General features: G+C 41.5%; 58 protein-coding genes, 2 tRNA genes and 2 pseudogenes (1 of these 62 running past the window's edge). 21 read left to right on the top strand and 41 right to left on the bottom strand.

All coding sequences use genetic code 11. The features are described from left to right. Nucleotides 1–372: 372 nt before the first annotated feature. Nucleotides 373–1,677 (top strand): leucine-rich repeat domain-containing protein, encoded by a 1,305-nt coding sequence (locus tag OFN98_RS06750; protein WP_270874473.1) that lies wholly within the window; start codon nucleotides 373–375, stop codon nucleotides 1,675–1,677. An 89-nt stretch (nucleotides 1,678–1,766) separates the two neighbouring features. Here the strand turns inward: OFN98_RS06750 and OFN98_RS06745 are convergent. The 6 genes from OFN98_RS06745 to OFN98_RS06720 form a co-directional block, all read right to left on the bottom strand. Beyond that, nucleotides 1,767–1,842 (bottom strand) — tRNA-Phe (locus OFN98_RS06745). A 111-nt stretch (nucleotides 1,843–1,953) separates the two neighbouring features. Continuing rightward, nucleotides 1,954–2,310: a 50S ribosomal protein L20 gene (rplT, locus tag OFN98_RS06740; protein ID WP_270858736.1), complete on the bottom strand. Its 357-nt coding sequence runs from the start codon at nucleotides 2,308–2,310 to the stop codon at nucleotides 1,954–1,956. Nucleotides 2,311–2,392: 82 nt separating this feature from the next. Then, the gene (rpmI, locus tag OFN98_RS06735) at nucleotides 2,393–2,584 is read right to left on the bottom strand and encodes a 50S ribosomal protein L35 (RefSeq protein ID WP_270858735.1); all 192 of its coding nucleotides are present in this window, start codon (nucleotides 2,582–2,584) and stop codon (nucleotides 2,393–2,395) included. Nucleotides 2,585–2,674: 90 nt separating this feature from the next. Further along, a complete protein-coding gene (gene infC, locus OFN98_RS06730) occupies nucleotides 2,675–3,196 on the bottom strand; it encodes a translation initiation factor IF-3 (RefSeq protein WP_270858734.1) in 522 nt (173 codons plus the stop codon). After that, nucleotides 3,193–5,016 carry a threonine--tRNA ligase gene (gene thrS, locus OFN98_RS06725; protein WP_270874472.1) on the bottom strand — a complete coding sequence of 608 codons (1,824 nt, stop codon included), beginning with the start codon at nucleotides 5,014–5,016 and terminating at the stop codon, nucleotides 3,193–3,195. Before thrS ends, infC begins: the two co-directional genes overlap by 4 nt. A 177-nt stretch (nucleotides 5,017–5,193) precedes the next feature. Then, a tRNA-Glu gene (locus OFN98_RS06720) sits at nucleotides 5,194–5,268 on the bottom strand. Nucleotides 5,269–5,395: 127 nt separating this feature from the next. Between OFN98_RS06720 and OFN98_RS06715 the strand changes: the two genes are divergently transcribed. After that, complete coding sequence (locus tag OFN98_RS06715; protein WP_270874471.1) at nucleotides 5,396–5,881, top strand: hypothetical protein; 486 nt, start codon at nucleotides 5,396–5,398, stop codon at nucleotides 5,879–5,881. Continuing rightward, a complete protein-coding gene (gene nfo, locus OFN98_RS06710) occupies nucleotides 5,878–6,720 on the top strand; it encodes a deoxyribonuclease IV (protein ID WP_270874470.1) in 843 nt (280 codons plus the stop codon). Before OFN98_RS06715 ends, nfo begins: the two co-directional genes overlap by 4 nt. A gap of 171 nt (nucleotides 6,721–6,891) precedes the next feature. On the opposite strand, the gene OFN98_RS06705 is transcribed toward nfo, so the two are convergent. The 17 genes and pseudogenes from OFN98_RS06705 to glmM form a co-directional block, all read right to left on the bottom strand. After that, nucleotides 6,892–7,434 carry a YceI family protein gene (locus OFN98_RS06705; RefSeq protein WP_270865418.1) on the bottom strand — a complete coding sequence of 181 codons (543 nt, stop codon included), beginning with the start codon at nucleotides 7,432–7,434 and terminating at the stop codon, nucleotides 6,892–6,894. 339 nt (nucleotides 7,435–7,773) lie between these two features. After that, nucleotides 7,774–8,361, bottom strand: a pseudogene (locus OFN98_RS08035) (anaerobic C4-dicarboxylate transporter family protein); the annotation flags it as partial. Nucleotides 8,362–8,624: 263 nt separating this feature from the next. Beyond that, a pseudogene (locus tag OFN98_RS08030) lies at nucleotides 8,625–9,450 on the bottom strand (anaerobic C4-dicarboxylate transporter family protein); the annotation flags it as partial. Nucleotides 9,451–9,590: 140 nt separating this feature from the next. Then, nucleotides 9,591–10,337: an SDR family NAD(P)-dependent oxidoreductase gene (locus OFN98_RS06695; protein ID WP_270874469.1), complete on the bottom strand. Its 747-nt coding sequence runs from the start codon at nucleotides 10,335–10,337 to the stop codon at nucleotides 9,591–9,593. A gap of 9 nt (nucleotides 10,338–10,346) precedes the next feature. After that, a complete protein-coding gene (gene ttdB, locus OFN98_RS06690) occupies nucleotides 10,347–10,967 on the bottom strand; it encodes a L(+)-tartrate dehydratase subunit beta (protein WP_270874468.1) in 621 nt (206 codons plus the stop codon). Next, on the bottom strand, nucleotides 10,960–11,853 hold the full coding sequence (gene ttdA, locus OFN98_RS06685; protein ID WP_270858725.1) for a L(+)-tartrate dehydratase subunit alpha: 894 nt from the start codon (nucleotides 11,851–11,853) through the stop codon (nucleotides 10,960–10,962). The genes ttdB and ttdA overlap by 8 nt, the downstream gene beginning before the upstream one ends. 9 nt (nucleotides 11,854–11,862) lie before the next feature. Further along, nucleotides 11,863–12,609 (bottom strand): nickel pincer cofactor biosynthesis protein LarB, encoded by a 747-nt coding sequence (gene larB, locus OFN98_RS06680; RefSeq protein ID WP_270865422.1) that lies wholly within the window; start codon nucleotides 12,607–12,609, stop codon nucleotides 11,863–11,865. After that, complete coding sequence (gene larE, locus OFN98_RS06675; protein ID WP_333720405.1) at nucleotides 12,596–13,372, bottom strand: ATP-dependent sacrificial sulfur transferase LarE; 777 nt, start codon at nucleotides 13,370–13,372, stop codon at nucleotides 12,596–12,598. Before larE ends, larB begins: the two co-directional genes overlap by 14 nt. Continuing rightward, nucleotides 13,347–14,549 carry a nickel pincer cofactor biosynthesis protein LarC gene (larC, locus tag OFN98_RS06670; RefSeq protein WP_270874466.1) on the bottom strand — a complete coding sequence of 401 codons (1,203 nt, stop codon included), beginning with the start codon at nucleotides 14,547–14,549 and terminating at the stop codon, nucleotides 13,347–13,349. Before larC ends, larE begins: the two co-directional genes overlap by 26 nt. Next, nucleotides 14,546–15,796, bottom strand: coding sequence for a nickel-dependent lactate racemase (gene larA / locus OFN98_RS06665; protein WP_270858721.1), 1,251 nt, complete (start codon nucleotides 15,794–15,796; stop codon nucleotides 14,546–14,548). The genes larC and larA overlap by 4 nt, the downstream gene beginning before the upstream one ends. Nucleotides 15,797–15,965: 169 nt before the next feature. Next, complete coding sequence (locus OFN98_RS06660; protein WP_270874465.1) at nucleotides 15,966–16,781, bottom strand: transporter substrate-binding domain-containing protein; 816 nt, start codon at nucleotides 16,779–16,781, stop codon at nucleotides 15,966–15,968. A gap of 96 nt (nucleotides 16,782–16,877) precedes the next feature. Then, the gene (gene ung, locus OFN98_RS06655; protein ID WP_442868117.1) at nucleotides 16,878–17,555 is read right to left on the bottom strand and encodes a uracil-DNA glycosylase; all 678 of its coding nucleotides are present in this window, start codon (nucleotides 17,553–17,555) and stop codon (nucleotides 16,878–16,880) included. A 12-nt stretch (nucleotides 17,556–17,567) separates the two neighbouring features. Then, entirely contained in the window at nucleotides 17,568–18,731 is a 1,164-nt protein-coding gene (gene nhaA, locus OFN98_RS06650) for a Na+/H+ antiporter NhaA (protein ID WP_270862846.1), read from the bottom strand. Between the two features lie 51 nt (nucleotides 18,732–18,782). Then, a complete protein-coding gene (locus tag OFN98_RS06645; protein ID WP_270858717.1) occupies nucleotides 18,783–19,214 on the bottom strand; it encodes a CopD family protein in 432 nt (143 codons plus the stop codon). Nucleotides 19,215–19,225: 11 nt separating this feature from the next. Beyond that, on the bottom strand, nucleotides 19,226–19,618 hold the full coding sequence (locus tag OFN98_RS06640) for an SHOCT domain-containing protein (protein WP_270858716.1): 393 nt from the start codon (nucleotides 19,616–19,618) through the stop codon (nucleotides 19,226–19,228). Next, nucleotides 19,615–20,067 (bottom strand): signal peptidase II, encoded by a 453-nt coding sequence (gene lspA / locus OFN98_RS06635; protein ID WP_270876644.1) that lies wholly within the window; start codon nucleotides 20,065–20,067, stop codon nucleotides 19,615–19,617. The genes OFN98_RS06640 and lspA overlap by 4 nt, the downstream gene beginning before the upstream one ends. Continuing rightward, nucleotides 20,060–21,400, bottom strand: a complete 1,341-nt coding sequence (gene glmM / locus OFN98_RS06630; RefSeq protein WP_270862848.1) for a phosphoglucosamine mutase — start codon at nucleotides 21,398–21,400, stop codon at nucleotides 20,060–20,062. The genes lspA and glmM overlap by 8 nt, the downstream gene beginning before the upstream one ends. Before the next feature lie 150 nt (nucleotides 21,401–21,550). Here glmM and rpsT point away from each other — a divergent pair, with 150 nt between their 5' ends. The 4 genes from rpsT (at nucleotide 21,551) to OFN98_RS06610 (ending at nucleotide 24,358) form a co-directional block, all read left to right on the top strand. Beyond that, nucleotides 21,551–21,820 (top strand): 30S ribosomal protein S20, encoded by a 270-nt coding sequence (gene rpsT / locus OFN98_RS06625; protein WP_270858713.1) that lies wholly within the window; start codon nucleotides 21,551–21,553, stop codon nucleotides 21,818–21,820. A gap of 10 nt (nucleotides 21,821–21,830) precedes the next feature. Continuing rightward, nucleotides 21,831–22,898 (top strand): peptide chain release factor 1, encoded by a 1,068-nt coding sequence (prfA, locus tag OFN98_RS06620; protein ID WP_270858712.1) that lies wholly within the window; start codon nucleotides 21,831–21,833, stop codon nucleotides 22,896–22,898. Nucleotides 22,899–22,997: 99 nt separating this feature from the next. After that, on the top strand, nucleotides 22,998–23,438 hold the full coding sequence (locus OFN98_RS06615; RefSeq protein ID WP_270876643.1) for a hypothetical protein: 441 nt from the start codon (nucleotides 22,998–23,000) through the stop codon (nucleotides 23,436–23,438). 77 nt (nucleotides 23,439–23,515) lie between these two features. Then, nucleotides 23,516–24,358: a universal stress protein gene (locus OFN98_RS06610; RefSeq protein WP_270871083.1), complete on the top strand. Its 843-nt coding sequence runs from the start codon at nucleotides 23,516–23,518 to the stop codon at nucleotides 24,356–24,358. 94 nt (nucleotides 24,359–24,452) lie between these two features. Here the strand turns inward: OFN98_RS06610 and OFN98_RS06605 are convergent, their stop codons facing one another. The 4 genes from OFN98_RS06605 to OFN98_RS06590 form a co-directional block, all read right to left on the bottom strand. Beyond that, nucleotides 24,453–24,746 (bottom strand): HIRAN domain-containing protein, encoded by a 294-nt coding sequence (locus OFN98_RS06605; protein WP_270858709.1) that lies wholly within the window; start codon nucleotides 24,744–24,746, stop codon nucleotides 24,453–24,455. 64 nt (nucleotides 24,747–24,810) lie between these two features. Then, nucleotides 24,811–25,980 (bottom strand): MalY/PatB family protein, encoded by a 1,170-nt coding sequence (locus OFN98_RS06600; RefSeq protein ID WP_270874461.1) that lies wholly within the window; start codon nucleotides 25,978–25,980, stop codon nucleotides 24,811–24,813. Nucleotide 25,981: 1 nt separating this feature from the next. Then, nucleotides 25,982–26,824, bottom strand: a complete 843-nt coding sequence (locus OFN98_RS06595) for a DUF3737 family protein (RefSeq protein WP_270874460.1) — start codon at nucleotides 26,822–26,824, stop codon at nucleotides 25,982–25,984. Between the two features lie 99 nt (nucleotides 26,825–26,923). Next, nucleotides 26,924–27,367, bottom strand: coding sequence for a hypothetical protein (locus OFN98_RS06590; protein WP_270874459.1), 444 nt, complete (start codon nucleotides 27,365–27,367; stop codon nucleotides 26,924–26,926). Between the two features lie 113 nt (nucleotides 27,368–27,480). Here OFN98_RS06590 and OFN98_RS06585 point away from each other — a divergent pair, with 113 nt between their 5' ends. The 5 genes from OFN98_RS06585 (at nucleotide 27,481) to OFN98_RS06565 (ending at nucleotide 30,454) form a co-directional block, all read left to right on the top strand. Further along, on the top strand, nucleotides 27,481–27,966 hold the full coding sequence (locus OFN98_RS06585; protein WP_270869913.1) for a hypothetical protein: 486 nt from the start codon (nucleotides 27,481–27,483) through the stop codon (nucleotides 27,964–27,966). Between the two features lie 227 nt (nucleotides 27,967–28,193). Then, complete coding sequence (gene moaC / locus OFN98_RS06580) at nucleotides 28,194–28,658, top strand: cyclic pyranopterin monophosphate synthase MoaC (RefSeq protein ID WP_270874458.1); 465 nt, start codon at nucleotides 28,194–28,196, stop codon at nucleotides 28,656–28,658. Further along, on the top strand, nucleotides 28,645–28,893 hold the full coding sequence (locus OFN98_RS06575) for an HP0495 family protein (protein WP_270865643.1): 249 nt from the start codon (nucleotides 28,645–28,647) through the stop codon (nucleotides 28,891–28,893). Before moaC ends, OFN98_RS06575 begins: the two co-directional genes overlap by 14 nt. A gap of 8 nt (nucleotides 28,894–28,901) precedes the next feature. After that, a complete protein-coding gene (locus OFN98_RS06570) occupies nucleotides 28,902–30,119 on the top strand; it encodes a hypothetical protein (protein ID WP_270874457.1) in 1,218 nt (405 codons plus the stop codon). Beyond that, nucleotides 30,116–30,454: a hypothetical protein gene (locus OFN98_RS06565; protein WP_270869910.1), complete on the top strand. Its 339-nt coding sequence runs from the start codon at nucleotides 30,116–30,118 to the stop codon at nucleotides 30,452–30,454. Before OFN98_RS06570 ends, OFN98_RS06565 begins: the two co-directional genes overlap by 4 nt. Nucleotides 30,455–30,497: 43 nt before the next feature. Here the strand turns inward: OFN98_RS06565 and recJ are convergent, their stop codons facing one another. Beyond that, nucleotides 30,498–32,075 (bottom strand): single-stranded-DNA-specific exonuclease RecJ, encoded by a 1,578-nt coding sequence (recJ, locus tag OFN98_RS06560; RefSeq protein ID WP_270865645.1) that lies wholly within the window; start codon nucleotides 32,073–32,075, stop codon nucleotides 30,498–30,500. Continuing rightward, nucleotides 32,065–33,696 (bottom strand): CTP synthase, encoded by a 1,632-nt coding sequence (locus tag OFN98_RS06555; protein WP_270871093.1) that lies wholly within the window; start codon nucleotides 33,694–33,696, stop codon nucleotides 32,065–32,067. The genes recJ and OFN98_RS06555 overlap by 11 nt, the downstream gene beginning before the upstream one ends. Before the next feature lie 135 nt (nucleotides 33,697–33,831). Here OFN98_RS06555 and OFN98_RS06550 point away from each other — a divergent pair, with 135 nt between their 5' ends. From OFN98_RS06550 to ilvD, 3 genes are all read left to right on the top strand, one after another. Continuing rightward, nucleotides 33,832–35,280, top strand: a complete 1,449-nt coding sequence (locus OFN98_RS06550; protein WP_270874456.1) for a hypothetical protein — start codon at nucleotides 33,832–33,834, stop codon at nucleotides 35,278–35,280. A 264-nt stretch (nucleotides 35,281–35,544) separates the two neighbouring features. After that, nucleotides 35,545–37,023 carry an SLC13 family permease gene (locus OFN98_RS06545; protein WP_270865442.1) on the top strand — a complete coding sequence of 493 codons (1,479 nt, stop codon included), beginning with the start codon at nucleotides 35,545–35,547 and terminating at the stop codon, nucleotides 37,021–37,023. A gap of 108 nt (nucleotides 37,024–37,131) precedes the next feature. Next, nucleotides 37,132–38,805, top strand: coding sequence for a dihydroxy-acid dehydratase (gene ilvD / locus OFN98_RS06540; RefSeq protein ID WP_270874455.1), 1,674 nt, complete (start codon nucleotides 37,132–37,134; stop codon nucleotides 38,803–38,805). 116 nt (nucleotides 38,806–38,921) lie between these two features. Here ilvD and OFN98_RS06535 read toward each other — a convergent pair whose 3' ends face one another. Genes OFN98_RS06535 through OFN98_RS06520 form a run of 4 tightly spaced genes read right to left on the bottom strand, consistent with a single transcriptional unit; the run spans nucleotide 38,922 to nucleotide 42,347 of the window. Further along, nucleotides 38,922–39,854 carry a D-2-hydroxyacid dehydrogenase gene (locus OFN98_RS06535; protein WP_270874454.1) on the bottom strand — a complete coding sequence of 311 codons (933 nt, stop codon included), beginning with the start codon at nucleotides 39,852–39,854 and terminating at the stop codon, nucleotides 38,922–38,924. Further along, nucleotides 39,854–41,038, bottom strand: a complete 1,185-nt coding sequence (locus OFN98_RS06530; RefSeq protein WP_270876642.1) for a glutathionylspermidine synthase family protein — start codon at nucleotides 41,036–41,038, stop codon at nucleotides 39,854–39,856. Before OFN98_RS06530 ends, OFN98_RS06535 begins: the two co-directional genes overlap by 1 nt. 53 nt (nucleotides 41,039–41,091) lie before the next feature. Next, nucleotides 41,092–41,694, bottom strand: coding sequence for a UPF0323 family lipoprotein (locus OFN98_RS06525; RefSeq protein ID WP_270876641.1), 603 nt, complete (start codon nucleotides 41,692–41,694; stop codon nucleotides 41,092–41,094). Then, complete coding sequence (locus tag OFN98_RS06520) at nucleotides 41,691–42,347, bottom strand: DNA-binding protein (protein ID WP_270869901.1); 657 nt, start codon at nucleotides 42,345–42,347, stop codon at nucleotides 41,691–41,693. Before OFN98_RS06520 ends, OFN98_RS06525 begins: the two co-directional genes overlap by 4 nt. A 193-nt stretch (nucleotides 42,348–42,540) precedes the next feature. On the opposite strand from OFN98_RS06520, the gene ccoG reads away from it, so the two are divergent. The 5 genes from ccoG (at nucleotide 42,541) to OFN98_RS06495 (ending at nucleotide 46,659) form a co-directional block, all read left to right on the top strand. Then, entirely contained in the window at nucleotides 42,541–43,902 is a 1,362-nt protein-coding gene (ccoG, locus tag OFN98_RS06515; protein WP_270874451.1) for a cytochrome c oxidase accessory protein CcoG, read from the top strand. Continuing rightward, entirely contained in the window at nucleotides 43,902–44,531 is a 630-nt protein-coding gene (locus tag OFN98_RS06510; protein WP_270874450.1) for a TetR/AcrR family transcriptional regulator, read from the top strand. Before ccoG ends, OFN98_RS06510 begins: the two co-directional genes overlap by 1 nt. 4 nt (nucleotides 44,532–44,535) lie before the next feature. Further along, entirely contained in the window at nucleotides 44,536–45,285 is a 750-nt protein-coding gene (locus OFN98_RS06505; protein ID WP_270874449.1) for a hypothetical protein, read from the top strand. A 151-nt stretch (nucleotides 45,286–45,436) separates the two neighbouring features. Further along, the gene (locus OFN98_RS06500; protein ID WP_270873746.1) at nucleotides 45,437–46,048 is read left to right on the top strand and encodes a flavodoxin; all 612 of its coding nucleotides are present in this window, start codon (nucleotides 45,437–45,439) and stop codon (nucleotides 46,046–46,048) included. Nucleotides 46,049–46,056: 8 nt separating this feature from the next. Further along, nucleotides 46,057–46,659, top strand: a complete 603-nt coding sequence (locus OFN98_RS06495) for a DUF4405 domain-containing protein (protein ID WP_270874448.1) — start codon at nucleotides 46,057–46,059, stop codon at nucleotides 46,657–46,659. Nucleotides 46,660–46,701: 42 nt separating this feature from the next. On the opposite strand, the gene OFN98_RS06490 is transcribed toward OFN98_RS06495, so the two are convergent. From OFN98_RS06490 to OFN98_RS06465, 6 genes are all read right to left on the bottom strand, one after another. Next, complete coding sequence (locus tag OFN98_RS06490) at nucleotides 46,702–47,262, bottom strand: Fe-S-containing hydro-lyase (RefSeq protein ID WP_270874447.1); 561 nt, start codon at nucleotides 47,260–47,262, stop codon at nucleotides 46,702–46,704. 10 nt (nucleotides 47,263–47,272) lie between these two features. Beyond that, nucleotides 47,273–48,118 carry a fumarate hydratase gene (locus OFN98_RS06485; protein WP_270874446.1) on the bottom strand — a complete coding sequence of 282 codons (846 nt, stop codon included), beginning with the start codon at nucleotides 48,116–48,118 and terminating at the stop codon, nucleotides 47,273–47,275. A 130-nt stretch (nucleotides 48,119–48,248) separates the two neighbouring features. Then, nucleotides 48,249–49,079: a pyridoxamine kinase gene (locus tag OFN98_RS06480; RefSeq protein ID WP_270874445.1), complete on the bottom strand. Its 831-nt coding sequence runs from the start codon at nucleotides 49,077–49,079 to the stop codon at nucleotides 48,249–48,251. A 36-nt stretch (nucleotides 49,080–49,115) separates the two neighbouring features. Next, a complete protein-coding gene (gene rarD / locus OFN98_RS06475; RefSeq protein WP_270874444.1) occupies nucleotides 49,116–50,015 on the bottom strand; it encodes an EamA family transporter RarD in 900 nt (299 codons plus the stop codon). A 122-nt stretch (nucleotides 50,016–50,137) separates the two neighbouring features. Beyond that, the gene (locus OFN98_RS06470) at nucleotides 50,138–50,680 is read right to left on the bottom strand and encodes a DUF4405 domain-containing protein (RefSeq protein ID WP_270874443.1); all 543 of its coding nucleotides are present in this window, start codon (nucleotides 50,678–50,680) and stop codon (nucleotides 50,138–50,140) included. 82 nt (nucleotides 50,681–50,762) lie between these two features. After that, the gene (locus OFN98_RS06465) at nucleotides 50,763–51,482 is read right to left on the bottom strand and encodes a TerC family protein (RefSeq protein ID WP_270858681.1); all 720 of its coding nucleotides are present in this window, start codon (nucleotides 51,480–51,482) and stop codon (nucleotides 50,763–50,765) included. Between the two features lie 256 nt (nucleotides 51,483–51,738). On the opposite strand from OFN98_RS06465, the gene thiD reads away from it, so the two are divergent. Beyond that, nucleotides 51,739–52,536, top strand: coding sequence for a bifunctional hydroxymethylpyrimidine kinase/phosphomethylpyrimidine kinase (gene thiD / locus OFN98_RS06460; RefSeq protein ID WP_270874442.1), 798 nt, complete (start codon nucleotides 51,739–51,741; stop codon nucleotides 52,534–52,536). 2 nt (nucleotides 52,537–52,538) lie between these two features. Here the strand turns inward: thiD and OFN98_RS06455 are convergent, their stop codons facing one another. Further along, nucleotides 52,539–52,952 (bottom strand): VanZ family protein, encoded by a 414-nt coding sequence (locus OFN98_RS06455; protein WP_270874441.1) that lies wholly within the window; start codon nucleotides 52,950–52,952, stop codon nucleotides 52,539–52,541. Nucleotides 52,953–53,006: 54 nt separating this feature from the next. Further along, nucleotides 53,007–53,064 carry the final stretch of a 3-isopropylmalate dehydratase large subunit gene (gene leuC / locus OFN98_RS06450; protein ID WP_270874440.1) on the bottom strand. Its footprint extends 1,208 nt past the window's final position, so 58 of the gene's 1,266 nt are visible here — the last part of the coding sequence; its start codon lies beyond the right edge, outside the window — the gene reads right to left on this strand; it ends in the stop codon at nucleotides 53,007–53,009.

The raw sequence follows: 53,064 nt of genomic DNA, 5'->3' as shown, positions 1-53,064 counted from the left end.
TGTATCAAAGATAAAAAGAAACTTTTTATCTTTTAAATTCAATTTATGAAGTTTTTAATCTAAAAACTTAATTGTTTGTAACTTTTAAATTTGACAATTATAAAAATTGCCTTTGGCTCAATCGATCACTTGTTTAGATTTCAAAGATTGACTAAAAGATAGTTTTTGACAATAATAAATAAAATAACACGCATTGGAAAATAACAGAAGTTAGATTTCAAAAACGGAAAGTGGATTATATTCAAGGGTTGCTTAAAAATAGATTAAATAAGGGAGGGAATTTTTGAAATTTTGCAAAACTCGCCAAAAGAGCTAAAAATTCACTTTTTTGTTATAATCTATCTTATTAAATTTTTTAAATTCGGAGATTTTATGAAAAAGATAATTTTAGCACTACTTATAATAGGGCAAATTTTTCTAAATGCCAACCAAAGCGATAAAGAGTTGATAAATTCACCGGAACTTGATAGTAAAACAAATGAGCAAATGCAAATTCTATCCAAATTTGTAGATTATTCTAGACCGGTTCAATCCGACCTAAGATACGACAAGTTGTCTAAAAAATTGGCAAATAATGAGATAAATATAGTAGAATTTGATAAAGCTGTTGAAAATTTAAAAGTCGAAACCACAAAAGATTTCTATGATAGTCTAGAATATTTTACTGAAATATCAATAGAAAGACCTTCACCACGCGGAGTGTATTTTTCAATCGATACAGACAATACAAATGAATTACCTAGCGAAATTTGTATGCTTAGTAACCTAGAAACAATCGATGTCCGTGAAGCCAATATTACAGATTTACCGCCTTGCGTTGTGAATTTGACAAAACTTTCTATATTAAATCTTAGAAAAACACAAATAAAAGAAATCACAGAAATCATAAGCAAAATTCCAAATTTAAAAGCTTTAAATTTAAGTTATTCTAAGATAGAAAATCTAGGAAAACATATATTAAATATGAAAAATTTAGAAGCGTTAGACATTTCGGGCACTGATATATCTGAAATTTCGCCTGAATTTGGGAATCTTACAGGCTTGAAACAATTTAATTGTGATATGTGTAGAAAGTTAAAATCTATACCAGACGAAATGGCAAATTTAAAAAATTTACAACTATTAAATTTGAGTTTAATTGCCCAAAAAGAATTCCCAAAATGGATAACTAATCTGCAAAATTTAGAGTATTTATCCACTAGTTTTGAAAATTTCCCACAAAATTTTTCAAATTTACAAAACTTAAAAATTCTAAGTATCAGCAATGTATCGCAAGAAAACTTTATGGAGATACTTAAACTACACAATTTAGAGGATTTGCAACTAAACGATAGCAATATTACTACTATACCCGATGAAATTGAAAATTTAGCAAATTTAAAGCGATTTGAATACACCAGAGGAAGCCTAAAAACAATTTCGCCAAAAATTGCAAATTTAAAAAATTTAGAAACGCTTTTGATTTATGATAATAAAGATCTGTCTGCTCTGCCTGAAAATATCGGAGAATTAACAAAATTAAGAGATCTAAACATAGGCTTTACCGGCATAACCAAACTACCATCTAGCATAGTAAATTTAAAAAATTTATTCCATATAGACATTTTGGATTTGCCTATACAAAACCAAGAAATTCTACAAGAAATGCCGAATTTAAAGATAATTACAAAAAGATAAATTTAGTTTCTGCGACTAAATTCGTCATAGCCAAATTTTTTGATTTTCAAAATTTTAAAGCGAATAAAAAGAGCTAAAAAAAGCTTAAATGGTGGTTAGAGGCAGAATCGAACTGCCGACACGCAGATTTTCAGTCTGCTGCTCTACCGACTGAGCTATCCAACCACGAAATAAAGGGGGTATTGTATTCAAACCCCGCTTAAAATCTATTTAAACGAGCCAGAATACAAAATTTAAAAGGGAGAATTTCAAGAAAAAATCTTGAAATTCAAAAAATTATTTTAAAGCAGCCTTTGCTTTATCAGCTAATGCAGCGAAAGCCTTAGCATCGTTCATAGCAAGGTTTGCTAGGATTTTTCTATCTAATTCGATGTTTGCAAGTTTAAGACCGTGCATAAATTTAGAATAACTAATATCGTTGATTCTGCAAGCAGCGTTAATTCTAACAATCCATAGTCTGCGGAAGTCGCGTTTTTTCGCGCGTCTATCGCGGTAAGCATAAACCAAACTTCTTTCTAATTGTTCTTTGGCTTTTCTGAAATGTTTTCTTCTTGCGCTATAAAAACCGCGAGCAAGTTTTAAAACTTTATTGTGTCTGCGTCTTCTAACAACGCCTGTTTTTACTCTTGCCATATTAATCCTTTCTTAAATGGCGCCCATTTTTGGGTCTTTCCCTATCTTAGGGGAGTTTGAATGACTAGGTCAAAAACTAAAATTATTTACAAAGCATAAGCTTAACAGCTCTAACATTTGTAGAATCTACATAATGTGGGCCGCGCAAATCTCTTTTACACTCGCTAGACTTTTTAGTCAAGATATGGCTGCGGAAAGCTGAACCGCGTTTAATCTTGTTTTTGCCTACTTTAAAGCGTTTTGCTGCGCCACGCACACTTTTCATCTTTGGCATGTTTATCCTTTTTTTTAAGATAAGCTGTGATTATATAATAAAATTTTAAATTTCTGCTGAAATTTAAAAATATTTAAGCTACGCCGAAATTTAAGACTTTTTCGGCGTAATTAGCATACTCACATATCTTCCCTCTAAAATCGGGGCTTTGTCGCGTTCTGCGCTACCTGCGAAATTCTCTTCCCAAATTTTGTTTAGCAAATTTACGCCAATCTCAGGAGTGCTCATCTCGCGACCCTTCAAAAACACGCGAAGTTTGACATGTTTGCCAGAATCTAGGAATTCTTTTGCGTGTTTTACCTTGTAATTCACATCGTTTTGAGCGATTTTTGCCGAAAATTTTATCTCTTTAATCTCGATGATTTTCTGTTTTTTCTTGGTCTCTTTTAGCTTTTTTTCTTGTTGATAACGGAATTTACTATAATCCATTACCTTGCACACTGGCGGTTTCGCATCTGGCGCAATTAGCACGAGATCGACACCTTGTTTGCTTGCGATTTGCAACGCCTCATCTAGCGAGATTACGCCGTATGCTTCGCCATCTTCGCCGATACACCTAACTTCATCAGCCTCGATTTCTTCGTTTAGAAAAACTTCTTTTTTGCTGCTCAAAAATTCACCTCATTTAATTTGTTTTGCACGAAATCCAAGAACTCGCTAAGCCCCAAATTTCGCTGTTCGCGCGCACGCCTATCACGCAATGCGACGCTACGATTAGCCACTTCGTTATCGCCAAGAACGATGATTAATGGCACCTTTTGCTTTTCGGCTGTTCTGATTTTTTTATTTAAAGTTTCGTTTTTGGTTAAAATTTCGCTGTCTATGCCCAAATCGCGCAAGCTCTCTGAAATCTCTTTTGCATACGCGCTGTGCGCTTCGCCAATTGGGATAATCGCCACTTGTGTCGGGCAGATCCAAAACGGAAGCTCGCCAGCTGTGTGTTCGATCAAAATTCCTATAAATCTCTCAAAGCTTCCCAAAATCGCTCTGTGAAGCATGACAGGCTGTTTTTTCTCATTGTTTTCGTCGATATAACCTAGCTCGAAGCGATTTGGCAGGTTGAAATCCACCTGCACGGTGCCACACTGCCATTTTCGACCCAAAGCGTCTGTGATTTTGATGTCGATTTTCGGACCATAAAACGCACCGCCGCCCTCGTCGATACCGTATTTAAAGCCCTTTTCATCAAGCGCGTCTTTAAGCGCTTTTGTAGCGATCTCCCACACTTCATCATCGCCCACAGCCTTGGCAGGTTTGGTTGAAATTTCCATTTCGTAGTTGAAATCAAACGCGCCCATTAGCACATCGACGAAGTCCAAAATTTCATAGACATTTTCTTTGATTTGGCTTGGCATACAAAAGATATGCGCGTCATCTTGGGTGAATTCACGCACTCTAAATAACCCGTGCAAAACGCCTGATTTTTCATGTCTATGCACGACGCCATATTCGCAAAATTTAAGTGGCAAATCACGATATGAGCGAATTTCGCTTTGATAGACTTTGATATGACCCACGCAGTTCATCGGCTTGATGCCGTATTCTTGCTCTTCGATCATCGTAAAATACATATTTTCTTTGTAATTTGTGTAGTGTCCGCTGATTTTCCACGCGTCAGATTTTAGGATTTCAGGGCCTCTGACTGGCTCGTAACCGCGACGGCGAAGCTGTCGATATAGCCTTTCTTCGAGTTTTACGCGCATTTTCGCACCCGCTGGTAACCAAATCGGAAGTCCAGCACCAATTTCTTCATCAAATGTGAAAAATTTCATCTCCGCACCAAGCTTGCGGTGATCGCGCTTTTTAGCCTCTTCGAGCATTGTTAGGTGATTTTTTAGGCTCTCTTTATCGGCAAAAACCACGCCGTAAATTCGAGTTAGCATTTCGCGTGTCTCATCGCCGCCCAAATACGCACCTGCAATCCTAGTTAGCGCGAAATTTCGCAAAAATTTGGTATTTGGCACATGAGGTCCGCGACAAATATCCTCAAAATCGCCTTGCGCATACAAACTCACTTCGCCCTCTGGGATTCGTTTTAAAACCTCGACTTTTAGGTCGTCCTCGGCGTATTTTGCGCTAACAGCACCTTTGGTAGAGCAAATTTTAACTATATCTTGCTTGGCTTCGGCTAGCTCTTTCATTTTTTTCTCAATCGCCTTTAAATCGTCCTCGCCAAGCTTCTCGCCACTGTTTTTGCTCACGCGCATATCATAATAAAATCCATCTTCAATCGCAGGACCCACGAAAAATTTCGCGTCTGGGTAGAGTGATTTGACAGCTTGCGCTAACAAATGCGCGCATGAGTGGCGAAGCACTTTTAGCGCGTCAGCAGAGTTATCGAAAAATATCGGTTCTGCGCCATCTGCACCCTCGCCGATACTTTGAGTATCATAAATTTCACCATTAAATTTGTATGCGATAATGTCGCTCATTTTTTTCCTTTTTTACCAAATTTATCTTTTCTACAATAAAAGAATAAGCTGTAATTTTAGCCAATACAACCTTAACCGTAAATTTAAATTTGGCTAAATTTTAAGAAATTTTAAGCGAATTTTGAATTCTCATTAAATTTTGATTTGAAATTTAATTTTTTGGATTTTGTATTTTAGTGGTGACCCCTACGAGATTCGAACTCGTGTTACCGCCGTGAAAGGGCGATGTCCTAACCGTTAGACGAAGGGGCCACTTAATTCGGTTAAATTAAAAGGAACGATTATTTTATATAAATTGCGCTTAAATTTCACTTAATAAAGCTGGAATTTTTATAAATTTCGCTAAAATGAAAATATTAAAATTTAAAAAAGGACAAAAATGAAAAAAATAAATTTGATTTTTGCTGGATTTTTGGGAATCGGGGCAGTATTTTGTGGTTGCGCCAAGCTCACCCCGCAAAAGACGCAAGCGGTGGCGTTTTCGATAATTTCGCCAAATTTGCGCCTAAACGACACTGGATTTATTAGAAGTTTTAAAAACCAAACCGAGTTGCAGGTCTATTCTAGCGGGGTTAGCGTGCTTTCCTTGGTCGCAAAAAACGAAAGCGTGTGCATGAATAATGCCTGCGATGATGAGCCAACTTTCAATGAGAAATTTTTCAAAAACGCCCACTACAAGGGATTTTTGGGCGAAATTTTGGGCGCGAAGGCAATCTATGGCGCGAAAAATTTAACCAAAACAGATTGCGGATTCGAGCAAAATTTAGGCGAAATTTCATACAGCGTCTGCGATGATAGCGGTAAAATTATCAAATTTAGCGACAAAAAAGCTGGGGTAAAAATCAGCGTAAGAGAGCTTTTATGAAGCGTGTTGGAGCCAATGTAAGCGCAGCTGGCGGGGTTTTTAACGCTCCGCTTAACGCGCAAAAAATCGGCGCAGACGCGTTTGCGCTTTTTGTCAAAAATCAGCGTCAGTGGAGCGCAAAACCGCTTAGCGATAGCGATATAGCGCAGTTTCGTGCAAATCTCTCCACCACTGGCATACGCGCAGAGCATATTCTAGCCCACGATAGCTATCTCATAAATCTAGGCCACCCAGACCCCACGCTTCGCCAAAAAAGCCTTGACGCCTTTATCGACGAGATAAATCGTTGCGAAAAGCTCGGCATAAAACTGCTAAATTTCCACCCGGGCTCGCATTTAAATGAAATTTCGCCCCAGCAGTGTCTGCAAAATATCGTCAGGTGCCTAAATTTCGCTATCGCAAACACTAGCAATGTCAAACTCGTCATCGAAAACACAGCAGGCCAAGGCTCAAATTTAGGACATGAATTCGCCCAAATCGCCTACATAATCGCGCGCGTAAGCGACAAGACCCGCATTGGCGTTTGTATCGACACCTGCCACGCCTTCGCCGGTGGATACGACTTTCGCACGAAAGACGCCTATGAGCGCACTATGAGCGAGTTTGACCGCGTCATCGGCTATAAATTTTTATCTGGCATGCACCTAAACGACACCAAAAACGACCTTGGCGTGCGCAAAGACCGCCACGAGAGCCTTGGGCGCGGATTTTTAGGGCTGGCAAGCTTCGAAAACATTATGAACGACAAAAATATCGATGAAATTCCGCTAATTTTAGAAACGATTGATGAGAGTATTTGGGCGGACGAAATCGCGCTATTACGCTCGTTTGTGCGCTAAATTTAGCCAAATTTCGCTAAATTTCGCTACCGCAAGTTTTTAAACACTGCGCCGAAATTTCGGGCGCAGTATTGCGAGATTGCGTAGCGAAAATTTAAAATTTAAATAAAAAAGGGAAATTTAGCGATTTGCTAAATTTCCCAAAATTTGCAATAAAATTTGCGTAAAATTTTACTTCGCTACGGCTTCGATTTCGATAGAAATTTTTATATCATCGCCTAGCATCGCAGTGCCGCTACCTGGGGCGAAATTAAAATCAGAGCGTTTGATTTTGCCCTCTAAACTAAATCCGATTTTAGCCTTATCGCCCTGCTTGGCTTCGCCGCCAAAATCATAGTCAAACTCGACCTCTTTGCTCACATCGCGGATCGTTAGCTCGCCTTTGACCTTATCAGCCGCGAACTCTTTCATCTCAAATTTCATATCAGGGAACTTTTCTGAGCCGAAAAAATCGTCCGCTTGCAAGTGCGCGTCGCGTTTTTCGTTGTCAGTAAAAACTGAGGCGGTTTTGACCACGGCACTTAGCTTGTTTAGCTTGCCAGCCTCAGCGTCAATCTCTGCGCTAAAATCCTTGAAGTTTCCAACCACATTGCTAATGCTCATGTGTTTGATCTTAAAACCTACGCTAGAATGGGCGTTATCGACCTCGTAAGGGGCAGCGTTTGCTAGCATTGCGCCAAGTGCGCATGCACTTAGAATTGAGATAATTTTCATTTTTTCTCCTTTTGAAAAATTTAAAATTTGGATTTTAGCTTATGTTTATTAATAAAAATTATTTATAAGAAATTTTATGCGAGAAAGGTGCGAAAAATATAAAAATCTATTTTTATCCTTTCTTTTGTAATTGATTTAAAAGCACAATATTTGAAAGTGTGCAATACATACACACACTCCGTTGTTTGTATAATTTTTGGCATTGAATTTTTTAAATTCTTCCTCTAATGCCTGTATGTCAATATCGGTGTTTTGCATAATTTGACTTAATAAATATTTGAAATAAAATTTAGAAATTTAGAAGAATTTGTCTGCGAGTTTCCTCGCAGACAAGAGCTATTACATATATCCGTAGAAATGAGCTAGGATATAGCCTAGGAAGCATGAGCTGAATACGCCGATGAAACCAGGAATAATGAAGCTGTGGTTGATAACATATTTACCGATTTTTGTTGTGCCTGAGCGGTCGAATTGGATCGCAGCAAGGTCGCTTGGGTATGTAGGTAAGATGAAATAACCATAGCATGCAGTTGCGAACGCAATAATTGTTCCTGGATTTACACCGATAGCAATCGCTAGTGGAACGAAAGTCGCAGCAGCAGCAGCTTGTGAGTTAAGGAATTTTGAAATCAACATACCAACTACAATGTATGTAAATGGATATGCTTGCATTACCTTACCAAGTGAGCCAGCTAACATATCGATATGAGCGTGGAACATAGTATCGGCCATCCATGAGATACCATAAATCGCAACAAGCGCAATCATACCGCTGTGGAAGATTTCGTTTTGAGCGATTGTGCCGGCTTTGATACCTGAATAAATCATCATAATAGCAGCAGCAAGGAGCATAAACATTTGGATAGTATCAACCATACCAAGAGTTTTTGAGCCTTTTGTGCTTGTAGCTACATCGATTTTTGCGTTTTCGTAAGTTTTAGTTTCGCCTTTTGCATTTACATAAGTTACTTTTGCACCATCTTGGCTAACTTTGTAAGTTTTACCGTCTTTATCTTTAACCTCAACGCTTTGTGCGCTTTGAGTTAATTTAGATTTATCTTTTTTAACGCTCATTTTTGTCTCAGCACCACTTAACATCATAGTTCCGTCGCTGATTTTTACTTTGTCTAGGACTTTTGAGCTATCGCCTGCATCTACGATATTAACGATAGCAGCGTCTTTTGAGATAGACCATGTCGGGCGAAGTTGTTTGTAATAACCCAAAACCGCAACAACAACGATTGCTGAAAGGAAGATATACATAACATTCCATTGTTTTTGTGGAAGTTTAACACCGATAAGTGATTTAGCATCGTCAGAACCATAGATGATTTTTCTTTGCTCTGGATCTTTAAGTTTAGCTTGGAATTCCTCATCTTTTTCAAGGCTTTTACCACGGAATACTGAGTATGTGCTGATACATAGCATACCGAAGAAAGTAGAAGGAATAGTTACTTTAAGAAGGTCAAGGTAGCTAGAAAATCCCTCGATTTGAGCACCAGCGCCTAGCAATACAGCCACGATAGAAACACCAGCAACTGAAACTGGGCTAGCGATGATTGCTAATTGTGATGAAACGGTAGTAGCTGCCATTGGACGCTCTGGACGCACACCGCTTTTCATAGATACATCGTAGATAATCGGCAAAAGTGTATAAACTGTGTGACCAGTACCGCAAAGAACTGTCAAAGTCCAAGCACACATTGGTGCAACATAACAAACTAATTTTGGATTTTTTCTCAACGCTTTTTCAGCAAGTTGAAGCATAACATCCAAACCGCCCGCAGCCTGCAATGTAGCTGAGGCGACAACAACCGCAAGGATTGTCAAAATAACATCAACGGCTGGTTTGCCCGGAGACATTTTGAATAAAAATACGAGTATAACTAAACCTATACCACCTAAAATACCAAGGGCCATACCACCCTTTTTGGCACCATAAAACAGACACGCCAAAACTATTATCAACTGAATAGTAAATTGGACGCTCTCAGACAAACCTGTAAGAAACTCCATCGCTTCTTCCTTTCCTTAAAAAATACTTATTTTATTGTATCAATATTTCTTTTAAAGAAATATAAATAAAATTCAAAATATTGAATTTTTATAGAATAAGTGTTAAAAATTTATTTATAATACTTATTCAAAATTTAGAGTTATCTTTTCTCTACATGCAATCCAGCCCAAGTTTGCGCTGTCGCCATAGCCTCTACGATATTTATATTGACATGATGAGGCATATTTATGCAATTTAGCACGATCCTAGCTATATCCTCTGCTTTAATCGGATCTGTATTTTCATAGACCTTTTTCGCCCTTGCTTTATCGCCTTTAAATCTCACATCGCTAAATTCAGTCTCGCAAATACCCGGCGCGATCTCTGTTACGCGAATACCAGTGCCAATCAAATCGTTTCTGATATTTCTGCTAAATTGCTTCACAAACGCCTTACTTGCGCCATAAACATGGCTTCCAGGATACGGCCACGCACCAGCAGTAGAGCCGATATTGAAAATATAGCCATTGCCACTTTGCAAAAGTAGTGGTAAAACTGCCTTTGTAGTGTATATTACGCCTTTTATATTTGTATCGACCATAGTCTCCAAATCCTCGATTTGTGCATCTTTAATGCCATCTAGACCAAGCGCAAGACCAGCATTATTTACCAAAATTTCGACATCTCTATATTCGCTAGGCAAATTCTGCACAGCTTTAAAAATTTCATCCCTATTTCGCACATCAGCTGCGATTATATGGGTATTTCCTAGCTCTTTGGCTAAATTTTCCAATCTCTCTTTTCTGCGCCCAAGAGCGATGATTTTATAACCCTCTTTGCTTAAAATTCTAGCTATCGCCTCGCCAAAACCACTCGTCGCACCTGTAATAAAAGCTGTTTTTTTCATAATTTTTCCCTATTTTATAAAGCTAACTTCTGGCAAAATTTCCGCCAACGCCTCATCTTTTTTCTTGTTAAATTCGACCTTATTTTTCTCAAAAAGATTATTGCCTTTCGCGTCGACTGATACGATTAGTGGGCCAAATTCTTTAACTTTGCAATTCCACAAGGTCTCTGGCATACCAAGCTCCATCCAATCAGCGCTTACGATTTCCTCGACCTCCATGGCAGCGATTACTGCGCACCCTGCCGGGAAAACGCAGTGCAATGCGCCAAAATCCTTACAACCATTTTCTGTATTGCCAGCCATTCCCCCCTTGCCTACGATTACTCTAACGCCCGTTTTTTCGATAAATTCATACTCGAATTGCTCCATACGCATGCTTGTCGTAGGTCCTACCGAGACGATTTCGTATCTATCCTCGCCACCAGCGCTTGTTTTTTTGATAATTGGGCCTGCGTGCAGTATCGCCCCGCCACGAATATCAAGCGGAAGTGGCATATTTTTTTCGACCACGCGCCTGTGAGCCACATCGCGACAAGTTACGATATTTCCGCTTAGATAAATGATATCGCCAATTTTAATATCCTCTAAATCCTCCCTAGAAATCGGAGTTTGCAAAATTTTCTTATTCATATTTATAGTCCTTATGAGATGTCACGGTAAAGCTTAAATCGCCGTTCCAAACGATATTCGCGCGTCTGTGCGACCAGCAGCCTGTATTTACAGCCACAGCGATGACTGAGGGGTGACGGGCTGAGTTTTCGATATGCACGCCAAGCACCGAGCTAGCTCCGCCCATGCCTTGCGGACCAAGGCCGATTTTGTTAATGCCATCTTCTAGCAGTTTTTCGGTTTTTGCAGCGCGCTCGTTTGGATTATGCTTTCCAAGCGGGCGAAACAAAGCCTTTTTCGAAAGCAAAGACGCCACATCTATCGAGGTTGCCACGCCCACGCCCACGACTAGCGGCGGACAGGCATTTAAGCCATAACTTGTCATTATATCCATTACGAATTTCACCACGCCCTCATAGCCCATACCAGGCATTAGCACGCCGGCTTTTCCAGGAAGCGTGCAGCCACCTCCTGCCATGTATGTATCAATCTCGCATTTATCGCTACCTGGCACGATTTCCCAAAAAATCGAAGGCACATCTTTTCCGACATTTTTGCCAGTGTTGTATTCATCAAAGGTCTCGACGCTGTTGTGGCGAAGTGGAGCTTCTTTTGTCGCTCGTAAGACGCTTTCCCTTAAAATTTGCTCTAATTCGCCAATTAGCGGAAATTTCGCGCCACATTTTACGAAAAACTGAATCGCGCCAGTATCTTGACAAGAGGGGCGATTTAGCTCTTTGGCAAGCTCTTGGTTTTTAAACATCGTCTCATAAATCGTCTTTGCTAACGGCGCATTTTCTTTGCTCGCTAGCTCCTTTAATTTCGCCGTGACATCATCTGGCAAAATTTTGCCACTGTATCCGACGAGACTAGCCATGACGGCGGTCATTTTCTCTACATTTTCCACGCTCTCTCCTTATAAATGGTTGATTATACTCGCATTATACGCTGCGCCGTATCCGTTGTCGATATTTACGACACTAATGCCGTTTGCGCACGAATTTAGCATACCAAGCAAGGCTGCCACACCACCAAAACTCGCCCCATATCCCACGCTCGTAGGCACGGCGATAACAGGAGCTTTGACAAGGCCTGCAATCACGCTAGGAAGGGCTCCTTCCATGCCTGCTATGACGATTAGGACTTTGGCTTTTTGGATTTCATCAAGCTTCAAAAACAGCCTATTTATCCCAGCCACGCCCACATCGGTGATTTTGCGCACATCATTACCCAAAAATTTCGCCGTCTCGTATGCCTCTTCCACAGCGTAAGAATCAGATGTGCCAGCCGAAATGATACCGATATAACTTTCGGTAAGTTTTGGCTCGTTTATGATAATGCTTATCGTGCGGCCGACCTCGTTAAATTTAGCAAGCGGGAAGTCTTTTTGCAAAATTTCAGCCACCTGCGAATTTGTGCGCGTGATTAGGACATTGTTGCCATTTTTTACACACTCGCGCGCGATTGCCAAAATCGCCTCAGCACTTTTTCCCTCGCCATAAATCACCTCGCCTACGCCACTTCTAAGCTCTCTTTGCATATCGACCTTAGCGCAGCCGATATCGGAAAATGGGTAGTTTGCGAAATACTCGACGACCTTTTCATCAGAAATTTTGCCACCCTTGATTTGGGCGATTAAGTCCAAAATTTCAGCCTTTTTCATTTAAAACTTCCTTTCTAAAACCCTTTAAATCGAGCAAAATTTCATCAATTTGCGAAATTTCATCTATTTTTTGAATAATTTTTGCAAAATTTTCACTCGCCACAAATTCGCTCATCAGCGCTCTTGGCATTTCGATTTTTAAATTTCGCCCATTATAGCGTGCTCTGATGTTTGCAAAGCCGTTTTGTATGAGTAAATTTTCCACGCGCTCAACCAATTTTAAATCATCTGCGCTAAATTCGCGCCCGTGAGGCAAACGAGTTAGCAAGCACGCAAAGCTAGGCAAGTCCGCGCTTTCTAGGCGCAGGGTGCGTGAATACTCCCTAATTTGGGCTTTGGTTAAATTTATCAGTGGCGAAATGACGCCAAGCTCGCGCACGGCGCGAAGTCCTGGGCGATCTTCGCCCAAATCATCTTTGTTTGTGCCGTCTACGAAATTTGAAAATCCCAAATTTCGCCCAAATTTAATTAAATTTTCGAATAAATTTTTTTTGCATAAATAACAGCGATTTTGTGGATTATTCGCGATTTCTTGCGGGGTTTGGAGTTCTAAAATTTCGTGGCGAAATTTGTGAATTTTAGCAAAATTTATAGCCTGCGAAATTTCTCGTTCGCTCATATATGGTGTTTTTATGGTGAGCGCGATGAAATTTGCGCCCAAGATTTCACTTGCCACGCAAGCCAAAAACGAGCTATCCACCCCGCCAGAAAAGGCCAGGGCGAGATTTTTAAGCCCTCTAATTTCTTCCTTTAAAGTTTCCATTTTCATACTCTTTGATCGCCGCAGCTCGCACCGTAGCGATATTTGTGCCAAATTTTTGTGCCAAATTTTTGCAATCATCAAATTCGGGTTTGATTTTTTCTCCGCCCTCAAATTTGCAAATTTTAATCCTAACCTCGCCGAATTTCGTATTCACAGCGCGAATTTGGCGTGGAAGCTCTGTTTTTTGCACAGAAATTTCGCGCACCCCTATCGCCGTGGTATGGCGGAAAATCAGCTCTTTTAGCGCGGGCGCGTCGCAAGATTTAGCTAGCACGCTAAGCTTCGTGCCAAGGCGCGATTTTTTCATATTCACAGCCTCGCTAAACACATCAAGCGCGCCAGCATTTAGTAAAATTTCGCTCGCTAACGCCAAGCCCTCAGCGTCCATATCATCGATATTTGTCTCGATTAAAACCTGCCCTGATTGAGCCAAGCGCTCATCTTCGCAAATCATAATTTTAAGCAAATTTGCAAATTTGGCTTCCTTGCTTCCAGCCCCGTATCCAGTGCGCAAAATTTTAGCACTAAATTCGGCGCAAAATTCGCTCGTTAGAGCCTTTGCGATACCTGCGCCAGTAGGTGTCGTCTGCTCGAAATCACCGCCAAATTTCACAGGCACGCCAGATAAAATTTCACTCACCGCGGGTGCTGGCACGCTTAAAATTCCGTGAGCGCACTTCACAAATCCCCCGCCAAGGGCAAGTGGCGAGCAAAGCACGCGTGAAATCCCAAGCGATTCGAAGCAAATCGCGCTTCCTACGATATCGACTATGCTATCGGTGCAACCAACCTCGTGGAAATGGACATCTTCTAGGCTGGTTTGGTGAATTTTTGCCTCAGCTTCGCCTATGATTGTAAAAATTTGGATTGATTTTTGCTTTACAAATTCGCTTAAATTTGAAGAATTTATTAAATTTACAATGTCTTTAAAAGTGCGTCCATGCTCATGGAAATGGGGTGTCGTGCTCCATTTGCGCTTTAAAATCACATCTACTTTCGTGGCACTTATGCCAGATTTTAAAACCTTTTTGGCGCAAATTTCATATTCATTAGAAATTCCTAGTTTTATAAGGCTGTGTTTTAAGAAGCCAAAATCTACGCCAAGGTCGATAAATGCGCCAAGGCACATATCTCCGCTAATGCCACTGGCGCAGTCTAAATAGATAAATTTACTCAAATTTTTGGAACCGTCATTGAACCAAATGGTAAAATCACAATCTTAGCGTCTTTGCCCTTCTCACCAAGCGCGTCATCTAGGGCTTTTTGCAAGTCATGATATGGCTTTAAATGCACAGCTCTCATCTCATCATCGCTTAGATCGCTAACCGCCCAAGTCTGCGCCCAAAGCCCAATCTCAGCCATTTTGCCAGCTTTGTGATAGCCTAGGTGAAATTCCTCTTGGATTTTTTCTAGCACTTTTTGCGGCGTATCGGCTGATGCCATGAGGTTAAAAAATGGCTTAGGGCCGATTCCTGTGCGACATTTGGCAACCATGATAAGCACGCCACCCTGGGCTAGGGCTAGTTTGCCATTATCTAGGGCTTTTTGGGCTTGGTATAAATCCACATCCATTGGATATGGGGCTACTGAGATTACGATATCGGCTTTTTGAGGGATTTTGACGCAAAATACCTCTTCTGCTTTTTCGATACAATCATAAAAAGTGTCGTTTAAATCGCCACTATTTACATAATAAATATTATGGTCGCTATCTAGCACCGTCATAATCGCAAATACATCGATATGAGTTAGCACCTTCATCGCATCGACCATATCCTCATGCACAGGATTGCCCTCTAATCGCAAAGCCTGCGCGTCGTGGCTAAGGGCTAGTTTGTGGTTTTGCTCGATAGTTTCGTATTTGGCAACGCCTGGCAAAAACGCCTTTCTACCGCCTGTGTAACCCGCGAAATAGTGCGGTTCGACTGAGCCGATTGGGATAACTTTTTTAGCGTTTGCTACGATTTTGTTTAGATACATTTGGGTTTTGTTGCTACTCTCGCCCAGATAGACCATTTCATCGTTTTTAGAATCATGGCTGTGAGCCTCGCCTTTGGCCTTGACCTCAGCCCAAATTTCTTTTGAAAAAATCATCTCATACTCATCTTCGGTCGGATCTCTGTGGCAGCCGTTTGCGATGATAAAGGTTTTCTTTTTGTCTCTGATTTTTGGATAAATTTCTTTTAAAATTTTAGATGTCGGAGTTGGGCGCGTGCCGTCATTTACGATGATTACGATCTCTTCATCGCCACTGATAAACTCATCGAAAGTTTTTTGATTTATCGGATTTTGCATTGCTTTTTTGATAAGCTCAGCCTCGTCAAATTTCTCAACCTTATTCGGATTGAAAATCCCCAAAAGATTTTTTTCGTCAAAATTTATGTTTAAAACATCATCTTTGCCATAACGAATTGGAACTTGCATTTCTCTCCCCTTAATTAAAATTGAAATTCTCAGATTGTATCAAAAATTTTATTTAAAAGAGATTTATGTCACAAAAATTTAACTTAATTATCAAAATTTAAGGTTTTTTAGCGGTAAAAAACCTTGCTAAACGCAAATTTAGCAAGGCGAAATTTTAAAAATTTAAAGCTTAAAGTAGATTATAAATGTCATCTAGCAAGAAGTATTTTTTCTCGGCTGTGCCCTTGTAATATGGGGAAATGTGGTTGTTAAACTCTGTTTCGAAAAAGCCGGTTTTAGATAGCTCCACAAGCGCAGCGTCGATTGCTTTTAGCAAATCTGCGTTGCCCTTTTGCACGCCGATTGAGTTAAACTCAGAGGCTCCGAGGTTTTTTTGCGGGACTTCGACTTCTCTATTTATCACTGGAAACGCCATTACGATGATGTTTTCATCAGCATAAGCATCGCCTTGATTTTCGAGTAGCGCCCTAGCACAGCCACCAGCGCTATCGCACTCTTTGATAGTATAGCCTTGTTTTTGGAAATATTTTTCGCCGATACTTCCTGGCATGGCTAGGATTGTTTTGTCTTTTAGATCTTTTATGCTTGTTATCGCGTCTGCTTTGCGGGTTAGGATACCGACATTTACGCTAAAATACGGGCTAGAAAAATCAGCGAGCTTCTCAGTCTCAGCGGTAGGGACTAGGGTCGAGACAGCCATATCCACAGCGCCATCTTGCAACAATCTATAAGAGGTCTCATCGTTTGCAGACGCTACGAACTCCACCTTTCCTTCGCCACCTGCGAAAATTTTCGCAGCCACAGCCTCGGCTAGGGTTATTTCAAAACCCTCGTATTTGTCGCCATTTAGCTTGCCAAATGGAGCCTCGTCATCATGGACGGCTATTAGAATTGTTCCGCTAGATTTGATTTCTGCTAGGCTTTTGGCGCAAACTCCGCTAAAAAGTAGCGCACTAGAAGCTAGTGCGAATAAAATTTTATTCATTTTTTTCCTTTTTTTTAGTGTAGATAAAAATTTAGGCGCTGATTATATACTTAAAATGTTTAATTAAATTTTAAAATACATAGTATTTTTATAAATTTACCAAAGTATTGTATTTTTACCTTTTAAAGCTAAATATTCATTGCATTTGCTAAAATGTCTGCACCCAAAAAACCCACCGCGCGCTAACGGGCTAGGGTGCGGGGCTGTAAGAATCAAATGGCGATTTGTATCGATCAAATTTGCCTTTTTTATGGCGAAATTTCCCCAGAGCATAAAGACTAAATTTTCGCAATTTTCGCTGATTTTGGCGATTATGGCGTCTGTGAATTCGCCCCAGCCAAGCTTAGCGTGCGAATTTGGCGCACCTGCACTCACGCTTAGAGTGGAGTTTAGTAGTAGCACGCCCTGCCTCGCCCACGGGGTCAAATCGCCCCCACTTATGGCGCACGAGCCGATATCTGCGGTGATTTCTTTGAAAATATTTTTTAGGCTTGGCGGGATTTTTACCCCCTCTGGCACGCTAAATGCTAGCCCCATAGCCTCGCCTGCGCCATGGTAGGGGTCTTGACCTATGATTACGACTTTTAAATTTGAAAGCGGGGTTAAATTTAGGGCGTTAAAGATTAAATTTAGCGGTGGGTAAATTTGGGTAGTTTGTGAAATTTGAGCTAGATTACGCTCTAAATTTTTGAAATTTTCGCTTTGAAATTCGGCGCGCAGTAGATCTCTCCACTCGCGCGCACTAAGAAATGAGGCTAAATTTAGCACTAAAATTTGTCCCTAAATTTAAGCTGGTTTTGGTCCTACGACCTTAGCCACGATGTATCCGACTAGACCTGAGACGATAGAGCCGATGAAAACAGCGAGTTTGTCTGTGTGGTGATAAATGTCGCTTCCGCCATAAGCTAGGCCATCGACAAATAGTGCCATTGTAAATCCGATACCGCAAATTATGCTTACAGCGTATAGTTGCGCCCAGTTTGCGTTTTCTGGCAGGTAGGCGATTTTGCCCTTGATAAGTAGCCAGCTAAATGCGAAAATTCCAAATTGTTTGCCGAAAAATAGGCCAAGCGCGATACCCATTGGAACTGGGCCAAATAGATAGCTAGGGCTCATACCAGCTAGGCTTACACCCGCATTTGCGAAGGCAAAAATCGGCAAAATGAAAAAATTCACAGGATATGCAAGTCCGTGCTCCATATCTTTTAGCATTGAGCCAGAGCGAGTTTGCAATGGGATACAAAATCCAGCCACAACGCCAGCGATTGTCGCGTGGATACCAGAGTTTAGCACCATTACCCACAAAATAAGCGACATAATGACGAAAAGCAGTTTTTTATCTACCTTCATTTTATTCATTATAAACATAATCGCCACGCAAATTCCTGCGCCGATTAGGTAAGAGATATTTATCGTAGATGAGTAGAAAAGCGCAATAATCAAAATCGCGCACAAATCGTCCATAATCGCAAGTGTTAAGACGAAAATTTTAAGACTTGCCGGAATTCGTTTGCCAAGTAACGCCATAACACCTACTGCAAATGCAATATCGGTAGCTGTCGGAATTGCCCAGCCTTTAAGCGCCTCGCTATCGCCCCAGTTAAGCACCGTAAAGATAATCGCAGGCGCCATAACACCGCCAAGTGCTGCGAAACTAGGAAGCAAAATTTGAGAAAAATGGCGAAGCTGACCTTCGATTTTTTCGCGTTTTAGCTCCAAACCGATAGCGAAGAAAAATATCGCCATTAAAAAGTCGTTTATCCAAAAGTGCATATCCTCATCGAGTTTTAGTTTGCCGATACCCATGACGATGTGCGTGTGGATAAACTCACGATAATACGGAGATAAAATATCGACATTTTGTGCGATGATAGCAAATACTGCGGATAAAAGGAGGATTACGCCAGCACTACTTTCGCTGGATAGGATTTTTTTGATTATGCGTTGCATGATTCTCCTTTGAACAAATTTGTCTATTTTAGTATAAATTTCATTAAATTCTCATTGATTTGGCATGATTAACATAGCATAAAGTATGCCTATCATCAGAATCGTTGGAATTTCATTTAGCGCACGGAAATACTTGCCACTTTTTTTACAGGCGTCTTTTTCGAATTTAATCAAATAATAATGAAGCCAAAAATGATAAGCCACCATTAAAACAGCGCAAAGTAATTTTAGGTGGAAATAGCCCATTTTCATAAGTCCTGGATTTAGCAAAATCAGCATAACCGCGCTAAAAATCGTAACCGCCAAAGCTATCCAGCCAATGGCGTGATAGAGCATTTTTTCCATTTTTTTCACAACTTTGACAAAATTTGGATTGTCCAAATTCTCAGCGTGATAAACATATAGGCGCGGCAGATAAAACAGCATCGCCATCCACGAAATAAAGCCCACAAAGTGGATAAATTTAAACCAATAATAACTCATTTTCCTTCCTTTCAATCTCTCATTAAAATATCTTTTCTAGCCTCAAATTCTTCCTTGCTAATCGCCCCTTTTTGGAAAAGCTCGTATAGGGCCTCTACCTTTTTAAGACGCTGTGAATAATCCTCAGCCACGCCTTCGCCAGCTTCTTCGTTGATATCCTCGACCCAAATTCCTACGAAAAATAGATCAAAAAGCACCCAAAGAAGCCAAATCGGCAAAATCACAAGCCCTAGCAAAAAATACAGCGTAAAAATCCCAGCCCAATACAGCCCGATTTGCGCAAATCCACTGACAAATTTACCACAATAAATTCGGTGCAAACCGCCACCAATCGGCAATCCCACAGCCCACGAAAAAGCTCCGGCAAACCACAGCGCATACGCGATATAATTGTTTCTTTTCAAATTTTGCCTTTCTTTGAAATTTTCAAATTTTGCCACAAAAATATGACAATTGCCAAATCGATCATCACATCGGCAAAGTTAAAAACCGCAAATTCAAACCATTTGTGCCACGCCACATAATCCACAACTCCGCCGTGGATAAAGCGATCTAGCACATTTGAAACCCCGCCTCCAAGCAAAATGCCAAAAGGCAAATAGTGCGCGTTAAAAAGCTCTTTTTGGCTAAAAACATACCACGCCAAAAGCGCGATTAGCCCAAGCTGGATAAATTTCAAACTCTCGCCCAAAAAAGCTAACATCGAAAACGCCACGCCTCTATTAAAGGTCAGTATCAGCGAAAAATACTCGCCCTCCCACGAAAAACCATTTAAAAATATAAATTTTATAAATTGATCAAGCGCCAAAACAAGCGTAAAAATCAGGACAAATTTAACAAATTTTCTAGTCATTTAACGCTTTTTTGAAAAATTTCTCTGCTTCGTTCGCCCATTTTTCCAGAGCTTTTGCATTTTTGCCCTCAAAAAGCAAACGGATTAAATTTTCCGTGCCAGAGTAGCGAAACAGCGTGCGAATTTTATCTTTTTTGATCTCTTCTTCAAGCTCTTTTAGCCCAGCGATTTTTTCAAGCGGTTTTTTATTTGTAATCTTTAAATTTCGCAAAATTTGCGGATACGGCTTGATCAAATTTGCTAACTCGCTCGCTTTTTTATTCATGCCAAGCATACACGCTGCAAATTGAAGCGCTGAGGCGATTCCATCGCCTGTCTTAGCATAATCGCCAAAAATCACATGTCCGCTTTGCTCGCCGCCAAAATTCGCCTTTTTCTCTTTCATCATTTCTAGCACAAATTTATCGCCCACACTGCACCTATGCACAGCGATTTTGTGTTTTGCCAAAAAATCATCAAGTGCGCCGTTACTCATCACGGTTGCGATGATTTGGTCGTTTTGAAGCTTACCAAGCTCTTTTAAATACAGCGCCAAAACGCCAAGCAAAATATCTCCGTGTAAAATTTGACCACTATCATCGACTACGACTAATCTATCAGCGTCCCCGTCAAAGGCAAATCCCACATCAGCGCGCAATCTTTTTACTTCGCTTGCCAAATTTTGCGGAGCCAAGGCGCCACAATTTTCATTGATATTTTTTCCATTTGGCTCATCGCCTAGGACTATCACTTCTGCGCCAAGCTCGCTAAATACAGTCGGAGCGACCTTGTAGCTTGCGCCATTTGCACAATCAAGCACAATGCGAAGTCCATGCAGGGTTTTGTTTTTTGGAAATGAATTTTTAAGCTGAACGATATATCTGCCGATGACATCATCGACGCGCCTTGCCACGCCGATTTCCATCATTTGCTTTCTAGCCTCGGCGATTAGCTCGTCGCTAAAATAGATTTTTTCGATTTCGGCTTCCTCTTTTTCGTCGAGTTTAAAGCCCGTGTGATCGAAAAATTTAATGCCATTATCATAGTATGGATTGTGTGAAGCGCTTATCATAATTCCGCCATCACAGCGCATATCCTCTGTCAAAAACGCAATTGCTGGGGTCGGCATAGGGCCTATTTGGCGGACATTATATCCCACGCTAGTAAGTCCAGCCACAATCGCAGTTTCTATCATATAGCCACTTCGCCTAGTGTCTTTACCGACTAAAATCATATTTGTAACGGAATTTTTCCTAAAATAAATTCCAGCTGCCATAGCTAATCTCATAGCAAGTTCAGCTGTCAAAAACTCGCCCGCTCTGCCCCTGACGCCGTCAGTTCCGAAAAGTTTCATAAATTTAATCCTTTATAAATCAAAATTCTCGCAATATTAGCAAAAAAAGTTTAATAATCGAATTTCTTTTAAAAATTGCTTAATTTCAGCAACGCTTAAAATTTTTGTAGTATAATCACGAGTTTAATATTTTCATTTAAAGGGATAAAAATGGCAAATCACAAATCAGCCGAAAAACGCGCTAGACAAACTGTGAAAAAAACAGAGCGCAATAGATTTTACCGCACAAGAGTAAAAAACATGACAAGAGCGGTAAGAGAAGCAGTAGATAGTAAAGACCTAGCAGCAGCCGAGGCAGCGCTAAAAGTAGTTAATCAAAGCTTCCACGCTTTCGTTAGCCGTGGATTTTTGAAAAAAGAAACTGCAAGCAGAAAAGTTAGCCGCTTGGCAAAACTAGTAAATACACTAAAAGTCGCATAATTATCATTAAATGTTAGCCCAAAAATTACAACCCTTTTTAGACCGATACGAGGAGCTTTCACGGCTCCTTAGTGATCCAGGTATCGCAAGCGATATTTCAAATATGACAAAGCTTTCCAAAGAGCAAAGAGGTATCGAACCGATAAAAAACGCCGCAGATAGGTATATAAAGGTTGTCGCTGATATCGAGGAAAACAAAAATTTATTAGGCGATCCTGAACTTGGCGAGCTTGCCAAAGAGGAGCTTAAAAATTTAGAACTCGAAAAAGACGAACTCGAAGAGCAAATCAAAATTTTACTTCTTCCAAAAGATCCAAATGATGATAAAAATATCTTCCTTGAAATTCGCGCCGGAACCGGTGGCGACGAGGCTGCGCTTTTTGCGGGGGATTTGCTAGGAGCATATTTGCGTTATGCTGAACTTCGTGGCTATAAATGCGAAATCGTAAGCCAAAGCGAAGGAAGCGTGGGCGGTTTTAAAGAAGTTATTTTGCTTGTTAAGGGCGATGGGGCGTATTCAAGGCTTAAATTCGAAGGCGGCACACACAGAGTCCAAAGAGTGCCTGAAACCGAAAGTCAAGGACGCGTGCATACCTCTGCTATCACGGTTGCTGTGATGCCTGAAATCGAAGATAGCGAAATCGAAATCAAAGATAGCGATTTGCGTATCGATGTCATGCGTAGCTCGGGGCATGGCGGGCAGTCTGTAAATACCACTGATAGCGCCGTTCGTATCACCCATATACCAACAGGTCTAGTCGTAACCAACCAAGACGGCAAAAGCCAACACAAAAACAAAGAAGCTGCGATGAAAGTGCTAAAAGCTAGGCTTTATGACTTGCAAGAGCAAGAACGCCTAGAAAAAGAGCGCGCCGAACGAAAAGATCAAGTCGGCACAGGCGATAGAAGCGGTCGAATTCGCACTTACAACTACCCACAAAACCGCATTAGCGACCACCGCATAAATTTAACACTTTATCGCTTAGACGCGATAATGGCTGGCGGGCTTTTTGATGAAATCATCGATCCGCTCATCACAAACGCACAGGCCGAAGCGATTGCAAACGCAGGGCTGTAAAGCTAAATTTATCTATAAATCAAATTTAATCAAAATTTTATCTGTTTTTAATGGGGAGAGCTATAATCCCCTTTTTAAATTTTAAAAAAAGGAAATTTTATGGGAATTTGGCAAAAAACTTTTGGCGGGTTAGACAAGGCGTATTATTTTAGACATTTTATCTTTGGCGCAGTTTTGGCTGTGATTTTGATCTGGGCGCAAAGCTACTCGGCAGAAAGTATGAGCGCAAGGACCGGCAAGGAATTTGCTGGCATGGATTTTTTCATCTATGTATTTTATGCGATTTGCGCGCTTTTGTATCCGTATGCGAGATTTGTGTATGAAAGTATCGTAAATTTCATCATCGGAAACAACTTTTTTATCGTAAATGCCGTGTTTTTGCTCATTTGGAAACTTGTAGTTATGATAGTGCTTTTTGCGTTTTCTATCATCATCGCACCCGTTGGCCTAGCGTATCTATACTACTATCACACAAAAAACCGCACATTTGACGAAAATTCAAGCGATTATTTTGAATTTATAGAAAAAGGCGATGAATAATAAAAAATAGCGAAATTTAAACGAAATTTATTCTAAATTTTGCTATTCTCTTTCGAATTTTAATCAAAAGGATAGCTATGAGCAAAAAAGTATTTATCTGTGTTGATGAAAATGCGCTTTTAAAACCTGTTTGCGATTATGGAATCTACACTGCAAAGCGTCTTGACGCCGAGGCTGTGTTTATCCATGTGATCGAAACCCCAGAGCTTGGTCAAAATTTTTACGGACTTGCAGCTGGCGGGATAGTTTTGGGCGAAAATGATATGGTAATGTCGCAGTATGGGGCGTTTGACGGCAAAGACAACGAAGTAGATGAGAGCAAAATCAAAGCATGGCTAGATAAATGCGTAGATGAGGCAAAGGCTCAGGGCGTGAGCGCTAGCGCGATTTTGCGCGACGGCGATTTTATCGAAATCATCGAAGAATACAAAGACGAGGCTAGAATTTTCGTGCTAGGCATAAAGGGCACAAACAGCGAAGATGTGGGCTTTAACGCAACTATGCTGATTAAAGAAATGAAAGTTCCAGCGCTTTTGGTAAATAAAGATTTCAGCCCGATAAACTCCGTGCTTGTGGCATTTGACGGCACAGAGGCTGCGCAAAAAACTCTAAATTTCACAAAAGAGGCCAAACTTTTAAAAGACGCGAAAAAATATGTCATAAATGTAAATAACGACACCGAGGAATCGCAAAAAACGCTTGAAATCGCAAGAGAGATTTTAAAAGGCGAAAACGCCGAATTTGTAAGTGTCTCAGGCGATGTGCCAGGCGATGAGATTATCAAATATCGTCGCGCCAACAACCTAGACTTAATCGCGACTGGCGCATTTACGAAGAGTTTTTTCAAAAAGCTTTTTGTAGGAAGCGTTTCAGAGGATATCTTGCACAACGCTCTTGTGCCGATTTTAGTTTTAAGTTAAAATTTGGGGCAAATTCGCCCCAAATTTACCAAATTTCTTTAAATTTCAAAATTCTATCAAATTTCAAAATTTCACCAAATTTTGCGCCTAAATTTTAGCCTTTAAAACGGCAAATCACGCCCCGCTCGCTCGCAAATAAAACTTTACCTTTTGCCTTTTTCTTAAATTTATCGTAAAGCCTTCCAGCACTCATGCTCTCGCCGATGACAGTTTTGGTGCTGTTTGCGACATAGCCGATTTTGCCAAAACCCTCCAATTTCACGACGATTGCCTCGCGGTCGTATTTATTATCTGGCTCTTTTTCGAGATTTACGACCATATTTTCCTTCAAAAATTCCCACCCATAGTAGAAATTTAGCCCAGTGATTGTGAAATAAATCTTTTTCATTTCGCGCTCCTTTCTTAAAATTTCCACTATTTTAGCGTGAAATTTTGACATATTATGTCGAAATTTAAATTTGTCCTTCCCATAAATCAAGCGCAGTTTTTAGCCTAGATAGACCATCAATCACATTTTTGCGCGAAGTTGCGATATTTAATCGCAAAAATTTCTCTCCGCCCTTGCCGTATTGCGCGCCATGGCTTAGGAAAAGCCCTGTTTTTTGGCGGATAAAATTGGCTAATTTCGTGCCCTCATCGCAATACTCGCTTACATCAAGCCACATTAAATATGTTGCATTTTGCGCTACGCTACGCACTTTTGGCAGTTCGCGTGCGATAAATTCATTGACAAATTTTCGGTTTGCGCTCACATACGCTCTCATCTCTTCCAACCACGCTTCGCCTCTCTCAAACGCACAAATCGCCGCAATTAGCCCAAAAAAGCTAGGCTCTGCGATATCATCGCCATTTAGCGCACGGCTGACTTTTTTATGCAGTTTTGGATTTGGGGTAAAAACAGCCGCTGTTTGCAAACCAGCGATATTAAACGCCTTTGTGGGAGCTATGATATTTGCGCTTAAATTCGCACAAACCTCGCTAGCAGCGGCAAATGGAGTGTAATTTACGCCAGGCTCAGTGATATCGCAATGCACCTCATCGCTGATGACGATGACGCCGTATTTTTCGCATAGCTCGCCGATTCTCATTAGCTCGTCTTTGCGCAAGGTCCTGCCGATAGGATTGTGCGGATTGCAGAGCAAAAGTAGCGATGTTTGCGGGTCTTTTAGGCAAAATTCCAAATTTCCCCAGTCGATGAAATACTCGCCCTCTTCGTATCTAAGCTCGCAAGAAAGGGTATTTCTGCCCATATTTTTAATGCAGTAAAAAAAGCAGTTATAAACGGGCGTTAGGATTACGACATTTTCCCCGGGCGCGCTAAGCTTGCGAATTAACGAATTTATCGCTGCTAGCGTGCCACCAGCATAAGTTAGAGAGCCTTTTTTGATTTCGTAATTATGCCTTTTTTTCCACCACGAAGTATAGGCGTTTTCCCACTGCTCATCTAGCACGCTATACCCATACACGCGCTCTTCCAAGCGAGTTTTTAATGCCTCATAAATCTCGGGTGCTACGGCAAAATCCATATCCGCAACCCACATTGCAAGCTCGCCCTCACCTACTTCCCATTTTAGCGATTTTGTGCCAGCTCGGTTTGGCAGATTGTCAAATTCATACGCCATTTTACGCCCTTAATTCAGTGATAATCTCTGTTTTGCTCGCATCTGTCGCGCCGTCTTGGATCAGTTCGCGGATTTTAGCGGCTTTGATTAGCCCTGAGCGCGGGTTTTTCACGCTGTCGATTTCGCCGATGATTTCGGCATGCACATCGCTAAATTCAAACGCCAAGGTCGTGTTTATGAGCTCGCAGTTTTCTAGGCGCAAATTTTGCATATAGCAAAATCCTTGTAGGCTTTCGATTTTGCAGTTTTTCAGAGTAACATTTTTGGAATTCCAGCCAAAATACTCGCCCGCGATGAAACAATCCTCGATTAAGATATTTTCGCAGTTCCAAAATGCGTCTTTGCTAAGAAGTTTTGAATTTTTTATTTTTACATTTTTGCAGCCGTCAAAGCAATAATCGCCAAAAAGATTTAAATTTTGTATTTCTAAATTTTGGCAATCAAGCCCGAAATATGGGCCTTTTGCGCTGATATTTTTAAGCACGATATCCTCGCAGTGCCACAGGGTTTCTAGCGCGTCTGTAAATTGGACATTTTCAATGTGCGCATTTTTCACTCTGCGAAGCCCCTTTGGCGCGCCATAAACGCAATCTTTTATCTTTAAATTTTGGCTATACCAGATACCTGCGCGCGCGATTTCATCGAAAAGGCAGTTTGAGATTTCGATATTTTTCGCATACCAAAACGGATATTTCCACTCAAATTTTGAGTTTTGCACGATTATGTCAGAGCTCTCTTTCAGCGGTGATTCGCCGTCGCAAAAAACGGAATTTTCTATTTTTAAATTTTTCGCGCCAAAAAGTGCTCTTTCGCCACTAAATCGCATTTGTTTTAATGTTTGCATAAATTTTCCTTGTAATAAATTTACCTTTTTATACCAAAATTTTTAAAATTTTAATAGAACAATATTGCAAAATTCTTGCCTAATTATGCAAATTTTGATTTATTTGTGTTTTGGCGTTTTGCGCAAATCAAAATAGATAAAATGCCCTGTGCTTTCGCCATTTTCAAAAATTTCGAGTTTGTAGCGCATGATAGGGCTGTGGCAGGCTGCGACCATGATTTTAGCGTGGTATGAGCCGTCGTTAAAGCGGACAAGCGGGCTTTCGAAATTTCCCATATTCATGCTAATTCCTTTGATTTTTAGGGTTGGATTTTTTAGTTCGCGCAAAATCCCGCTAACCACAACCTCACTCTCGCTCATCGCTACAATCGGCGCTGGTATGATTGTAAAACTCGCGCTCTCGCCACCTGCATTGCTAAGGCACGAGGCTGTGTTTAAATCGCATGGCAAGGAAATTTTAGTATCCCCAAATAGCTTGTCGCTATCCTCATTTGCGTGAGTTAAACCGCATAAAATCGCCAAAACAAGATAAAATTTTTTCATTTTTTCTCCTTGAAAATTTTTGCGTAATTTTAGGTAAAAAAGGTAAATTTTAATGATTGTTATTAAAATTTTGCTAAAATATCAGCCAAATTTTTAATGATAGGAGAGCTATTATGGATTTAAACGCACTTATGAAAATGGTTTCTGCGCTAAAAAGCGACGAGGGAAATGTCAGCAATTTCCAAGCAAACCCTACTGCATTTATCGAGAAATTTTTAGGCGTTGATTTGCCTGATGATCAAGTAAATGCCCTAATCGCCGGCGTTAGCAATAACTTTTTGAAAGGCAACACAGCTAATGCTATGGGCAATGGCGGCGGCAGCGATATGATTGGAGCTGTGTTAGGCGGACTTTTAGGCGGTGGAGAGAGAGCAAACGCAAACTCAGTAGATAAATCAGGCGTAGATTTTACCGCGCTTATCGGCAAGCTTGCTGTGGCGAAATTTGACACAAACGGCGACGGCAAAATCGATATGAACGATCTAGGCGGGATACTCGGCAATATCATCGGTGGCGGAAACAAGGCTGGTTTTGGCGCAGATAATGGTGGGCAAGCTGGGCTTGATCTTGGCACATTGATGAAAATGTTCAAAGTCTGAAAATAAAAAAAATATGCGAAATTCCCAAATTTCGCATATTAAAATATACTTAAATTATCATTTTTATATCACATATTAATCATTTATTTACCAAACTAGTAGTATAATCCCCCTGTCCGACAAGATAAAAACCTCCTTTTTGTATTTGCCTAGGCTTTCGGGTCTAGGCTTTTTTTATGCCCAAAAATTTGCTATAATCCCGCCAAATCAAATTCCAAGGAAAATCAATGCTAACACACATAGATGAAAACAATATGCCACGCATGGTCGATGTCAGCGCCAAAGACGACACCGAGCGCGTAGCCACAGCCAGCGGGATAATCCACCTAAACGAGGCCGCATTTCGCGCAGTCAAAGAGGGCGATGGCAAAAAGGGTCCCGTGCTCCAAACCGCCGTTGTAGCGGCTATCATGGGGGTAAAAAAGACAAGCGAACTAATCCCAATGTGCCACCCGCTAATGATAAATTCGGTAAAAACGCAAATTGAAGAGTTGCCAAACGCTTTTAAACTCTATGTTACAGTAAAAATTACTGGTAAAACAGGCGTGGAAATGGAGGCTCTAACTGGCGTGAGCGTGGGCTTACTAGCCATTTATGATATGGTTAAGGCCGTGGATAAATCAATGCGCATTTCAGACATAATCTTAGAGCGCAAAGAGGGTGGCAAAAGTGGCGTGTATGTTAGAGAGTAAGCCTGTAATCGCCTATCCGGCGCAGTGGAAATACAAGGTCATCATCGAGTGCGCCACGCAAAAAAAAGAAAAGATTGACGAAGTTTTAGCTAACGAGGAATACAGCCTGAAATTTTCGAAATTTTCAAACGGCGGAAAATACGCTAGCTTTGATATTTCGGTCTTGGTAGCCAGCGAGGCTCACAGGCTGGGCGTTTTTGAGAAATTAAAGAAAAATTTTAAATTTGTATTATAGGAGAGAGTATGAAAGAGGAATTACTAGCTAAATTTGGCGAGAATTTACGCAGCGCAAGCGAGGCGCAAATTACTGAAAGTATCGAAAATTTGGCATTTTTAGCGTGCGAAAGCGAATTTGGAAATTTAAGTAAAAATGAGAAAACCGCTAAATTTGCAACCCTTACTAGCGCACTTTGCGCCAAGCTAGGTGAGCTTGAAATTTTAAACAAATCAAACGCCAAATCTGTCATAAACGGCGCAAAAAAGGCACTTTGCGAAGAGGGCGAAAAGGAGCTTTATAGCCTGTTTTACGAATACGACGATTTGCGCAAAAAAATCCTAGCCTCACAAAGAGAGCTTTTAAATTTAGTCGAAAACGGCTACGAAAAAATCGAAAATTTGCTCCCAAATTTGGGCGAAAATGAAAAAATCATAGTCGCTGACGCTCTTGGCGAGCTTAGCAAAAACTCGCTTTTGCTTGCCGATGTTTTAAAAGAAGCTAGCGAAATGGCGTTTATCAGCGTGCTTGAAAACGGCGATGATATCGAGGATACGGCGCATCATACGGCGAAAAATATCGCATTTTACGCTATTAGCGAGGGCGAATTTACCCGCTTCCGCCTAAAAGAGATAGCCAAACTCATCATCGAAAGCGCGATTTTCGTGGCAAACGAGAGCAAAAACACTGCCCCTGCACTAATCCGCGGAGCCGTGCTTGGCGTGTATGATGCGATCACCAAAGTGGCTGAAAAATACCTAGACGATATGAGCGTGAGCCCTGATGAGAGCGTGCAGACCTTGGAGCAAAAAAAGGCGCAAATCGCCCAGACTAGCGACATTTTCACGGCTGTTTTAAGCGACGCAATCTCTCGCGCTGGCGAGCCAGCCAAAAGCGAAATCGAAAAATTAGCGCAAGAGGAATTTGGCGGGTATTTGTCGAAATTTAAGAAAATTTATGGCGAGCTTGGCGAGGTGCTAAGCGATAAAATCAGCGAAATGAAATTTGGCGAAAAGGCCAAGGATCTAAGCGCGCAATGGAAGGAAAAGGGCGAGAAAATCATCGAAAATTTCGAGCTTGATGAGAAATTTGATAGCTTTAAAAAGGAAATGAGCGAGAAGCTTAGCGAAATCAAAACGGATATGGCGAAAAATATGAGCCAAAAAGCGCGTGAAATCAGCAAAAAAGCCTATGAAAGCGCACTTGATGCGCTTGCGAAGATGAAAAACAAAGGCGAGAGCAAATGAGGGACGAAAATAGCACCTATCCGCTAATGGGAACGAGATTTGTCCTTGACGAGGAAAAAATCCTGCGCGAGGGCAAATACCGCCCAGAAACGCTTTACGCACAGATTGATAAAATCGCCAAAGAGTGCAATATGCAAAAGCAAGACAAAAACACATATTATGCCATTAGGGGCGAAAATGGTTTTTCTAGTTTAGGCAGTTTTGCTTATGTTTATTTGATAAAGGAAAAATGGTTTATCGATAATGTGAAAGAGTGGTGGTGGCTTGATGAAGAAGAGGGCGATGAAGATATGATGGGAGATGTAATGGAGGTAAAACAATGGAAAAAATCCTAAATTTGGGCTAAATTCACGCTAAATTTAACCCAAATTTCATGCCTTACTCAGCCGGGCTCATCTGTTTTATCACAAGTTCTGGCGAGATTACACTTCTGAAATTATTTTTATTTATGCTAAAAATCAAATCCACTCTCTGATTTTCGCGTGGCAAAAAATCATAGTTAAACCACAGCGCCTCGACGCTGGCGCCGTTTTTTTGGATACTCATTTTGATATGTTTGCCATCTTTGCCGATTTGGCGCACATTGCCCACACTCGCGCCACAGATATTAAAGACAGGTTTTGGATTTTTCTGCCCGTAAGGCTCGAAAAATTCCAAAATTTCAAGCAGTTCAAAGTCGATTTGCGAAACTTCTAGCTCGCCTAGCAAATCGTCCGCCGCCCTGAAATCCTCCAAATCATCAGGCGTAATTTTCGCATTTACCCTGCGCCTAAATTCCTCTAAATTCGCAGGCTCTATCCCCACGCCAGCTGCACCCTTATGCCCGCCATAGGTGGTTAAAATTTCAGCCTGCGATGAGATTAAATTTAAAATATCAAATTTCCCCACGCTTCTAGCGCTTCCCTTGGCGCGATCCTCATGCACGCTAAAAACAATCGCTGGTTTTTTGTAAGTTTTGCTTAGGCGCGAAGCGACGATTCCGATAATCCCCTCGTGCCACTCATCACCCCAAACCACGATGATATTGTCGTCTTCGTTGATACTTTGCGCGATTTGCTCGTAAAGGGCCTTTTCCTCCTCTTTGCGAGAGTTGTTGATGTGATCTATCATTTTTAGGTATTGATTTGCCTCTCTGATATCGCGCGCACACAGAAATTTATACGACATCGTCGCATCGTCCATGCGCCCCGTGCAGTTAATCAGCGGAGCAATCGTATAGCTAATATCGTCGAATTCGAAATGTTTTTTGAAATAATGCTCTTTAATCGCCTTAAAACAAGCTCTGTTTGAGTTGTTTAGCTTTTTGATACCATAGCGCAAAAGCGCCCTATTCATATCTCTAAGCTCCATCATATCGGCGATTATGGCGATGATTAGGATATCCATTAGGCTAGACATATCGTAATTCACGCCAAGGGTTTCTTTGAGCGCGCCCACTAGATACCACGCGACCTGCGCCCCGCAAATTTCGACATTTGGAAAGGTGCAGTCTGGTTGTTTTGGATTGACGATAGCGTAGGCTTCTGGCAGGATTGGTGGTGGCATGTGGTGATCTGTGATGATTAAATCAATACCCTTTTTAGCGCAAATTTGCGCTGCTTCTATCGCCGAAGTGCCGTTATCAACGGTAACAATCAGCCCGATACCCTCTAATTCGTCGATTATTTCGTTATTTAGCCCGTATCCGTCAGTGAAGCGATTCGGGATTTTTATGACATAATCTGCGCCGATTTGGTTAAAAAAGTCGCTCATAATCACGGTGCTTACGATACCATCGACATCGTAATCACCCACGACTGCTATGCGTTCATTTTCATCAATGGCAGTTTTTATACGCAATGCAGCCTTATAGATATCTTTGAGCTGGCTTGGTAAGGGAATTTCACTAAGTTTTGTATGTTTATCATTTGCAAACCTCGATTGTAAAATTTCCCTTACTTCGTTTTTACCTAACATTTTTAATAGAAGCTTCGATAAAGCCCAAAATCGCAGGATTTGGGCGCACTAAGCGACTAGTAAATTCTGGGTGAAACTGCACACCTAGAAAAAACGGATGATTTTTTAACTCTACCGCCTCGATTAGGCCGTTTGATTCGCCACACACGATCAAACCCTCTTTTTCAAATTTGGCTCTATATTCAGGGTTTGCCTCGTATCTGTGTCTGTGGCGCTCTCTAATAGTCTTTGCGCCATCGTAAATTTTGGCTAGCAGTGAGCCTTTTTTGGTATCGCAGTCGTATCCGCCAAGGCGCATAGTCCCACCTAGCGGGCTTTTGTGCGTGCGGATTTGTTTTTTGCCACTTGCGTCGATAAAGCTATCAATGAGATAAATAAGCGGACTTTTGGTATTTTCGTCGAATTCGATTGAATTTGCGTCCTTTATGCCTAGCACATTTCGTGCAAATTCGATTATACATAATTGCATACCAAGGCAAATGCCTAAAAACGGCACTTTGTGCGTCCTAGCGTAATTTATGGCTAAAATTTTGCCCTCTACGCCACGCACGCCAAATCCCCCGGCTACTAGCACGCCATTTACATCGCTTAGCATTTCATCTAAATTTGACTCTTCTATTTTTTCGCTATCAATCCATTTGAGATTTACCCTAGTATCCAAAGTAGCCCCTGCATGGATAATGCCCTCGGTTAGGGATTTGTAGCTCTCTTTAAGGTCGATATATTTGCCTACAAATGCGATTGTGGTCTCATTAGTCGGAGCGATTACGCGCTTGACTAGGCTATCCCATTTGCTCATATCAGGCTTTAAAACGCCTAAATTTAGGAAGCTTGCAATCGGCTCTAAAATTCCTTGGTTCATAAATGCGAGTGGAATTTGATATATGCTTTGGCTATCTGGGCTTTCGATGACGCAGTTTTTATCCACGCCACAACTTAGCGCGATTTTGTCCTTTAAATTTCGATTTAAAGGCATTTCCGAACGGCAGATTATCATATCAGGACTGATACCGATACGGCGCAACTCGCCCACGCTGTGCTGGGTTGGTTTGGTTTTTAGCTCGCCAGCGACCTTGATATATGGAACTAGCGTTAGGTGGATATTCATGGTGTTTGCGCGCCCAAGCTCCACTCTCATAGCCCTTATCGCCTCCAAAAACGGCAAACCCTCGATATCGCCCACGGTTCCGCCGATTTCGACGATTAAAATGTCGTTGTCTTCGCCCGCTTTTTTGATACGGCGCACGATTTCGCCCACGATATGCGGGATTACTTGAATAGTCTTGCCTAGATAATCCCCCCTGCGCTCGCGCTCGATTACCGCACTATAAACTCTACCTGTGGTGAAATTGTTATCTTGGCTTAAATTTTCGTCCAAAAATCTCTCATAATGTCCCAAATCAAGGTCAGTTTCAGCCCCGTCATCAGTGACAAAAACCTCTCCGTGTTCAAGCGGGCTCATAGTGCCTGGATCGACATTGATGTATGGATCTGCTTTTAGCATGCGAACTTTAAGCCCCGAGTGCTTCAAAAGTGTCGCAATCGATGCCGCCGCAATACCCTTGCCAAGGGAGCTTAAAACGCCACCCGTCACAAAAATATACTTCGTTTGTTTTGACATAGAAATATCCTAAATTTTGATTTTGATTAATGGCGAAATTATATCTTTGTTTTGGTTAAAGATAGATAATTTAAAATTTTATTATTTTTGGTTACAATGTCTTTTTGAATTTAATCCAAATTTTAAGGAGAAGCTGTGAAAAAATTTCTTGTTCCCATAGTGGCTGTAATCGTGCTAATTTTGGGTTTTGCCTTTTTGCCAAGCAAAGATAAGGGCGAGAGCCAAAATGAGCCAAAAGTAGAGCAAAGTGCGCCCGCAAACCCTATCGCTAAGGCTATTGATAGCGTAGTTGGCAACAAAGCAGGCGAGCTAGCCGAAAAATACATTAACCAAATGCTAGAAAATAGCCAGTTTTTCGAGGTTAAAGAGCGTAAATTCGACCGAGGCGATAGCTCGTCTGCTGGATATTTTATCGGCGTGATTAAAAAACAAACCCTAAAAGATCAGCTAGCCGCAGTCGTAGCTAGCGTGCATGGCGAGGCAGAAGCTAAGGATTTGCAAAAGTTAAATTCCGAAATGGATGAGATTTTCCCGCAGGATTTGGAGTTTAGGTATGATTATACTATCGCGCACAGTGTCGCAAATATCGCTGATGGCGCGCAAATCGAGGGAAAAATCAAAATCACTACCCCACACTATGCTGAAATTTTAAAACAATTTTTCAAAACTGAGGAAATCGCTACAAACCGCGTCACAATCGCAACTGATATTAAATTTATCACCCAAATAGCAGACGCCGAATACTCAAACGAGGGGGTGATGATAAATTTAAGCGGGCTAAATTTTGGCGGAGTTAGCGATTTAAATGGCGAAATTTTTAAAACCCTAAATTTGAGTTTGGATAAATTTTTCGTTTATGGCGTAGAGGGTGTGGATATCGAAATGCAGGGCCTTAACTACGATATGAAATACAAAAACGGCGTCAAAAATGGCGCAGAGCTAGTGGATTATTTCCTAGCTGATATGGGCTATACTTCCAGCCTTAAAAACGCCCTAATCACCGTAGAGGGCGATAGATTTATCGTCGCAAATGACGCTTCTAGCGAGGGCGAGACTAAGATTAGCGCTGGAAAATACTTTATGGACGATAAATCGCGCATAGCAAGCCTCAAAGTCGCAGATGTGCTAGTGCGAAATGTCGCAATCGATAGCGACATCGCTATGAGCGAAAAACTTTACCGCGAGCTTGCATTTGCGAACCAAAACAAAGCAGAGGAACTAGCAAAAAATCCGCAAATTTTAAGAGATTTGCTCAAAGATGATATTTCACTAAATTTGAAAAATTTATCTTTTGAAAATAGCGTCGGCAAAAAATTTAGCCTTAGCGCAAAGGGTGTCGTGGGCGATTTCGTCGATGAGGAGACGCTGTTTGCGAAAATGAGCGCCAGCGGCAGCGCTAAAATCGACACAAGCCTTGGCGAGTTTATCTCTGATTACGATAGCCTGCGCCCGTTCGCACCGCTAATCGAGCTGTATTCGGCGCAGTTTTTACGCCCTGAGGGAAATGGCGTAAAGCTTGATTTTAGCTACGATAAGGCTTCAAATTTATTGCAACTAAACGGCGAAAATATCCCGCTTCAATAATTTTTAGGTCAAATTTATGCGCTAGAAGCGTTTAAATTTGACCATTTTAAATTTTAAATTTGTGAAAATTTGTAATTTAAATCAAATTTAAAGGATAAAATTTATTAATATTATTTTATAAAAATTTTAAAATTTCGCCAAATTTTTAAATTTTGTTACCATAAGTAACGCACAAAAAAATTTTCAAATTTTATTTAACGCAATTTTAATAAATTTCCAACCTAATTTTGTATTATTCATAAAATCTTACAAAAAAGGAGTAACATGCCTGATCAAATCAAGGTGCGTGGGCACAACTTCCCAGACCTAGAACCGCAAAACTCGGAAGAAGTTGCGGAAGTGGCGCAACTAACCGATGTTGATTCGTTTCCGAAGCGTGGCATTATCATTGCGATAGTAGCGGCGTTAATCGCATTTGCGCTTTACAATGTCTTGCCGTTTGAGCCAAATGTCAAAAAGGGCTTGGCGCTTTTGGCATTTATCGCGATTATGTGGCTTACAGAGGCCGTGCATATCACGATTACAGCGCTTATGGTGCCAGTTTTGGCTGTGGCGATTGGGATTGGCAAATTTGGCAAAGACGGCGAATTTACGGCTTTGACGCTAAAAAACGCCTTGGCAAATTTCGCAAACCCTACGATTTTTACATTTTTTGGTGGATTTGCCCTAGCTACGGCACTTCACATGCAAAAACTCGACAAAAAAATCGCAACCTGGCTTATCCAAAAAGCTGGCGGACGCCTTGGCGTGGCTGCGATTTTGATATGTATCACGACTGCGCTTTTATCAATGTGGGTATCAAATACCGCAACCGCTGCGATGATGTTACCACTTGCGCTTGGAATTTGCGCAAATTTGGACGCAAAGAAAAAAGAAGATCGTGGCACAATCGTCTTTTTACTCTTAGGAATTGCCTATTCAGCTAGTATCGGAGGACTTGGCACGATCGTTGGCTCGCCACCAAACATCATCGCAGCTGAGGCTTTGGGCTGGAATTTCGCTGATTGGATGAAAGTTGGACTTCCGGTAATGCTTTTAATGCTTCCATTAATGTTAGTGGTGCTATATTTGGTCTTCCGCCCAAATTTAAATCACAAAGTCGAGATCGAACTCGAAGAAATTCCATGGAACAACAAGCGCATACTTACCGTCATAGTTTTCGTAATCACTGCGTTTGCGTGGATTTTCTCAAAAGACATCAGCAAGGTAATCGGCTTTAAAATCGACGACTCCTATGTCGCTGTGTGCGCCGCAATCGCTGTGGTAATGCTAGGTCTTGCTAAATGGCACGATGTGGCCGAAAACACAGAGTGGGGTGTTTTGATGCTATTTGGTGGAGGACTAACGCTAAGTGCAGTGCTAGGTATGTCAGGGGCTTCTAGCGTGCTAGGAAATTTAGTCGCTGATACCTTCAAAGACGCGCCTGTATATTTGGTATTGCTTGTAACTGCTGTATTTATCATCTGCCTTACAGAATTTACTAGTAACACTGCCTCGGCTGCGCTTTTGGTGCCTGTATTTGCGGGCGTCGCAGCTCACATGGGCTTGCCGAAAGAAACACTTACAATCGTAATTGGTATCGGCGCAAGTTGTGCGTTTGTAATGCCAGTAGCAACTCCGCCAAATGCCCTAGTTTTTGGCACTGGCATGATTAAACAAATGGATATGATTAAAGCAGGTGCTTACCTAGCCTTTGCTGGCGCGGTGATAGTATCGCTTTATGTTTATCTATTTTTTGCATAAAATTTAGTTGCGAGATTTTCTCGCAACTACTAAATTCTGCCAAATTTCACCTGCTAAAATTTATTAAAATTTTGATAAAATCACCAAATTTCATTTCAAAGGATTTTTATGAGAAGCGATATCGTTAAAAAGGGCTACACACGCACACCGCACCGCTCACTTTTTCGCGCGACAGGATTAAAGGACGAGGACTTTGATAAGCCGTTTATCGGCGTGGCAAATAGCTTTATCGAGTGTATTCCGGGGCATTTTTATCTAAACGAATATGCCAAAATCGTAAAAGACGAAATTCGTAAAAATGGCTGTGTGCCGTTTGAGTTTAATACAATCGGCGTCGATGACGGTATCGCAATGGGGCATAGCGGAATGCTCTACTCGCTACCAAGTCGTGAAATCATCGCAAATTCGATAGAAACCGTGATGAACGCTCACAAACTCGACGCTCTTCTATGCATACCAAACTGCGATAAAATCGTGCCTGGCATGATAATGGGAGCTTTGAGAGTAAATGTGCCTACGATTTTTGCTAGTGGTGGTCCAATGGCTGCTGGCAAGGGACTAGGTGGCGAACAAATCGACTTAAATACCGCATTTGAGGCTGTTGGCGCGTATGAGACCGGCAAGATTAACGAAGAGCAATTAAAAGCTATCGAGTGCGCGGCATGTCCTGGCGGGGGAAGTTGCTCTGGTATGTTTACTGCAAACTCAATGAATACCCTATGCGAAGCTCTTGGAATCGCGCTTAAAGGCAACGGAACGATTCTAGCCCTTACGCCTGAGCGCGAGGAATTATTACGCGCGGCCGCTAGAAGAATTTGCGAAATTGCGCTCGATGAGAGATTTAAAATCCGAAATTTAATCAACGAAAAATCGATCCGCAACGCCATGGTTATGGATATGGCAATGGGCGGTAGCTCAAATACGATTTTGCACATGCTAGCAATCTCACGCGAAGCGGGCGCACCGCTTGATATCGCGGAATTAAACGAAATTTCGCGCAGTGTGCCTCACATAGCCAAAGTCAGCCCAAGCCTACCTGGCGTGCATATGCAAGATGTGCAAAAAGCAGGCGGACTGGGCGCTATAATGAAGGAAATAAGCAAATTTGATAGCTCTTTGCTTGATTTAAATTTACTCACAATCAGTGGCGAAAGCCTAGGCGAGCGTATCCAAAACGACGATATCAAGGACGAAAACATAATCCACACCGTAGCAAACGCGTATTCTAAGCGTGGCGGACTAGCAATTTTGTTTGGAAATTTGGCCGAGCAAGGTTGCGTTATAAAAGCCGCTGGAATCATTGGCGAGCGCAAATTTAGTGGCAAGGCGATTTGCTTTAACAGCCAAGACGAGGCAATCGAGGGGATTTCGGGCGGAAAAGTGCAAAAAGGAAATGTAGTCGTCATACGCTACGAGGGCCCAAGAGGCGGTCCTGGCATGCAAGAAATGCTAAGCCCAACTAGCCTAATCGTGGGCCGTGGCCTTGGTGCAGATGTCGCGCTCATCACAGACGGGCGTTTTAGCGGTGCTACAAGAGGGCTAAGTATCGGCCATGTAAGCCCAGAAGCAGCCGAGGGCGGTATGATAGGACTACTCAAAGACGGCGATATAATCGATATCGATGTGGATAATTTCAGCATAAATGTCCGTCTAAGCGACGCCCAAATCACCGCTCGCCGTGCCGCGTGGAAATACGAGGGCAAAAAGGTAGAGGGCAGATGGCTTCGCCAATACCAAAAACTAGTAACCAACGCCAGCAGTGGCGCAATACTAGAAGCGTAGATTTAAATTTAAAACCCTTTTTTTAAATTTTAAAAAGGGTTTTTAAAAATGATTAAATTTAGATTTTATAAATTTTGCAAAATTTTAAAATTTAAAGGGCAAATTGCCCTTTAAATTTACGCATTTAAAAATTCTTTGATATTTCCTGCGATTTTGGAGATTAGCAGTTTGCGCGCTTCCACGCTCGCCCATGCAATGTGCGGAGTAAGGATTAGATTTGCCCTGTTTTTCACGCCAAGAAGCGGATTATCAGCGTTAATCGGCTCTTTTTCGACCACATCTAGACCCACGCGAAGTCCCATTTCATCGATAGCCCACGCCAATGCACTCTCATCGGCGATTCCGCCACGACCAAAGTTCATAAACACAGCGCCCTTTTTCATTTTAGCGATTTCATCTTTGCCGATTAACCCTTTTGTTTTTTCGTTTAATGGCGCATGAACCGAGATGATATCGCACTCTTTAAGCATAGTATCTAAATCCACCCTTTTAAACTCAGCGTCATCGTGCGCCCCGCTCGTAGAGTAGTAGCAGACATTTGCGCCAAAGGCTTTTGCTATGCGCCCTACTTCGCGACCGATTTCGCCAAGGCCGATTATGCCAAAATTCTTGCCAGAAATTTGATCAATTGGCGCGTTTAAATGTGTGAAAATTTCACTCTCGCACCATTTTTTCTCGCCGTATTCGGCGTAGTATCTCACATCGTTTAAAAGCGCTAGAAGCGTAGCAAAGGCTTGTTGAGATACGCTTTTGGTCGAATACCCAGCGACATTTTTCACAGGCACGCCATGCGCTGCTGCCGCTTCGGAGTCGATATTGTTCGTGCCGGTTGCACTTACGCAAATTAGCTTTAAATTTGTCTTTTCGAGTACCTCTTTTGTGATTAAAACCTTGTTTGTGATGACGATATCAGCGCCCGCTAAACGCTCGATTGTCTGCTCTGGCTTGGTTTTCGGGTATGTTACAAGCTCGCCCAAGGCCTCAAATTCGCTGAAATTTGCGTCGCTTCCTAATGTATCAGCGTCAAGTAAAACAATTTTTGGTTTCATTACTCCACCCCTTCGATGTAGTGACCGACAAATTTAGAATAGTTGTCGATGATATCTGCGCCCTTCCTAAATCCAAGCGCACAGCCTTCAAAGGCGTAAAACACCCCAGCTTGGTATTTTGCGCCGCTTTTATCAGTGTTTAGATTTGCAAATTCTTGGTATAAGAAATTTTGGTTTGCGTATTCGCCACCATTTTCTTTGATTTTTTTACCATCTTTGTCAAAAATACTCACATTTGCTCCCTCGCGCCCAAAAAACGGCTTTTTGACCATTTTTTTGCCGATTAGTGGCTCGCACGCGCTTTCTAGCAAAAGCGGGTGATTTGGGTATAAATCCCATAAAATTTTCATTATTCCCTTGCTTTGGAAAAGTAGCGTGTATGCGGGGTTTAGGATAATTGCTTTTTGGTTTTTCATTATGTTTTTTAGTATCAAGGCTAGTTCGCCTTCCTCGATAGCAATCGCCTCCCACGGGATTAGTTTGCACCAATACTCATAATTTTCACCACCAAAAAATACCCCCTTCTCGTCATCAAACTCGACCTCGTGCGCATATGCAAAAGCTGTCTTAAAGCCCGCTTCATCGGCAGCTGTTTGCAAAAGTCTGATTGTTTTCTCGTCCTCATCGCTTCCAGCGACCGAGCTAAACAAAATTTTCCACCCCTCGTAAAATTTATCAAATTCCTCCAACTCTCCGCCCAAAACGACAAGGCGTTTAAAATTATCGCTAATCGCGGCGAAAAGCTCGTTAAATTGCGCCATTTCATCAAGTCCATTTTCTTTAAGCAACGCCCACTGGATAATCGCTGTTTCAAACACAGCCGTTGGCGTATCGGCGTTGAATTCAAGCAGTTTTATCGGCTCGCCGTCTAATCCGCCTGCGAAATCAAACCTGCCATAAAGGTGCCAATGCACATCATTTTCCCAGCTCATTTTGATAATTTCTACTAGATTAAACGGAATTCCAAGCTCGTGGAAAAGGTCATTATCTATCACATACTGCGCCGCAGCGATAAACATATCATACAGCTCGTTTGCCGCCTCGTAGTAGGCGTTTGCCTCCTCTGGGCTCACACTTACGACCTCATCTGCTATGTATGCTGATAAATCCGCGTCAGTGTGCCACGAAAAGCCAAGTTTTTCTAAAAATTCATTGCTTAGTGGGGTTAGTTTTTTGAGTTTCATCTATTTCCTTGAATTTTAAAATTTAGCCTAAATTTGGCAAATTCGGGGCAAATTTAGCCCCCAAACATACTGCCGCCACTTTTTGCTGGGGAATTTGTGCCTGATTTTGAGCCAAAAAATCCGCTTTTGCCACTTTTTGCTTTGGCGTTGTTTGCCCTAGCCTCTTTGAAACTATTTACACTCCTTGAATACGCGCTAGGGTTTTTAAAGGCTGTTTGTCTGTGCGTTTGATACGCTGGTGAGCCAAAGAGTTTCGAGCCTATCCATGAGCCGATGATTGCGCCTGCTGCACTTGCTAAAATCGCCTCGCCAAGGCTGTATCCGCCACTAGAAATTTCGGCGTTTTGATTAGTTAAATTTGAAGTGCCAGCGTCGATTTTGGCGTTTTCCTCAGCCAAAAGTGCATTTGTCTCAGCCTCGCTTAAAATTCTCTCGCTTCCGTCCAAGCTTTTTAAGATAATTTGCGTTTTTTCGCTAGGAAATTCCTCTAAAATTTTATATTTTCCGGGCGCTACTTCCTCGATTCTAACTAGCGCGCCCTCTTGGATACGAAGCTCTGAGCCTGTATTTTCGCGCTCACAGCCTGCCAAAGCGCCAGATAAAATCAGCCCAAAACCGCCCACAATCGCATAACTTGCAATTTTTCTAATTTTCATTTTTTTCCTTTTAAATTTTTGATATCTAAACTCTTATGCACCAAAAGCTCATCGCCAATGACCCTGATTAGCTCGTTTGCGCCGATATTTTCGATGATTAGACTCTGGGCTTTCATCCGTTTTTTGCGCCCTAAATCTAGGCTTTTGATAAATTTCGCTAGGCTTAGCCACTCGTTTTCATCGAAAATTTGCTCTTTTACCTCGACATCGTATGGTTTTTTATCACGCGCGCTCTCGCCGATTAGCGGTTTTTCGAAAAACGAGAGAAAATACCCAAGCTTCTCATCTCGCTCTTTATACATGAGCTTGATTTCTTCTTTTGATGAGATTAAAATTTCCTCTTTTTCGCGGTAAAGTTTGTCTTTATCATTTTGTAAGGTTTGGATTTGTTCTTTTAGCTCGGCGATTTCTTTGATTAAATAATCAATAAAATTTTGGTTCGAATTTTGCGAGGCAGGTTTTGAGGGGCGCACCTTTGCGCTAGCTCCTTGCGCGCTAGAATTTGAAATTTCGTCATTTTCGTCTTCTAAAACGACATATTTTACGCCATTAATCTCTGTCGTGCGAATAGAATTTCGCCTGATTCTATTGTAAATCGCCTCTTTTGAAACACCCAAAATTTCGGACGCTTCGCTTATAGAAACCTCTCTCATAATTCGCCTTATCCGCGTTGAAATTTTAAAACTGGGTATTATGGCGAATTTTGCCTAAAAATGGGCTTTAAATATCAAATTTCACGGACAAATTTTAGATTTTTTTCGCGACATAATATCCAAATTCTATATTTTTAATATGTAATTAATCTTTTAAGAGTAAAATCGTGCATTTATACAAAAAGGACATTTCATGGAGAGTAAAATCTCGAAATTCAGGCAGAAGCGCTACTTTTTTTACACTATCGCTTCGCTGTGGCTTTTCATCATGCCGTGGCTTCAAATAGGCGGCAAACACCTATTTTTAATCAGTTTTGAAAAAAAAGAAATCCACCTTTTTTTCAACACCTTCTCGACGCAAGAATTTTTCTTAATGCCGTTTTTGATAATATTCTTTTTCATTTCGATATTTTTCCTAACCACGCTTGGCGGGCGTGTGTGGTGTGGCTGGGCCTGTCCGCAAACGATTTTTCGCGTGATTTATAGAGATTTAATCTGCACCAAAATTCTTAAAATTCGTGGCTCTATCACAAACAAACAAAAGGGCGAAAAAGCTGGCGCAAAGGGCATCATCGCGGTTGCGCTTTTTGCCATTGTTGCGCTGATTGCAGCCTCAAATTTGCTCTGGTTTTTCGTGCCGCCACAAAGCTTTTTTGCCTATCTAGGCGAGGCTGGCGAGCATAAACTTCTCTTTGGTATCGTGCTAGGATTTGCGGCGTTTTTGACATTTGATATCACATTTTTGGGCGAGAATTTCTGCGTTTTCATCTGCCCTTACGCAAGGATTCAATCGACCATGCTCGATGAAGACTCGCTCGGCGTGATTTACGATGATATCAGAGGTGGTGTGGTTTATGACGAGCATAAAAATTTAATCTCAAACAAGCCTTCTAGCGGGGATTGCACCGGCTGTCAGGCGTGTGTGAGGATCTGTCCGACACATATCGATATCCGCAAAGGCATGCAGTTAGAGTGCATAAACTGCCTAGAATGCGCCGACGCATGCTCAAATATAATGAGTAAGCTTGGCAAAGCTCCACTTATCAACTGGACGAGCCTAAATGCGCAAAAATCGCAAAGCAAGGTCAAATTTATGCGATTTCGCACGATTGGCTATATCGGCGTGCTAGCCGCTGCGCTAATCGGGCTAGTGGTGATGAGTGGCACGAAAGAGAGCATGCTTTTAAACATCAATCGCAACACCCAGCTCTATAAAATAGATTTCGACGATAACGGCGAAAAAATCGTCAAAAACAGCTATACATTTTTATTCGAAAACACCCACAGCGAACCGCACAGCTTCTTTTTTAGCGTAGATAACGAAAATATCAGCATTTCTCGCCCAGACGAGCCTGTAAAAGTAAGCCCCGGCAAAAAGGCAAAAATCATAGTCTCGCTTACAAGCAAGGCAAATTTGAGCCTAGAAAACGAGCACGATAATGTCGTTTTACCGCTAATCATCAAAGCTTACGCGGTTGATGATGAAAAAATCAGCATTACACGCGAGAGTGTGTTTGTCTATCCGCAACAAAAATTTATTGATAGGAAGGATTAATGGCACAAAAATCAAGGTATTATAAATCGCAAATTCGCATAGAAAAGATTTTCGAGGTGGCCACAGAGCTATTTTTACAGCGAGGATATGACAGCGTCAGCCTAAATGATATCGTCGCTATCAGCGGTGGCTCGCTTGCCTCTATTTACAAATATTTCGAAAGCAAGGAAAATCTATTTTTGCGTGTGGTCGAATTTCACACCCAAAGGCTTGATAAAAAGCTAGATGATCTGCTTAGCTTAGACGAAAACCTCGCGCCACAGGAGTATTTGAGCGAATTTGCTCCGATTTATTTCGACTTTATTTATAGTGCCGAAAATCAAAAATTTCTAAAAAATATCCTGCTTGGAACCTCAAAAACCTTTGGTTCCATGCTAAAAAATGTCTCCAAAATCTTCTTAGATACCAGCACGCTTGCATTTCCAGCGGGGCTTAGCAATTATTTTAGGGCGCATATTGATGAGTTTGATAGCGCAGATCCTGAGTATTTGGCGCGCTATTTTTGCTTTTTGCTTCGCGAACCGCACTTCAACCGCCTTATATTTTTCGGCGAAGAGCCAAATTTAAACAAAGAAAATTTCATAAAAGACCGCATTAAAATCTTTTTGCACGGTGTGAAAAAGCAATAAATTTATGCGAAATTTAGCGAAATTTAGCCTTTTAGCGTTTTTGTGCGTGGGCGCGTTTGGCACGGATTTATCCAGCGTGGCAGAGAAAATTTACGCCAACGAAACCGGAGCGAAAAAGTCAAATTTAATCCACTGGAATAGTGGCGAGAATTTCCCGTCCTTGGGTATCGGACACTTCATCTGGTATAAAAAAGACGAAAAAAATAAATTCGAAGAGAGCTTTCCAAATTTAGTGAAATTTTATAAAATTCGCGGCGTTAAACTTCCAAAAATACTGCGCCTGCACTCTCACGCGCCTTGGCAGAGCAAAACCGCGCTTGATGCGCTAAAAAAATCAGGCGACGCGGATCTGATAGAGCTAGAAAATTTTTTGTATCAAACCAAAAATTTGCAGGTAGAGTTTATCTATGAAAGGCTTCAAAACTCCATAGAAAAAATGCAAAATTTAAGCGATAAAAAAGAGCATATCAAATCGCAGTTTTACCGCGTCGCAAGCTCGCCAAATGGGCTTTACGCGCTCATTGATTATGTCAATTTCAAAGGCGAGGGCATAAAAGAGAGCGAGCGATACAGAGGCGATGGTTGGGGGCTAATGCAGGTTTTGGAGTGCATGAGCGCGCAAAAAGAGGCAATGAGCGAATTTCGCAGGTGCGCGAAATTTGTTTTAAAGCGCAGGGTGGCTAACGCGCCCACAAACCGCGATGAAGCGCGCTGGTTAGCTGGCTGGCTAAAACGCTGCGATACATATAGATAAATTTTATATTTTGCTTACGCAAGCCCGTGATACTGCGCCGAATTTTAAATTTGGCAAATTTTGCAGAATCAGGCAATGAATTTAGAGAATTTTTCTAACGAAATTTTCGCTTTTTTTATATAATCTTTGAAATTTTAACTAAGGGGCAAGTATGAAAAAAATCCTACTTTTTTTTCTTTTATTTTTCTTTGGCTGTGCGGGAAATGCCGCCGACACGAAGGTTTCACAAGGATTTAATATGAGTGGTAAAAAGGTGCTAATCGCGTATTTTTCGCGCGCAGATGAGAATTATCAGGTGGGCTATATCGAGAAAGGCAACACCGAAATTTTGGCTGAGTATTTGGCTGAGTTTAGCGGTGGCGAACTCTTTAAAATCGAAACTATCGCGCCTTATGCCAAAGAGTATCAAGCCGCGATAGATTTTGCAAAAAGCGAACAAAAACAAAAAGCAAGACCCGAAATCAAGCCGTTTGATAAAAATTTAGCTGATTTTGACGCCGTGTTTTTGGGCTTTCCTACTTGGTGGGGCGATTTGCCAATGGGCGTTTTCACATTTTTAGAAGGGCAAAATTTCGCGGGCAAGCCAATTTTCGTCTTTAACACGCACGAGGGAAGTGGCTTAGATAGGACTATCGGCTCTGTCGAAAAAGCGACAAAAGCCAAGGTTTTGGGCTATTTTAGCCTGTATGGAAGCGTGGCGCAAAATCAAAGAGAAAAAGCCAAAACCGAGCTAAAAGCGTGGTTTGATGAGATTTCAAAATAAATTTTGCAATGAAATTTAATAAAAAATCGTTTTACTGGGGCGCGATTTTCGCCCTAGTTTTGTGTATGAATTACAAAAAATTTGGCGAGATAGCGCATGAAATTTTGGGCTTAATCTTAATCTTTTTCGCCCTTTTTCATGCCTTTTCGCGTCGTAAATACTTAGCCAAATTTAGGGTGCGAAACGCCCTAAATTTCGCCCTTTTAGGCTCATTTTTAGCCACTTTTGCAAGTGCTGTTTTTCTTAGCGAGCATATTTTTTCCTTTATTGATTTTGGCTTTGGCTCGGACGCGGCCAAAAATATCCACATGTTTGCCACGCACGCGCTGTTTTTGCTAAGTGCTACGCATTTGGGGCTAAATTTTAGAATTTTTGCAAATTTGCTTAGCGTGAAATTTAGTAAAATTTTGAAATTTTGCCTATTTTTGGCTCTTTTGGCTTTTGGAATTTATTCGTTTGTGGATCTTCATTTTTACGAATACTTGTTTTTTAAAACCGGTTTTGGATTAGAAAACAAAAATACATTTTTATTCAGTAGTGCCGAATATTTGGCGATTTTCGTAGCTGTTATGCTAGGCGTAAGAGCGATAAATTTGAGATTTAAATTTTAGGGTTAAATTTTAAAATTCTAGGGCAAATTTGCCCTAGATGGATTAGATTTTTTTGTATGGTGCTTGACCAACTTCGTAGAAGTTGTTACCCTCGCTATCAATTGCGACAATCGCTGGGAAATCCTCGACTGTTAGTCTTGCCACAGCCTCTGGGCCAAGCTCAGGGTAAGCTAAAACCTCGTATTTTTTGATACTTTGGCTAATTAGCGCGCCGGCTCCGCCGATAGCTACCATATAAACACAACCTGATTTTTTCATAGCATCGACTACTGCGTCGCTTCTATAACCCTTACCAATCATGCCGTTGATGCCTACTTCGTTAATCATTGTTGGAGTGTATTTATCCATACGACCACTTGTTGTAGGACCTGCTGCGCCTACTGCTTGACCTGGTTTTGCAGGTGTTGGACCAAGATAATAAATAGTCTCGCCAGCTAAATTTACAGGCAGTTTCTCGCCACGAGCCAAAGTCTCAGTCAAAGCCTTGTGAGCAGCGTCTCTGGCTGCGATGATTGTGCCTGTGATTAGGACATTATCACCAGCTTTTAGGCTTTTTACTACATCTTTATCAAATGGAGCTGTTATTCTTTTTACTTCTGACATAATTATCTCCTTAAAGTTCAGCACTTGCGTGGCGTGCTGCGTGGCAATTGACATTAATAGCTACTGGAAGACCTGCGATGTGAGTTGGATACCACTCTATATTTACTTTAACAGCAGTGTTTAGACCGCCTAGACCTTGTGGGCCAACGCCTGTTTGTCTAGCAAGCTCTAATAGCTCATCTTCTAGTTTTGCGTATCTTTCGTCTTCGTTTCTGCTATCTACTGAGCGAACAGCTGCTTGTTTTGCAAGAAGCGCTGCTTTGTCCATTGTGCCACCGATTCCTACGCCAAGAACCATTGGAGGGCATGAGTTTGGACCAGCATATTTTACAGCTTCAAGGAATACTTTTTTCACACCCTCTACGCCGTCAGCTGGAACAAGCATTTTTAGCACAGATTTATTCTCGCTACCAAAGCCTTTTGGAGCAACTGTGATTTTTAGTTTTTCGCCTGGGACTATGCGCATGTTAATAACAGCAGGAGTGTTGTTTGTGGTGTTTTTGCGCTCAAATAGTGGCTCAGCTACAACTGATTTTCTTAGGTAGTTATCAACATAGCCGTTTTTAACGCCTTCGTTGATAGCGTCCTCGATATATCCGCCCTCGATATGCACATCTTGACCAAATTCTACGAAAACTACCGTCATACCTGTGTCTTGGCAGATTGGAGCTACGCCTTTTTCTGCAAGATCAGCATTTTGAAGCAATTTGCCAAGGATTTCTTTACCGATTGAAGAAACCTCAGTCTCTTTTGCTTTTTCAAACGCTTTTCTCATATCTGGCGTTACTACATAACAGGCTTTTTTGCAAAGCTCTGCAACTGTTTTAGAGATTTCACTTGCTTGGATTGTTCTCATTGTATTCTCCCAAAAAATAGTGATTGAAGATTATACCTTTTTCAAATTTAGCAACCACTTAAAATAGTATAAATTTATGCATTTAATTTTTAAAAATAAATTTCAAAGCCAAAATTTTAAAATTTTGGCTTTAAATTTTCCTTACAAGCTCAGGAATTACAAGCTCAAATTTCACTCCGTCGCTGCGCCTCCACTCGCTATCACTCATAGTCTCTTTCATCGCACTTACGACGAAATCAGCGGCTATGCGGATTGCGGTTTGGAGGGATTTGCCACGCATTATCGCACCAAATGCAACCGAGGCAAAAATATCGCCCGTGCCGTTGTATTTCACAGGTAGTAGCTCGTGGAAATACTCGCTCACACGCCCGTCTTTGGCGTCGTAGCTAAACACGCCACACTGCTCGCTAATGTAATTAATCCCCTTTAAAATCACCTTTGACGCGCCTAAATCTTTTAGTCCTTCGAGCAAATCAAAGATAAATTCCCTCTCGGCCTTTTCTCGGTATTTCACGCCGACCATTGCGCAAGCTTCCGTGATATTTGGCGTAATCACATCAGCACTAGCGCACAAAAGTGCCATCATACGGGCAAAGTCGCTATCAAATCCGGGGTAAAATTCACCATTATCGCCCATACATGGATCGACTAATATCGTCTTTCCGCTTCCGCCAAATTCCATAAAAAGTTCGCTAATGAGTGCGATTTGTTCTTGCGAGCCCAAAAATCCAGTGTAAATCCCGTCAAATTCCACCCCATGCTCGTGCCAATGCGACATTATAGGGCGCAAATCTTTGGTAAGATCGCGAAATGTAAAACCGCTAAATCCAGTATGCATAGAAAGCACCGCCGTAGGCAAAACGCTAACACTTAGCCCCATTGCGCTAATCACTGGCAAAGCAGCGCTAAGCGAGACCTTACCCACGCACGAAATATCTTGAACACTAAGAACTCTTTTCATCTACTTCCTTGATTAAATTTTTGCGCCATTTTACAGTTATTTTGCCTTAATGTAAAATTTAGCCCTTTTTGCGCGTTTTATAGAGATAATCGTATCAGCCACCAAAAAGCAAATAGCCATAAATAGGCAAATCATCAAAATATACGAATCAGGCTCGATTTTTTCGCCCAAAAGCAAAGAAACGCCTAACATCAAAAGTGGCTCGACATAGATTAATAATCCAAAGAAATTTATCGGAATTAGCGCGCTTGATAAAATTTGAGCCAAAAGCGCAGTCGCACTCAATAGTGCCAAAACAGATAAAAGCGTGTAAATGTTTGGATTTTGCACCGCGACCGCGCCAAGGTCAGTGCTACTTACAAACCACAAACAAAACGGCAACAAAAGCGCGATTTCTAGGGCGAAACTGCTAGCCCCTTCTAGCCTGAAATACCGCCTTAGGCAAAAATACAGCGGAAATCCAATAAAAACAATCGCGCTATGCCACGACGGCGCGCCTCCAATTAGGGTTTTTGAAAACACTCCAATCACCGCAAAGCCAACGCACAGGGCTTTTAGGCGCGAAATTTTCTCGCCAAAGAAAAGATTTCCAAAAATCACCATGGAAATAGGCATTATGAGATATCCGATTGAGACTTGCAGTGCGTAGCCGTTACTTGGCGCCCACAGATACAACCACATCTGAATTCCCATTGTAGCGGAAGTCGCGAGTAAAATTATGAGCAAAAACGGCTTTTTTATCAAACGGACAAGAAGCTTTTTCATCTCTGCTTTTTTGCCGCCTAGCACCAAAAACAGCGCTACTATTGGAAATGTCACTAGCATGCGATATCCCAGCAACTCCTGCCCGCCAAGAGGCTGCATGAAAACCGACATATAATAAATGCTCGCAAACCCGATAGAAGAAAACAGCGATAAAGCGATACCTTTTAACATTTTTAAAATTTAGCCTTGCTAAATTTGACCCTTCCCTGAAATTTTAAATTTGGGATTTTATTAAAATTTGACTTAAAAAATAATGGCTAAATTTTGGCAAATTTCAAATTTGCCAAAATTTATTAGTGAAAATTTTTGCCTTTTTGCGCGCCCTGCGCCTCGCCTTTTGGCGCACGAGCCGGCAAAAGCGCGTTTAGGATTTCGCCCTCTTTGAGATTATATTTCGCACACGCTTCGCGCAAATTTAGACTTTCGTCAAAATTTGCAATACCCTTACCCTCCAAAAACGCGCTAAATTTCGCATTATCCGTGCCAAATGCGCCTTTAAATTTGCTAATTTCCAAATTTAAGGCCTGCATATACACAGCCCTAGCTGGGTTTCCAGCCCCGCTAGCGCCTTTGAGGCTGTATCCAGCATATCCACAGCTAAGCACGATAATAGCGCAGATTACAAGCCCCTGCCAGCCTTTAAAATAGAGTTTAAAGGGTTTGAAATTTATGAAAATATGCACCAGCGCAAGGGCTAGCATAGCCATGCCAAAGTATTCGTGGAAATTTTTCATAACCCCACTTTTTAGCCCAAAAAACATACCGGCCCCACTAAATGCGACGAAGCCAAAAACAGCGATTAAAAGCCCAGTTCCTACAAATCTAAGCGGTTTCAAAATAGCTCCTTTTGTAAAATTTAAAGGCGATTTTAGGCTAAAATTTTAACCCCAAAATCGCCCGAATCTAACCGAAGCTAACCTAGTTTTTCTCAGATTTTTTGCGCACTTGGATATTGATGAGCTCGACCACGAGCGAGAAAAACATAGAAAAATAAATATAGCCCTTTGGGATATGAAACCCAAGTCCGTCTGCTATGAGCGAAACGCCGACTAAAATCAAAAACGAAAGCGCAAGAATTTTTATCGTAGGATTATCATCGACAAATTTCGCAATCGCCCCACTAGCAAACATCATCACAGCCACGGCGATGATGACAGCTAGTATCATTACAGGCAGGTGCTGTGCCATACCCACAGCCGTAATCACGCTATCAAGCGAGAAAATTATATCAAGCAAAGCGATTTGAATTAGCGTGCCGCCAAAGCTAGCCTTTTTCTCATCTATCCGCTCTTCGTGGCTCTCGCCCACAGCAGAAGAGTGGATTTCGAGCGTGGATTTTACCAGCAAAAACAAACCACCGCCGATTAGCACCAAATCTCGCCCACTAAAACCATGCCCAAACACGCTAAATAGCTCTTTTGTCAGCCCCATTACCCAGCTAAGGCTAAGTAGAAGCAAAATTCGCGTAATCATCGCAAGAGCTAGCCCCATAATGCGAGCTTTGTCGCGGTTTTCCTGAGGCAGGCGCGAACACAAAATCGCTATGAAAATTATATTGTCTATGCCAAGAACGATTTCTAGCCCAGTTAGCGTGGCTAGGCTTATCCACGCCTCAGGGGAAGCTATCCAATCAAACATTTTAATCCTTAAATTTAAAATAAACTCGCTATTATAGCGATGAAAATTTAAATTTTAGCAAGTTGAAATTTTATGAAATTTAAAAAATTTGCGCACGAAGTGCGCTACCGCTAGCGTCGGTCGGGTGGGGGTGTGGGGGCGGGCGACCCTCGCAACTCTGAGCGCCGCCCCCACATAAAAAGGATTAGACTAAAAAATTTCCAAGCGGTAAATTTTGTAAAGTATAATTAATAAATTTTTGAGTTAAAGGAAAGCCATGAAAAAGGTTCTTACAATCGCGGGTGTCGATAGTAGCGGCGGCGCAGGTATTTCAGCCGATATCAAGACCATAACCGCCCACAAAATGTATGGCGAAAATGTCATCACAGCCCTCACCGCCCAAAACACACTTGGCGTGCAAGGCGTGCTAAATATCGAGCCCCAATTTGTCGAAGCCCAGCTAGAAAGCGTATTTTGCGACATCGTCCCAGACGCTGTGAAAATCGGCATGATTTCTACTGCCGAGATTGCGCAAACCATAGCCAAAGCATTGAAAAAATTTGGCGCGCGAAATGTCGTCACAGACCCTGTCATGGTCGCTACAAGCGGTGGCGTGCTAATGCAAGATAGCGCAATGAACGCGCTAAAATTCGACCTTTTTAGCATTTCAGCGATTATCACGCCAAATATCAAAGAAGCAAGCGCGCTAAGTGGCGTTAAAATCGCGAATTTCGACGATATGAAAACAGCCGCGCTAAAAATCGCCGAATTTTACGGCGGAGCGATTTTGGTTAAAGGCGGAGATTTAGCAGGCGCGGGCGAAGCGCGCGATATTCTTTACGAAAATGGCGAATTTAGCGAATTTAGCGCACCCAAAATCATCACCAAAAACACCCACGGCACAGGTTGCACACTCTCATCAGCTATCGCTTGCGCCCTAGCAGCGGGGCTTGGCGTAAAAGAAGCGGTTGGTAGTGCGAAAGAATTCGTCCGCACAGCGCTAATGCAAGATTTGCACATTGGCAGGGGCAACGGTGCGATAAATCACTATTTTCGAATCCCAGAGATGTTTTAAATCTAAATTTGGCGGAATTTTAAAATTTCGCCAAATTTTACCCCCAAAAATACCCCAAAAACATTTAAAATCAAATCGTCAAGCTCGAAAATTCCGCTTTTAAAGACAAATTGTGAAATTTCGATTATTAGCGAGAGCAAAAGGCCAAAAATCAAAATTTTTCGCATGCTAAAATTTGGGAAAAAGTATCGCGCAAAGAGCCCAAATGGCACAAACCAAATAATATTTCCAAAAAACAGATAAATAAATTTTAAAGCCCCCAAATCCCAAATTTTGGCATAATCCACAAAGGGTGTAAAATTATACTCGCCAGCTTGGAAAATTTTGCTAAGAGTAAAATTTGCCCTAAAAATCGTGATTTTAAAGAGCGCACAAAGATAAATTATAAAAAGAAAACAAGCTTTGGATTTTTTCATTTGAAATTTAAAATTTGGGTAAATTTTGCCATTAAAAAATGGCAAAATTTTAGGTTACAAATCCCTAGGATCTGCGATTTTACCAGCGATTGCGCTAGCTGCTGCGACGGCT

Origin of the sequence: Campylobacter sp. JMF_15 NE4 (genome assembly GCF_027737645.1) — a bacterium.
In the GTDB taxonomy this organism is placed as follows: domain Bacteria; phylum Campylobacterota; class Campylobacteria; order Campylobacterales; family Campylobacteraceae; genus Campylobacter_B.
Note: the sequence above shows the minus strand (reverse complement) of the source record. Positions and strands in the feature narration are given on the sequence as shown.

Excerpts from the sequence above, each read along its gene's own strand:
- OFN98_RS06750 (WP_270874473.1), top strand. The coding sequence starts at position 373 with ATGAAAAAGATAATTTTAGCACTACTTATAATAGGGCAAATTTTTCTA.
- rplT (WP_270858736.1), bottom strand. The coding sequence starts at position 2,310 with ATGGCAAGAGTAAAAACAGGCGTTGTTAGAAGACGCAGACACAATAAA.
- rpmI (WP_270858735.1), bottom strand. The coding sequence starts at position 2,584 with ATGCCAAAGATGAAAAGTGTGCGTGGCGCAGCAAAACGCTTTAAAGTA.
- thrS (WP_270874472.1), bottom strand. The coding sequence starts at position 5,016 with ATGAGCGACATTATCGCATACAAATTTAATGGTGAAATTTATGATACT.
- OFN98_RS06715 (WP_270874471.1), top strand. The coding sequence starts at position 5,396 with ATGAAAAAAATAAATTTGATTTTTGCTGGATTTTTGGGAATCGGGGCA.
- nfo (WP_270874470.1), top strand. The coding sequence starts at position 5,878 with ATGAAGCGTGTTGGAGCCAATGTAAGCGCAGCTGGCGGGGTTTTTAAC.
- OFN98_RS06705 (WP_270865418.1), bottom strand. The coding sequence starts at position 7,434 with ATGAAAATTATCTCAATTCTAAGTGCATGCGCACTTGGCGCAATGCTA.
- OFN98_RS06695 (WP_270874469.1), bottom strand. The coding sequence starts at position 10,337 with ATGAAAAAAACAGCTTTTATTACAGGTGCGACGAGTGGTTTTGGCGAG.
- ttdB (WP_270874468.1), bottom strand. The coding sequence starts at position 10,967 with ATGAATAAGAAAATTTTGCAAACTCCGATTTCTAGGGAGGATTTAGAG.
- larB (WP_270865422.1), bottom strand. The coding sequence starts at position 12,609 with ATGAAAAAGGCTGAAATTTTGGACTTAATCGCCCAAATCAAGGGTGGC.
- larE (WP_333720405.1), bottom strand. The coding sequence starts at position 13,372 with ATGGAAACTTTAAAGGAAGAAATTAGAGGGCTTAAAAATCTCGCCCTG.
- larA (WP_270858721.1), bottom strand. The coding sequence starts at position 15,796 with ATGCAAGTTCCAATTCGTTATGGCAAAGATGATGTTTTAAACATAAAT.
- OFN98_RS06660 (WP_270874465.1), bottom strand. The coding sequence starts at position 16,781 with ATGAATAAAATTTTATTCGCACTAGCTTCTAGTGCGCTACTTTTTAGC.
- nhaA (WP_270862846.1), bottom strand. The coding sequence starts at position 18,731 with ATGCAACGCATAATCAAAAAAATCCTATCCAGCGAAAGTAGTGCTGGC.
- OFN98_RS06645 (WP_270858717.1), bottom strand. The coding sequence starts at position 19,214 with ATGAGTTATTATTGGTTTAAATTTATCCACTTTGTGGGCTTTATTTCG.
- lspA (WP_270876644.1), bottom strand. The coding sequence starts at position 20,067 with ATGACTAGAAAATTTGTTAAATTTGTCCTGATTTTTACGCTTGTTTTG.
- glmM (WP_270862848.1), bottom strand. The coding sequence starts at position 21,400 with ATGAAACTTTTCGGAACTGACGGCGTCAGGGGCAGAGCGGGCGAGTTT.
- rpsT (WP_270858713.1), top strand. The coding sequence starts at position 21,551 with ATGGCAAATCACAAATCAGCCGAAAAACGCGCTAGACAAACTGTGAAA.
- prfA (WP_270858712.1), top strand. The coding sequence starts at position 21,831 with ATGTTAGCCCAAAAATTACAACCCTTTTTAGACCGATACGAGGAGCTT.
- OFN98_RS06615 (WP_270876643.1), top strand. The coding sequence starts at position 22,998 with ATGGGAATTTGGCAAAAAACTTTTGGCGGGTTAGACAAGGCGTATTAT.
- OFN98_RS06610 (WP_270871083.1), top strand. The coding sequence starts at position 23,516 with ATGAGCAAAAAAGTATTTATCTGTGTTGATGAAAATGCGCTTTTAAAA.
- OFN98_RS06605 (WP_270858709.1), bottom strand. The coding sequence starts at position 24,746 with ATGAAAAAGATTTATTTCACAATCACTGGGCTAAATTTCTACTATGGG.
- OFN98_RS06600 (WP_270874461.1), bottom strand. The coding sequence starts at position 25,980 with ATGGCGTATGAATTTGACAATCTGCCAAACCGAGCTGGCACAAAATCG.
- OFN98_RS06595 (WP_270874460.1), bottom strand. The coding sequence starts at position 26,824 with ATGCAAACATTAAAACAAATGCGATTTAGTGGCGAAAGAGCACTTTTT.
- OFN98_RS06590 (WP_270874459.1), bottom strand. The coding sequence starts at position 27,367 with ATGAAAAAATTTTATCTTGTTTTGGCGATTTTATGCGGTTTAACTCAC.
- OFN98_RS06585 (WP_270869913.1), top strand. The coding sequence starts at position 27,481 with ATGGATTTAAACGCACTTATGAAAATGGTTTCTGCGCTAAAAAGCGAC.
- moaC (WP_270874458.1), top strand. The coding sequence starts at position 28,194 with ATGCTAACACACATAGATGAAAACAATATGCCACGCATGGTCGATGTC.
- OFN98_RS06575 (WP_270865643.1), top strand. The coding sequence starts at position 28,645 with ATGTTAGAGAGTAAGCCTGTAATCGCCTATCCGGCGCAGTGGAAATAC.
- OFN98_RS06570 (WP_270874457.1), top strand. The coding sequence starts at position 28,902 with ATGAAAGAGGAATTACTAGCTAAATTTGGCGAGAATTTACGCAGCGCA.
- OFN98_RS06565 (WP_270869910.1), top strand. The coding sequence starts at position 30,116 with ATGAGGGACGAAAATAGCACCTATCCGCTAATGGGAACGAGATTTGTC.
- recJ (WP_270865645.1), bottom strand. The coding sequence starts at position 32,075 with ATGTTAGGTAAAAACGAAGTAAGGGAAATTTTACAATCGAGGTTTGCA.
- OFN98_RS06555 (WP_270871093.1), bottom strand. The coding sequence starts at position 33,696 with ATGTCAAAACAAACGAAGTATATTTTTGTGACGGGTGGCGTTTTAAGC.
- OFN98_RS06545 (WP_270865442.1), top strand. The coding sequence starts at position 35,545 with ATGCCTGATCAAATCAAGGTGCGTGGGCACAACTTCCCAGACCTAGAA.
- ilvD (WP_270874455.1), top strand. The coding sequence starts at position 37,132 with ATGAGAAGCGATATCGTTAAAAAGGGCTACACACGCACACCGCACCGC.
- OFN98_RS06535 (WP_270874454.1), bottom strand. The coding sequence starts at position 39,854 with ATGAAACCAAAAATTGTTTTACTTGACGCTGATACATTAGGAAGCGAC.
- OFN98_RS06530 (WP_270876642.1), bottom strand. The coding sequence starts at position 41,038 with ATGAAACTCAAAAAACTAACCCCACTAAGCAATGAATTTTTAGAAAAA.
- OFN98_RS06525 (WP_270876641.1), bottom strand. The coding sequence starts at position 41,694 with ATGAAAATTAGAAAAATTGCAAGTTATGCGATTGTGGGCGGTTTTGGG.
- OFN98_RS06520 (WP_270869901.1), bottom strand. The coding sequence starts at position 42,347 with ATGAGAGAGGTTTCTATAAGCGAAGCGTCCGAAATTTTGGGTGTTTCA.
- ccoG (WP_270874451.1), top strand. The coding sequence starts at position 42,541 with ATGGAGAGTAAAATCTCGAAATTCAGGCAGAAGCGCTACTTTTTTTAC.
- OFN98_RS06510 (WP_270874450.1), top strand. The coding sequence starts at position 43,902 with ATGGCACAAAAATCAAGGTATTATAAATCGCAAATTCGCATAGAAAAG.
- OFN98_RS06505 (WP_270874449.1), top strand. The coding sequence starts at position 44,536 with ATGCGAAATTTAGCGAAATTTAGCCTTTTAGCGTTTTTGTGCGTGGGC.
- OFN98_RS06500 (WP_270873746.1), top strand. The coding sequence starts at position 45,437 with ATGAAAAAAATCCTACTTTTTTTTCTTTTATTTTTCTTTGGCTGTGCG.
- OFN98_RS06495 (WP_270874448.1), top strand. The coding sequence starts at position 46,057 with ATGAAATTTAATAAAAAATCGTTTTACTGGGGCGCGATTTTCGCCCTA.
- OFN98_RS06490 (WP_270874447.1), bottom strand. The coding sequence starts at position 47,262 with ATGTCAGAAGTAAAAAGAATAACAGCTCCATTTGATAAAGATGTAGTA.
- OFN98_RS06485 (WP_270874446.1), bottom strand. The coding sequence starts at position 48,118 with ATGAGAACAATCCAAGCAAGTGAAATCTCTAAAACAGTTGCAGAGCTT.
- OFN98_RS06480 (WP_270874445.1), bottom strand. The coding sequence starts at position 49,079 with ATGAAAAGAGTTCTTAGTGTTCAAGATATTTCGTGCGTGGGTAAGGTC.
- rarD (WP_270874444.1), bottom strand. The coding sequence starts at position 50,015 with ATGTTAAAAGGTATCGCTTTATCGCTGTTTTCTTCTATCGGGTTTGCG.
- OFN98_RS06465 (WP_270858681.1), bottom strand. The coding sequence starts at position 51,482 with ATGTTTGATTGGATAGCTTCCCCTGAGGCGTGGATAAGCCTAGCCACG.
- thiD (WP_270874442.1), top strand. The coding sequence starts at position 51,739 with ATGAAAAAGGTTCTTACAATCGCGGGTGTCGATAGTAGCGGCGGCGCA.
- OFN98_RS06455 (WP_270874441.1), bottom strand. The coding sequence starts at position 52,952 with ATGAAAAAATCCAAAGCTTGTTTTCTTTTTATAATTTATCTTTGTGCG.